We start from the raw sequence: 57671 nt of genomic DNA on the forward strand, positions 1-57671 counted from the left end.
AAGCTCAGTTTTCCCTTCCTCTGTTGTTAACACACCTACTTTTTTACCGTTCTTTTCATATTGGTTGATAAGAGTTTGTAAAAACGGACGACTTCCATCAACGACAATAACAGGTGCGTTTGGAGCATAATGTGTGTATTTCATGCCGGGAGACTTTGGTGCATGACCTTCTTCAAGTAATGCCTGGTCCACACTCACTTCACCAACAACTGTTTCCAATTGCTCCTTCGTTACTCCACCAGGTCTTAAGATCGTTGGAATGGTTGAGGTACAATCCACAACCGTTGATTCAACACCAACTCCAGTTGGCCCCCCATCAACAATCCCACTGATTCTACCTTTAAGATCATGGTATACATGCGAAGCTTGGGTTGGACTTGGCTTTCCTGATCGATTTGCACTTGGTGCCGCGACTGGGACATCTGCCTCTTTTATTAACGCTAAGGCAATTGGGTGATCGGGCATTCTCACTCCAACCGTATCAAGCCCCGCTGTAACGAAGTCTGATAAGAGCTCTCCTTTTTTTCTCAAAACTAATGTTAACGGGCCCGGCCAAAATTCCTTGATCAACAGATTTGCATAGTCAGGGATATCCTGTACAATATCGTTCAGCTTTTCTTGTGAAGCAATATGGACAATCAATGGATTATCACTTGGGCGCCCCTTTGCTTCAAATATTTTACGGACCGCTTCATCAGAGCACGCATTTGCTCCAAGTCCATAAACAGTCTCGGTAGGAAAGGCAACAACCTCGTTTTCTTTTAACATTTTAGCTGCCTGTGTAATTTGTGGATAACTAGTGGATAAGTCAGTTAAGTCATCCACAGTCCAAAGATTCGTGTTCATTTTCTATTAACTCCCTTAAAATCCGTACTTTCACCTACATTTCTTGCCTAAATGTAGAGGTTTAACTCTAGAAAGTATAAAAGAAGACTCACAATAAAACAAGCCTTATCCACAATTTGTGGATAAGGCTGTTATTATTGTGAATAACTATGTGGATATTAGAAAATTAAGAGGATTTCACCATAATCTTTGCATTTGGATCTTCAAGTGAACCACTCATATGATCTAAGGTTAACATTTCATCCGGAATCACATCTGATTCGATTTGGCTAAAGCCCATTAATGCTAGAAAATGTACAGATGCTTCTTTGTTTGTCACAAGGTATAAATTCTCAATTCCCTTTTTCTCTGCTAACGTTTGAATGCTTTGAAAAAGTGTCACAATATGTGCCTGCTTTAGCTTGTCCGAAACAACGAGAGAACGCAGCAATCCATGAGTATTCAGCGGTTCCACCCCAATACAGGCCACAACCTCATGATTACCATCCTCCAACATCACAAAATAATCTATTATACTATCCAAACCTTCTGAACTAAGTCCTGCTTTCTCAATAAAATCTGTTAATCTACCAAGATCCTTTTCCTCTGCTATTTTTAACTGAAATAACATACTTTCACCCCATTTTGTTTTCTCTACTAAACTCTATGAGGAGAAAGCTAGATTTATTCATAGATTTTCTTCGACAAACTTCGGGAAGTGACAGGCACTACCTACATATTCCTACACATCTACACGAAGAGTATATATGGTGCATTTTTCAACGGAAAGGTGGTGAAATCATGCAATTCCGTCATTTATTATTTGTTGCTTTGGTCAGTTTTGTAGCCTTTGCTTTTCCTGATGATACTTTTGCTAAGGATAACGGTCAGGCTGAGAATAAGAATGCTCAAAATGCTCAACAAAAAGTGGACACGGTAAAAAAGGAAATTTCCAAACCTACTCCATCACCACAAGCGAAACCGGAAAAACCTGTACAGAACAAGGTTGAGAAAACGCTTCCGGCTCAGGCAAGTGAAAAAGCTAGTAAAGCAAAGCCCCTTCCTGAGAAAGCTAGTGATAAAACGAGCAACACTAAGCAGCTTCCTGAGAAGGCAAGTGATAAGGCAAAACAAGCTGTTAATAAAGTGAAAGAAGAAAAGGAAAAAACGGTTAACAGCAACCAGCCTTCAGAACAGACAGAAAAGAAATCCTCTGCTACTGAAAAGAAGGCCGAAATTGAAGTGAAATCTCCTTCACAGACTGTTGTTACTACTACACACTCTGTTAAAGAGACTACATCAAAAGCATCCGAAAAAGGTGATGACGTTAAACCTGCCGACACTAGTAAAGAAGAAGTGAATGTGGAACCTAAGAAGGAAGATGAACTCCCTATTAAAAAGGAAAACAATGTTCCAATTAAGGCAATCAACCCTCACTCTTCTGTTTCTCAGAAATCTTCTGAAGGATCATCAAAGGACAGAACGAGCAAAGGATCAAATGCAAATAGTACATTTGATAAATTCATAGTAAATGCAGAAGCGTACTTGATCGTTAAGCGGGTTCAGCCACTTATTTCTAAGCAGCTCCAGTTCCGCAATCAATGGGATCATGCACCTCCATCGCCGCCACCACAAGATACTCCTTTTTTCTAAAACTATTGTAAATACATTTTTTAATAGAAAAAGGAGAGAATGATATGTTAAAAATGAATGTGGTAAAAACAGCGGTATTAGCAGGAATTGTTTCAGTAGGAATTTTTGCTGGAGGTCAAATTAGTGAAGCAGCAGGACCGAAGGATGCTAAAGCAGTAAAAACGGTAAAAGTTGTGGAAGCTAAAAAAGTTGAAGTGAAAGCTGGCAAATCACAGGCTAGTGTTAAAGCTAATGCAACAGCAAAAGAACATGCTGCTGCAAATTCAGCTGTACACGGAAAAACGAAAGTAAAAGCTCAAAAAATGGAGGCAGAAGTACAACCTGAAGTAACTGAAGCGGAACAAACAGAAGTTGTTGAAGAAACAGAAAAGCAAAATAAATCTGCAGCAAACAAAGCAAACTCACAAGCATATGAGAATTCTAGTGACAATGCAAAATTGCATGCAAATAAAAATGCTGCTGTTCACGCTGTAGCTGAAGAAGAAGTGGCAACAGATGTAGAAGAGAATACTTCTGAAGAAACAACTGAAGAAGCTACTGATGTTAATGAAGATAGTGAATCTACTGTAGAAACTGATGCAACTGAAGAAGGTACAGATGTTAACGAAGAAAGTGAAACGACTGTAGAAGAAGATGCTGCGACTGATGCAGATGCAGAAGAAGCTACTGACGTTAATGAAGATCGTGAAACAACTGTAGAAGAGGGCACAACTGAAGAAGGTACGGAAGAGTCTACAGATGTTAACGAAGAAAACGAGACAATTGTAGAAGAGGGTTCAACTGAAGAAGGTACGGAAGAGTCTACGAACGTTAACGAAGATAGCGAAACGACTGTAGAAGAAGCTACAACTGAAGAAGCAACGATAGAAACTACTGAAGATGAAGCTAGTAAAACTGTTGAAGTAAATACTTCTAGCAAAAATAAAGCAGCAGCAAAAGCAAACGAACACGCTAGTAACATGGCAAAATTACATGCACATGCAAACTCTGCTGTTCACGCAACAGCTGTGGAAGAAGAAACAGTTGAAGCAGATGAAGAAATTCAAGTTGAAGTAACAGTAGAATAAATCGATCAAAAAAGCCGGAGTGATTATCACTCCGGCTTTTTGTATTCGACAAACTTCGGGGAGTGACAGGCACCCTTCACGAAAACAACCCTTCAAACCACTCAACCAAAAAGAATTTCACTTCTACTTCTTGCTTGTCTTCTTCTTCGTCGACAACTAGTGATGCGACTTCTTCTGTTGTTTTGCTTGCTTCGTTTGTTTTTTCTGTTTCTTCAGCTTGTACGGCTTCTCCGTTTGAGAAGTCTAGGAAGCATAGTGGCGGGAATAGGACACACCACCAGTTAGCGCCTTTTGCTTCACCAAGGCTAATTAAGATTGCTTCGTATTCACCTGCTGGATAAATGAAGTTACCATAAAGCTTTGTTGGAAAGCTTACATCATGATCAAAATCTACTGTATACTCTTGCTCCATGTTTTCTTCTTTTAGTACACGTGCAACGATGTTTTCGATTTCCGGTAGTCTTGATTCTATTAACTCTTCAGCTGCTTCTACTGAAGTTAATTCTGCAACCCACTCTGTGATTTCCTTGTTTACTTCATCGCGAACTTTTCTCTTTAACTCTTGATCTTCATCAGAATTACTATTTGCTAGAATTCGTAAGCGAATCGCTTCATCTGGTATCACTACCGGTTCCTGTGTGCTAGCTTCCACCGGCTCTTTATAAACATTTGCTATTGCTCCAAAGAATAATAAGAATATATATATAAGTGCTAATTGTTGTTTTTTCATTTCCTCACGCCTCCCTTGTAGTAGACAGTATAGTCAGCGTGAGAGATTCTTAAACTATATTTTTAAAAAAATAGTTTTATAGTTTTTAAAAAAGAATAGAGCCCTGTTTTACCAAGGGTTCTATTCTTTAAATTGTTGCAAATACCATGCGATCTTTACCATTAATATCGTAAACAACTTCTACTTTGGCCTTTGTCGAAAGTGCTTGTTCAAGAAGAGCCTTAACATCCTTCCCCTGTCCTGCTCCAATTTCAAACGCAATTAATGCTTTTGGATTTAGCAGGCTTTGCATGTCAATGATCAATCTTTTATAAAAATCCAAGCCATCTTCGCCACCAGCTAATGCCCGCATTGGTTCATGATCCTTCACAACAGGTGATAGTGTTTCGATTTCCCAATCTGGAATATAAGGTGGATTTGATACTAAGATATCGATTTTATTTTTAACAGGTTCTAGTAAATCTCCGTGAAGCCACTCGACTTCAGCATGTAGTTCTCTGCTGTTTTGCTGTGCTACTTGAAGAGATTCCTCTGCAATATCAACAGCTGAGATACGGAAATTCGGGTTTTCAAGAGCCAATGTAATGGCTATTGCACCGCTACCTGTCCCAACATCGACGACATTTAGTTTTTGCTCCCCCTCAAAATGCTGAGAGGCTCTTTGTAAAATCCCTTCAACAAGCTCCTCTGTTTCCGGCCTTGGTATTAACACCTCTTTATTAACAAGAAAACGTCTGCCATAAAACTCTTCATATCCGATTAAGTATTGAACAGGCTGTCCTTCTGCATGTTTTTTCACATCAGCTTGAAATGCGTGGATTTGCTTTTCTGAGAGGACCAGTCTCAAATTAGACAATAATGTTGCCCGCTCCATCTCTAGATGGTGGCGCAGCAATAATTCTCCTGCATTTTCATCTCTTCCCGCTTCCTTTAAAAAAGAAGAAGCCCAATTTAGGGCTTCGTACACAAATTTCATGTTTATTTTAATCTTCCGCAGCTTCAAGGCGGCTTGATTGATCTTCAACGATAAGTGCTTCCACGACTTCATCAAGCTTACCTTCTAAGATTTGATCAAGCTTTTGAATCGTTAAACCGATTCGGTGGTCTGTTACACGGTTTTGCGGGAAGTTATATGTTCGAATACGCTCTGAACGGTCACCAGTACCAACCGCAAGCTTACGGTTTTGATCGTACTCAGCTTGTGCTTCTTGTTGGAATTTATCATAAACACGAGCACGAAGTACCTTCATCGCTTTTTCTTTGTTTTTGATTTGTGATTTTTCATCCTGACACGATACAACTGTACCAGTTGGTAAGTGTGTTAAACGAACAGCTGACATTGTTGTATTAACACTTTGTCCTCCTGGACCACTTGATGCAAATGTATCAACACGAATATCTTTTTCATGGATCTCCACTTCTACTTCTTCAGCTTCTGGTAAAACAGCAACTGTCGCAGTTGAAGTATGAATACGACCACCTGATTCTGTTTCAGGAACACGTTGTACACGGTGGGCACCGTTTTCAAATTTCAACTTTGAATAAGCACCTTTACCATTGATCATAAAGATAATTTCTTTATAACCACCGGTACCTGTTGCGTTTGCTTCCATTACTTCTGTTTTCCAGCCTTGCATCTCAGCAAAACGGCTGTACATACGGTATAAATCAGACGCAAACAATGCAGCCTCATCACCACCCGCTGCTCCACGGATCTCCATAATAACGTTTTTATCATCATTAGGATCTTTTGGAACAAGTAAAAGCTTAAGACGAGCTGTTAATTCTTCTTCACGTTCTTCTAACTCGGAAAGCTCTTCCTTCGCCATTTCACGCATTTCTGCATCAAGCTTCTCTTCAAGCATTGATTTTGTATCAGAAATTTGCTCACGGACTTCTTTGTATTCGCGGTAAGCCTCCACAGTTTCTTGTAGATCTGATTGTTCTTTTGAATATTCACGTAGCTTTTTTGAATCATTAATAATATCTGGATCCATTAAAAGCTGATTTAACTTTTCATAACGGTCTTCTACCGATTGTAAACGATCTAACACACATGTTCACCTCAATTTTCATGCATAACATTATAATTATAGTATAGGTCACAATAAGCGTCAAAAGCAAATTGACTAAATATAGTTCATTATAATATGATTTGTGAAAAACAGTGACTTTATTACATATTTAGGGAGAGAAGTTAAAATATGAAAATCAATAAAATCCACCATGTTGCGATTATTTGTTCTGATTATGATAAATCAAAGAAGTTTTACACAGAGGTCCTTGGATTTCCTGTTATATCGGAAGTTTATCGCGAAGAACGGAAGTCGTATAAATTAGATTTGATTGTTCATGACACCTATCAAATTGAGCTATTTTCTTTCCCAGATACCCCTGGCAGACCAAATCAGCCCGAAGCAGCAGGATTACGACACCTCGCTTTTGAAGTGGACAATATTGATGAGGCTGTTAATGAGCTCATAGGAAAAGATGTAGAAGTCGAAGAAATTCGAATCGATCCATTTACCGGCAAGAAATATACATTTTTTAAAGATCCTGATGGCCTGCCGTTGGAGTTGTATGAGGGGTGATGTGGGGACAGGTTCCTTGTCCCACTTTTTTGTGGTGCCTGTCACTTCCCGAGTTTTGTCGAACAGGACTAGGTACTTTGGGTTGGTGGTGCCTGTCACCCCCCGAGTTTTGTCGGCTAAAACATGTTTACACACCATACAAATGGCACATAAAAAGGAGTGTCCAAATAGTGGACACTCCTTCTTTGTACAAATCCCGATCCGTACATTCCTATTCGCGGGTCAAGGAACCTGTCCCTCCGTCCCTTCTTTGTCATAGGATCTTATACGCGGGACCTGTCCCTTTGTCACCAAACGAGCCGCTGTCCCTTACTGTGCGGTTTCGTGGGTGCTCGGCAAGGATAGAGTTTCTCATTTCTTTTGCGACGGGGTGGTTTGAGGTGAAGAATTGAGTTTTGTCGTGGTAGAGTTCTACTAATTCTCCTTTTTCTAGCAAGCCAATTTTATCGCTAATTTCATAAGCGGCTTTTATGTCGTGTGTAATAAAGAAGTAAGATAAGCCAAAGTCTTTCTTTAGCTCTTTTAGTAATTCTAAAACAAGTGTTTGATTCACCATATCAAGACTGCTGACAGATTCGTCTAATACGATCAAGCTAGGCTTTAGGGAGATGGCTCTTGCGATGTTGATTCTTTGTAATTGGCCACCGCTAAATTGGTTCGGGTATTTTTTTAGGTCCTTTTCGCTTAGACCTACTCTTTCCAGCAACTCAATAATCGTTCGCTTTTGTTCATTCACCGTTAGCTTTTCATAGTTTTCTAAAGGCTCGGCAATAATGCGTTCTGCCGTCAGTCGAGGATTAACGGAAGAGTAGGAATCCTGGAATACTACTTGAAGATCACGGCGAATTTTATGAAGAGTACGCTTATCAACGTTATAAAGATCATGGCCTTGAAAAAGAATTTCACCTTTTTGTGGTTGTTCTAATCCAAGTATCACTTTACCTAAAGTACTTTTACCAGCCCCGCTTGAACCAAGCATTCCTAAACAGGTTCCTTCTTCAATAGAAAAGGAAATATCGGAAAGAATCTTTTTCGAACGGTCTTTCCACTTAAAAAAGGATTGAGATCCGTAGCTATGAGTTACGTTATTTACTTGTAATAAACTCATTTTTCTCCCCCTCAATCTCAAATGACAGTTTCCTTTACATGTAGTAGTGGTCGTGCATGCAATAGTTTCTTTGTATATTCATGCTGCGGCTCATCAAATAGCTGAAACACATCTGCTTTTTCAACGATTTTACCATTTTGCATGACCGCTACGTCATCTGCCATTTCTGAGATAACCCCCAGATCATGGGAAATCAAAAGAATAGCCGAGCCATATTTAGAGCGAATCGCATCTAAATGATGTAATACTGTTTTTTGATTTTTCACATCAAGTGCAGTAGTTGGTTCATCGGCAATAATAACAGCTGGATGGGTACAAGCTGCAATGGCAATCATCACACGCTGAAGCATACCTCCGCTTAATTGAAAAGGATAGGATTTTAGCAGTTTTGCAGGGTCAGGTAGATTCACAGAGTTCATTGCTTCGATCGCAAGCTCTATTGCTTGTTTTTTATTAAAATTTGTATGAGAGCGAATCGTTTCAACAAATTGATGACCAATGGTAAAAACAGGTGTTTTTGCATAATAAACGCGATATCCTTGCCACGTATCTTCCGCATATCTTTGTCACCCAAACCGTTCAATTCACGACCTTGTAATGTTATGCTCCCTTCAATTGTTGATGTTTTTCTGTCAAGAAGCTGAAGGATGGACATACTTGTAACGGTTTTACCGCATCCACTTTCTCCAACAAGACCAAGAACACTTCCACGCTTTAATTCAAAATTAAGATCTTGAACTAGAGAAACCTCACTATTTTTCGTTTTTACCTTTACATGTAAATCTTTGACCTGTAGCACATTTGACTGTTCTGTTTCCAACCTTCTCATCCTTTGTTAAAATCTACGTTTTACACCGTAACGCTCTGACAATGCTTCGCCTAATAAATTGAATGTAATGATGACTACCATAATGAACAAGCCCGGATAGAGCATTAATTCAGGATTCGTTCGTATGTACGACTTTCCTTCATGAATCATTGCACCCCACTCTGGTGTAGGAGCCTGAACGCCCAATCCGAGAAACGACATGGCCGATATATCCATTATCGCCCAGCCCATTTCTAATGTTCCCATCACAACAAGCGGTGGAAGGACGTTTGGAACAATATGATTTTTAATAATTTTCCATTGAGAAGATCCACTCACCTTTGCAGCAGCAATAAAGTTCTGCTCCTTTAAGCTTAGGACCATCCCCCGGAACATCCGTGCATAATAAACCCATTGCACAAGCATAATGGCGATAATGACTTGTGTTAGCCCAGGTCCAAAAATACCTACAAGGCCAAGAACAAGGATCAAGTTTGGAAAAGCCATCACTCCATCACAAAACCTCATTAAAACGTGATCAATCCAGCCGCCTTTATATCCTGAAAAGGTCCCGACGATCAAACCAATTAGAATAGATGAGATAAAAATTAAAATGGCAAATCCTAGTGATATACGGGCACCATATAATATTCTTGATAAATTACATCTTCCTAGCTGATCCGTCCCTAAAGGATATTCCCATGATGGAGGCTGTAATTTATTCACTATGTTAACTGCGATTGGATCATTAGGTGCAATCCAAGGAGCAAATATAGCAATGAAGAAAAGAATACCTAAAATAATCGAGCAGATCGGAATTATTTTTTGACTGATGAAAATTTGGCGTATTCTTCTTATCATTGCTTGTAGCCTACTTTCCTGGAAATGCGCGGATCTATCACCATTTGAATCACATCTACTAGTAAATTACTAATAATAAACAAACTTGCTCCAATCAACACATAGCACTGAATAACTGGTATATCACGATTAAAAATCGCTTCAATAAAATAACGACCAAAGCCAGGCCAAGAAAAAACAGCTTCAACGATAATGGTACCTGTTAAAAGTTTTCCAAGATTCATTCCTAACCCGGTAATCATCGGCGAAATCGCAATCCTTAACACATGCTTCGCCATAATTGTTTTTTCTTTAATTCCCCTTGTTCTCGCATAAAGCACATAAGGCTCATTCATATTTTCAAGCACACTAGCACGTAACAATCTTGTGTAAATCGCAATTAACGGAAGAGCCAGGGTTACTGAAGGTAGAACAAGATGCTGCCATGTTCCGGTTCCTTCAACTGGAAATAGATCGAGCTTTACAGAAAAGAAAAAAATAAAAAGATATCCAAGCCAAAAAGAGGGGATGGAAGCCCCTATAAAGGAAAGAAATCGACTAAAGTGATCTATCATACTATTTTTCTTTATTCCAGCAAGAAAGCCAAGAGGAACACTAACAAGGATCGCTATTAAAATACTGCCCAGTGCTAACTGAATAGTAGCTGGAATTCGAGTGATGACCTCATCCCAAACAGGCTTATTCGAAACATAAGATATGCCAAAATCAAGCTGGCATATCTTTATAATAGAATTTACATATTGAATGAAAAATGGCTGATCTAAGCCAAACTCTTGTCTTTTTTGTTCCAAGAGTTCATCAGTTGGTTGAATATGGGCCGCAGTTAAATAAGCTTCAGCCGGATCTACCGGTGAAAGATGAATCATTCCGGTTGTCACAAGTGCTGCCAAAAGAAAAACCGGAACGATCGAGAACATTCGCTTTAAAATAAAAGTGCCCATAAATACCTCCTGATACTACTACTTCCTACTTCGTGCTAATATTTGTAAATGGATGCTCATCACGATTAGCAGGGAAAGTAAAGTTCGTTACATCCTTTTGATAGATTGCAGTTTTCTTAATATAAGAAATAGGAATAAGCGCTCCCTGTTCTTGTATCGATGTTAAGATTGATGTATATAGCTGCTGACGTTGTGCCTCATCAGTTGTCTTAGGAACCTCTGCAATTTGTTTCAATAAATCAGCTTTGTTTGGATAAGCTGATATTGCCTCATTAAATCCAAATCCTTCTGACGCAACAACGTTTAAGAACGTGTGTGGATCATAAGGAGCTCCATAGTTACTAAAGAAATTCACGTCAAATTCATTATCCTTAAAGCGTTGAACCTGCTCAGTTAGTTCAACTCCTACAATGTTTAATTTTACACCAATTGCTGCCCATTCAGATTGAATCACTTCAGCCATTGTTTTTTGAATTTGTTCTGCTGAGTCATACATTAGCTCAAATTCAAGAGGTTGTCCATCTTTTTCACGAACCGTTTCTCCTTCAGAAAGCGTCCAACCTGCTTCGTCTAATAACGATTTTGCTTTTTCTACATCATAATCAATGACAGTTGCACCATTGTCTTTTGTATAAGGTAAGTTTGTTGGCAGGATATAGTCTGCTTTTTCTTCATAACCTGACGTAACACCCTCAACTAAAGCTTCCTTATTAAATGCATAATGTAACGCTTGGCGTACTTTTTCATCAGAAAGCTGTTCTTTCTTCGAATTTAAAACAAGCTGTCTTGTTGCAACTGGCTCAGAAATACTAGATTCATAGTTTTCTGTTGATTCTAACTGTTTGAAAGCATCTAAACTAATTGTTCCTTCACCATAAAGGAGATCGATTTCACCTTTTTCAAACGCTAGAACTCTTGTTTCGGCATCAGGAATAACTTTCACAGTGATTTTCTCTTCTTTTGGAAGCTCACCCCAGTACTCTTCATTACGCTTGAAAACTGCATATTCATCTACTTTATAGTCTTCTAGCACCCATGGACCTGTTCCGACTGGTTCTACGATACCTTTTGAAGTATCACCATCCTCAGGAAACCCTGCTTCGCCTAAGAATCGAACTGGTCGAACAACGGCTAATTCCTGAATGGTTGGATAATAAGCTTCTGTTAAAGTTAGCTTGAATGTACTTTCATCAACAACTTCAGTTGAAGCAATTTTTGATAGAAACCCTAACCAGCTATGCATATCTAAATGATTTAAAATGGTATCAAAATTCTTTTTCACAACTTCGGCATTAAAGCTCGTTCCATCAGAAAACTTTACACCTTCTCGAAGATGAAACGTATATTCCTTACCATCCTCAGAAATATCCCAAGACTCTGCAAGATGCGGTTTTAGCTCTCCACCTTCTTGATAGCTAACTAATGGTTCATATACCATTGATTGCGCAAATAATTGTGAAGGATTATACACATGCGGATTCATTTCACCTATATCTCTAGGCCAAGCAAACGTCAGCATATTTTCTTCGCCTTTTTCCTCTGAGCCTGCTACTTCTTCACTGCTATTAGCACACCCTAGCAAAACTGAAGATAAAATAAAAATAAAAACTGATAATAATAACCCTCTACGATGATGTAACTTCTTATCCAAAATTCTTTCCTCCCAAACGCAATTGATAATTGTTTTCAATTGTATGAGAAGTAAGGGGAACTGTCAATAGAATTGTGGGAATTTTCTGGGTTGTGGTGCCTGTCACTTCCCGAGTTTTGTCGAACTGTTTGGTTTGGGTGCCTGTCACTTCCCGAAATTTGTCGAACCCTTCACAATATGTAAAACATCCACTTTCTTTGCCGAATTGGTTCTTGTTTTGTCTAATGTGAAGGGAACTTTCTTTTTAGGTCGAAATTCTACTCTAGTAAGTTCCTTAACAATTTCTGTTCTTAGGATTGGCGCAACGAGGAGTTTTGGACTTGTACTTATATCAGTATCAGGGGAGGAGAAAAGATGAGTACAGCTGCTGTTGCAAAGTCACTTGGGGTTTCGAGAAGAACGTTAATGAGATGGGTAGATCAGTTAGATTTGGAGCTAGAGAAAAACGAGCTGGGACACTATCAATTTTCAGATGCAGATATAGAGAGATTAAAACAACTGCAAAACAATCCGACAGTCACCCCAACACCTGCTAATGAGCAAACACGAAAGGGGACTATTACTCAAATGGTATCATTAGATGAAAGCAAAGTAGATTCCTTAACACAAAGGATCGAAGAAGTAGAACGAAAAGTTCAAAGCAAGGCTGATGGAGTCGTATCCTACCAACTTCTTCAACATCGAAGAGAGATGGAAGAATTACAAAGCACAATTAAAAAGCTAGAGCTTCGAATTGAAGAGCTTGAGCAAGAAAAACTTTCGAAAAAACAAGAATTTGGTAAAGATCCTTCTCTTGTTTTTGATCAAACAAAAGCACCAGCGAAGCCATCGCGCAGAAAAGGGTTAATTAGTTCTATTTTAGGTTTTTAAGGGGCGAAATGCCCCCTCTTATTTCTTTTCTACATTTACATCTATTCGATATCTTGGTAAAGCCGTAATCATGTTTTTATGAATTTCCTTCGTTTTCTCCTTCATTTCTTTTTTTGAAAGATCCTCAGTTGTATATACCGTCACATTTATATGGTTTGCATTCATGTTGACTCTTCCTAATGATAAGGTATCGTCATTCATAATTGCCTCTTCTAATTTACTTTGGTCATCCCCTTTGTCGGGTCTTGTTTCTGTTAGATCAATGAAATTTGGGTTTTGGTTTGGAACAAACTGCTCATCGTCGAGCTCTTGGTTATCATATGTGCCATGACCATCCCTCATCAATCTTAACCCGTTTACGTCTTCTTGTTGGGGCTCATAGCGTTCTCCTGCTTGAAACTGGCAGCCTGCCATACAAAAGCAGAGGATAGATAAGATAAGTACCTTTTTCATTTTTTGCACCTCCTAGTTTGTAGGATGCCCGATGATTTTCTTTTCATGAGGGGAAATGAGGACGTATGGGGGTGGATGAAGACCATTTTCCTTCATTCAAGACGCTATGTTGGTCTTCATCTCTCTTATGAAGACCATCTCCCTTCTTTCGAAACGCTGTAATGGTCTTCATCTCTACTATGAAGACCATTTCCCTTCTTTCAAGCCGCTATGTTGGTCTTCATCTCTCTTATGAAGACCATCTCCTTTCTTTCGTAACGCTATAATGGTCTTCATCACCCCTATGAAGACCATCTCCCTTCTTTTGAAACGCTATAACGGTCTTCATCACCCCTATGAAGACCATCTCCCTTCTTTTGAAACGCTATAACGGTCTTCATCACCCCTATGAAGACCATCTCCCTTCATTCGAACCGCCATAATAGTCTTCATCATATAAATGCTAATTTAAAAATGAACAAAGATGATTACATAAGAATGTACAGTTTTGTGATGTACATGCATACTTAGTTTGAGGTGGAGAGAATGCATGTACAGCTAGATTTAACGACAGAGATAGAAGTAAAAAGTCTAGAAGATTTACCAAAGTTAAAATTTCTAATGGAGAGCTTAAAACATGAAAATAAATAAAAGTAAGATAGGGCGAGAATTGGGAGTAGATCGGAGGACTGTGGATCGATATTTAAATGGAAAGGGGCCAAGTAAAACCCGTAATAGAAAATCTAGAATAGATGAGTTATATGGTGTTATATCAGACCTACTCTCAAAGGATTCAATACAAACTTTTTACTACAAGAGAGTTCTTTGGGAGTACTTAAAGGATAACCATAGTTTGAACTGTTCCCAGTCATCTTTCCGACGATACATATCAAACAAACCTGAGTTCCAAGCATATTTTACCGATGGTAAAAGAACTCAAGCAACACAATCTGTTGTTCGTTATGAAACCCCTCCGGGGGAACAGGCTCAATTCGACTGGAAGGAGAACATAAAATACATAACGTGTGATGGGGAGATTATACACGTTAATGTAGGAGTGTTGGTGTTAGGAAATTCAAGGTTTAAGTCTTATGGTTTAACCATGTCCAAATCACAAAGTATATTAATGTCCTTTTTGATGGAGTGCTTTGAAGCAATTGGTGGAGTACCAAAGATCATTTTAACGGACAATATGAAAACAGTAATGGATGAACATAGAACAGAGTATTCAAAAGGAGTGGTTAATGAACGATTTGAACAGTTTGCCAGTGATAGTGGATTTGAAATCAAACCTTGTATTGCAGGAAGGCCAAGGACAAAAGGGAAAGTAGAGAGTATTATGAAGCTCTTAGATGAGATTCATGCTTATCAGGGTAAATTCACTTACGAAGGACTTCACCAATTTGTTCAAAAGCTTTGTGAACGCCATAATCAAAGTTTTAATCAAGGAAATAGAAAGATTCCAATACTTGCTTTAAAACAAGAAAAGAGTCACTTACTCCCCCTACCAAGGAAAGAAATAAGAGACTCTTATAAGATCAAACACAAGCTTGTAAAGGTTAACCCTGCGAGCATGATTACGTACAAATCAAACCAGTATTCAGTACCAGCTGAATACAAAGGGAAAACCGTTGGTTTACAAGTCTATGACGATCACATACATGTATATTATAACACGGATTTGATCGCTCAACATCGAATCAGTAGTAAGGTGCTGAATTATAAGGAAGAACATTATACAGACGTATTGTCACGGGGAATGCCAGACTATCCTGATATTGATGAGCTAGCTAAAAAGAATCTACTGGCAATGGATGAGGTGTATAAAATTGAATAGTAGTTATCAACAATTAGTAAGTAATTTAGAATATTTAAACTTAAAACAGATGATTACTCATCTTAACGATACCATTGATTTTAGTACCAAGAATGAATTATCTCTCGTTGACACATTGATGAAATTAACAAACTATGAAATAGATGTTCGTGAGAAAACAATGATAAATTCAATGGTTAAGGTGGGGGCTTTTCCCCACCGTAAAGAGATAAATGAGTTTAACTTTGATTTTCAACCAACGATAAATAAACAACAAATTCTTGATTTTCTTTCTCTGCGTTTTATCGAAGATAAACAGAATATTATCTTCATGGGAACTAGTGGTGTTGGCAAAACTCACTTAGCGACTTCGATTGGAATCGCTGCAGCCAAAAAACGAACAAGTACCTATTTTATTAAATGTAATGAACTTATCTTAAACTTGAAAAAGGCAAAGCTAGAAAATCGCTTAGAGTCTCGATTAAAGCACTATGGGAATATAAATTACTAATTATTGATGAAATTGGTTACCTTCCAATTGACAAAGAAGATGCCAAACTATTCTTTCAGCTAATTGATTTGAGATATGAAAAGAAAAGTACAATCTTAACTACAAACATTAGCTTTAAAGAGTGGGATGCGGTGTTCCAGGATTCTAAATTAGCAAATGCAATATTAGATCGTGTATTACACCACGCAACAGTTGTCAATATTGTTGGTCCCTCTTATAGAATTAAGGATCATTTACAAAAAGAAGATGATGATTAATTTTGTACATTCTTAAACGATCAAAATTGTACATCGTTAGCTTGACATTTACATTCATCACCCTTATGAAGAGCATCTCCCTTCATTCGAACCGCCATAATGGTCTTCATCTCTACAATTTAAAAATTCACACCCTGCTTTGGCAGTCCGGAACAAAAAAACAGCCCAATTTCATCAAAAATTGGACTGTTCAATTTAAATAAATATTTTTTTAGTTGTCAGACAACACTCAAGCCATTCGACAAAATCCGGGAAGTGACAGGCACCGCCAGCTAGACGCAGACAGGCATCGCCGCGGCGCAACCCCAACCCTACTTCACCACATTACTCTCTCTCTTAAAGTCCTTTACCGGTGCGCCCGGTACTTCGTGGTGGTGTCTGCATCTTGGTTCGTAGGATTCAGAGGCACCGACTAGGATGATTGGGTCGTCATAGGATGCTGGTTTGCCGTTGATGAGTCTTTGGGTACGGCTTGCAGGAGATCCACAGACAGAGCATACAGCTTGAAGCTTTGTGACGGATTCAGCTAGTGACATTAGGGCAGGAACTACGCTGAAAGGTTCTCCTCTGAAGTCTTGGTCAAGTCCAGCTGCAAGGACGCGGTAGCCTTGATCGGCTAGTAGAGTTAGGACGTCAACAATTTGTTCATCGAAGAATTGGACTTCATCGACTGCGATGACGTCTGTTTTTTCTGTTATATATTCAAAAATCTCAACTGATGCAGCGAGTGGTTTGCATATGATGGCTGTTCCGTTATGGGAAACAACACTTTCTTCGCTGTATCGATTGTCGATTACAGGTTTAAATACTTTTACTTCTTGTTTTGCAAATTGAGCTCGTCTTACGCGACGAATGAGCTCCTCTGATTTGCCTGAGAACATGCTTCCGCAAATGATTTCAAGCCATCCACTTTGCTTCATTACATACATTGAAACGGCCTCTCCCTTCGTTGCCCCGAGTTTACTCGGACAACCGATTCCTGGTAAAGTGATCATCTATTATGACATGTATTATACATGGTATCAACGTTCAAAAACCCTACCAATATATGTAGGATAACCAAATTTTAGTGTGAAAATTGTAAAAGTGGGCGTGAAAAAACAGGCAAGAGCCAAAATGTCCTGCCTGTTTGGAAAAAGCCTTATTATTGTTGTTGTGACTTAAGGCCGTATTTTTTGTTGAATTTATCTACACGTCCACCTGCATCTGCAAATTTTTGACGTCCAGTGTAGAATGGATGGCACTCAGAACAAACCTCAACTTTGATCTCTTTGTTAGTAGATCCAGTTTCGAATTCGTTACCACATGCACATGTCACCATAACTGTATTATAGTTTGGATGAATTGCTGATTTCATTCTTTTCATCTCCTTCCGCCCTGAGTCTTTCGAAACAGAGTTATATATCTAGGCTCTCACTCGTCCAACTGACAAGCTGTTTCCTAGAAAAGCACATGATGAAATTATAACAAGTGCTTAAACTAAAATCAAGCTGAAGTTAAATATTACTATTTTGATTATTTACCGAGTTCGTGCCTTTTTCATTTCTTCATCTAAGTTACTAAAGAATTCCTCGTTTGATTTTGATTGACGAAGTTTTCTTAGGAACTTTTCAACAAAATCAGGAGTGTCTGTCATAGATTTACGGATCGCCCATAGTTTTTCAAGGTGTTCTTTAGGAATAAGAAGCTCTTCTTTTCTTGTTCCAGAACGACGAATATCGATTGCTGGGAAGATACGTTTTTCTGCAAGAGAACGATCAAGGTGAAGCTCCATGTTACCAGTACCTTTGAATTCTTCGTAAATTACGTCATCCATACGGGAGCCTGTATCAACTAAAGCTGTAGCTAAAATGGTTAAGCTTCCGCCTTCTTCAATATTACGAGCTGCACCGAAGAAGCGTTTTGGACGGTGGAATGCCGCTGGGTCGATACCACCTGATAATGTACGGCCACTTGGCGGGATGACTAAGTTATAAGCACGAGCTAGACGTGTGATGCTGTCCATTAAGATGATCACGTCTTTTTTATGCTCAACTAGGCGCATAGCTCTTTCAAGAACAAGCTCGGCCACTTTAATATGATTTTCTGGAACCTCATCAAATGTAGAGCTTACAACATCACCAGCTACTGAACGTTCGATGTCAGTTACTTCCTCAGGTCTTTCATCGATTAACAGGACGATTAGCTCTGCTTCAGGGTTGTTTGTTGTGATGCTGTTGGCAATTTCCTTTAAAAGCATTGTTTTACCTGCTTTAGGTGGTGCCACAATTAAACCACGTTGCCCGAATCCAACTGGTGCAATAAGGTCCATAATTCTTGTAGATAGGTGATTAGGTTTTGTTTCAAGATATATTTGTCTATCTGGGTATAGAGGAGTTAGTGCTGGGAAGTGAACACGTTCCTTGGCTGTTTCAGGGTCTTCACCGTTTACCGCTTCTACATGAAGTAACCCGTAATAGCGTTCGTTTTCTTTAGGAGGTCGAACTTTACCTGAAACTTTGTCTCCATTACGTAAGTCAAAGCGTCTGATTTGGGATGCTGAGATATAAATATCCTCTGAGCTTGGTGAGTAATTAATCGGTCTTAAGAAACCAAATCCTTCAGACTGAATAATTTCCAAAACACCTTCCATAAACAGTAAATCTTCTTGCTCTGCATTTGCTTTTAAAATCGCAAAAATTAATTCTTTTTTCGTTAGCTTGCTATAGTAAGACACTTTATAGTGACGTGCAAGCTCGTATAATTCTTTCAATTTCATATGTTCCAATGAAGAAATTGAAACCTGATTCATAAAAACACCACTCTTTTTCAATTTTCAATACATCATACTTTCAAACGATCATCATTCAAACTCATTTCATATGTGAGAACTTGTCTAGTAGCAAATTAGGATGAAGATGATTTGCTCTATGTTGTAAAAGAAGAATAAACATATCACTTTAGGATAGAGAAGGAAATGAAGGTGAGCTTGAAGTAGATTTTGTAGTTATTCATTCAATGCAGCACTCTTTATTTTTACCCTATTTTTTAGATTTAATCAATCATTTTTGGGATTTTCCATTAAAAATAGAGCAATTACAAAGAAAGTATGATCGTCAAGGACAAAGGTGTTCCTTATCCTTGACGATCATATTTTACAACTTATTACGAATTTTGAAGTTGTTCAATTTCTTTTTCTGTTAATTTTTCACGCCAAATTGTTGCTCCAAGGCCTGTTAGTTTTTCTTCTAACTGACTGTACCCTCGATCAATATGCTCTAAACCTGTTATCTCCGTTATTCCATCTGCCATTAAGCCTGCGCAGACTAAGGCAGCCCCTGCGCGCAGGTCACTTGCTTTTACTTTTGCTCCTTGAAGCTTAGTAGGGCCCGAGACGATTGCTGATCTGCCTTCAACTTTAATAGTTGCACCCATTCTTCTAAGTTCATCAATATGTTTAAAGCGTGCAGAATAAATGGTGTCTGTTACCATACTTGTTCCAGTTGCTTTTGTAAGGAAAGAAGTAAATGGCTGTTGCAAGTCTGTTGGAAAGCCAGGATATACGAGCGTTTTAATATCAACAGCTTTTAGTTCCTTTTGACCACCAACGATTAATATCTGGTCATTACTTGTTTCAATATGCATGCCCATTTCTCTTAGCTTCGCGATTAGGGATTCAAGGTGTAAAGGAATGACATTGTCAATCATGACCTCTTTACCCATTGCAGCACCAATAATCATATATGTTCCTGCTTCAATGCGGTCAGGAATAATGGAATGACGGCAGCCATGCAGCTTTTCAACACCATCGATGCGGATCACATCTGTACCAGCACCTTTAATTTTCGCACCCATACTTGTTAATAATGTCGCAACATCAATGATTTCCGGTTCTTTTGCTGCATTTTCAATAATTGTTCTGCCTTTAGCTAATACAGCTGCTAGCATAATGTTAATGGTTGCACCAACACTAACAACGTCTAGATAAATACGAGCTCCTTTTAGCTCATCAGCACGAAGATAGATCGCACCTTGTTCATTTGTGATTTGAGCACCTAATGCCTCAAACCCCTTAATGTGCTGGTCAATCGGGCGGGGACCTAAGTGACAGCCACCAGGAAGGCCGATTACTGCCTTTTTGAAGCGACCAAGCATAGCTCCCATTAAATAGTAAGAAGCTCTAAGCTTTTTCACTTTTCCGTTTGGTAAAGGCATCGAAATCATCGCAGAAGGATCAACGACCATCTCGTTGTTTTTCAACTCTACTTTACCACCGATTTCCTCTAATAAACCACCTAATATATTCACATCTGAAATGTTTGGTAAACCCTCAATTGTAACAGGAGATTCAGCGAGTATCGTCGCTGGGATCAGTGCAACCGCACTGTTTTTTGCTCCACTAATTGATACTGTACCTTTTAGTAAATCTCCACCGGCAACTTTTAATTTTTCCATGTTAGTCTCCCTTCTATGAAGTTGACTTTCCGGAAAGAACATTAAGGGTGAGCTAAGCTCTGTTTTAAGCATAGCTATGTATAAAATCACACGACCATCATGTTTTCCGAATAAAAACATCTAGTCAACATAATTAAAAAATTAGCAACCATGTTATACGACTATTACTTTTTAAAAGTGTTTATCTATTTTATTGCCTTATATGCCTTAGTCAATACATAACAATCTTACTTATGTAAAACTTATTCATTAAGAAGATATAATCTTTTTTTAACCCTCTTATTATTAAACCATCTATTGTGTTGGACAACAATGATTTACTGTAAAAGAATCCGTTTTTCCATCCAGTTTTTGAGAGCTTCGTGAATAAATGCTGTACTTAAGATAGGAAACTTGATGCACTGAAAGGTTTTTGTAGGTTATGATTTGCGGAAAAAGAATTAAAATCTCAGATGACAAATGAAAACGGACTAGCATAGGCAAGTCCGTTTTCTATTATTCTATCAATTATGGTCAGCTAGGTAAAGGTTTAGAAGGATTTTACCACTAATTTGTTAGCGCTTTCTTAATTTTCGGAATATAACCGCCTTTTTGCAAGGCGGTTTATCCCTAAAATATTATTACGCTTTATTAGATGAACCAAATTCACGCATTTTGCCGATAACTGTTTCTTTAATCGCGTCACGAGCTGGTCCTAAATATTTACGTGGATCATATTCATCTGGCTTCGCAGCTAACACTTCACGAACTGTTTTTGCAGAAGCAATTTGGTTTTCAGTGTTAACGTTGATTTTAGCTGTTCCGAAAGAAATAGCTTTTTGGATATCCTTAGTTGGGATTCCAGTACCACCATGAAGTACTAATGGCATGTTTGTTAAGCCAGCGATTTCTTCCATTTCTTTGTAACCTAAGTTAGGCTCACCTTTGTATGGTCCGTGTACAGAACCAAGAGCTGGTGCTAGGCAATCAATACCAGTGCGTTTAACAAGTTCTTCACACTCTTTTGGATCTGCATAGATTACGCCTTCTGCTACAACGTCATCTTCTTGTCCACCAACAGTTCCAAGCTCAGCTTCAACTGATACACCTTTTGAATGAGCATATTCTACAACTTTAGAAGTTGTTGCAATGTTCTCTTCAAATGGATCATGTGAAGCATCAATCATAACAGATGTGAAACCAGCATCGATTGCTTCTTTACATTTGTCATAGCTTGAACCGTGATCAAGGTGAATCGCTACCGGTACAGTGATGTTGTAGTCTTCGATAAGACCTTCAACCATTTTTACAACAGTTTTGAATCCGCCGATATAACGAGCAGCACCTTCAGATACACCAAGAATAACTGGTGAGCTTTCTTCTTGAGCTGCTTGCAGGATCGCTTGAGTGAACTCAAGGTTGTTGATGTTGAATTGACCTACTGCATACGCTTCGTCTTTTGCTTTGTTAAGCATTTCTGTCATTGAAACTAAAGGCATGTGAAAAATCCTCCTATATAGACCTTATTTTTCTTATACAGAAAAGTATATCATACCTAGCATGACCAAATAATTTTCCTTATATGTAACTTCGCATGATCACTTTTCACATCTTCTAGCATACCAATATATGAAGATTTCGGCAACAATTCGACATATATTAGGGTAATATAATATTACAGGATGCTTGCAAAGTTAGGTTTCGTAATTAATTCGCTTTAAGTGGTAAATACTTTTTTACTGCTTCACGAATTTCATCGATGTCAAAAGGTTTTGCAAAGTGTGTTAGTGCGCCTAAGTCTTTTGCTTCTTGAATCATATCAAGTTCGCCGTAAGCAGTCATGATGATGACACGGATATCTTGATCGATTACTTTCATTCTTTTTAGAATTTCAATTCCATCCATTCCTGGGATTTTCATATCAAGTAACACAAGGTCTGGAGAGTGGTTTTCTACGATTTCAAGTGCTTGGAAACCGTTTGCTGCTTGAAATGTTTGATATCCTTCTTTTTGAAATACTTCATTTAATAAAATACGAATTCCGTATTGATCATCAACAATTAAGATCTTTTCTTTTAACATTGTCTACACCTCTTGAGTTATTTTTGTTGTTTGTGACATGTTTCGAACTTTATTTTAAAATTAGCATTTATTTTCACGCTAAAATTAAGCGCTTTAAGCATAAATAAACGATCACCTAATGGATTCGTTTCCCCCTTGATATTTCCTGCATTTTTTCATCTTCTTTTCTCGACAAATTCTGCTTGGGTTAAGTTTATCATAATAAGGTTTGTTATGGTAAACTTGTTGGAGCGGTGCCTGTCACTTCCCGAATTTTGTCACAGAAACTTCGGGTGGTGACAGGCACGCCCCGAAGTTTGTCACATTAGGAGGTTATATTTTTGATGAAAATTTTCTCCACACAGTTAACGGGTCATTTTAACCGAATTGTTGAGCAAGAGGAGCTGAGTATTGAGGATAGTGCGCGCTTGCTTGCCCAGGCATTAGTTGGTGAAGGAAAGATTTATATATATGGTTTTCAAGAGTTACATGGAATTGTTTTAGAGGCGGTTAACAGTAGTGAGCCTCTTATCCGTTCAGAAGCGTTGTTCAATCAAAACGGTGAAATGAAGGAACTAACAGCTGCCGACCGTGTCCTTCTCTTTACATATCGATCCACTGATGCTGAAGCGATCAAACTTGCTCAAGAATTATCTTCTAAAGGAATTCAAACAGTTGGTGTTTCTGCTGTGATTAAAGGTGAAGATACAGGCCTCAACACTATCACCGACCTACATATTGATTCAAAATTAAGGCAGCCGCTTATTCCCGGTGAAGATGGTGAGAGATACGGTTTTCCTGCATTAATGACATCGTTATATGTTTACTACAACTTAACTTTTATCCTAAAAGAAATTTTAGATGAGTTTGAGGAAGATGAGCTTTAATTCTCAACGAAAAAAGAATGAACTCCCCAAGTGAGTTCATTCTTTTTTATTATCGTACCCTAATTTAACTGAAATATTTTCAGCGACTTCTTTCACTTTATCAATAATAACCGGAATTGTTTCTGCTTGGAAACGAACATTTGGACCTGCCACACTTATACCTGCAACAACTTCTTTTTTATGATTAAAAATTGGCGCAGCGATTGATGTCGTATAGTCTTCTAGCTCTGAGTTACTAATTGTATATCTATTCCTCTGTGTTTCCTTTAATACTTTACGGAGCTTTTCTTGGTCAGTAATCGTTCCTGATCCAATTGCTCTTAGTTCGACATCATGTAAATATTGCTCTAGTTCTTCTTCAGGTAAAAAAGCAAGAAGAACTCTTGAACATGCCCCAGCATAAAGAGGAGATTTCCTGCCGATTGCTGTATACAGCCTAACTGGCTGAGTTGTATCAACCTTTTCAATATACATCGCTTCATTTTGGTCTCGAATTGTCAGGTTTACAGCTTCTCCCATTTCATCTCGAAGTAATTTCATATAAGGTAAGGCAATTTGACGGATATCCAGCCTGTCCGCTACCAATTGACCGTATTGTAAAAATAATAAACCAAGAGAGTATTTCCCCTCTTCATCTTTATCAAGAAACCCCATATCCTCAAGTGATCCGAGCATACGATGAACAGATGTTTTTGGCATGCCGGAAACTTTGATCATTTCATTAAAAGATAGTTTAGGGTGCGTTAAAAAAAGGTTAAGGAGGTCCATCGATTTAATCACGGTTTTATTCTTATTTTGCAAAAATTCTCCCCCTTAGTCGATACATCTATCGAAAAAATTGTCTATCATTCATTATATATTTTTTCTTATCTTTTACAAGATTTGTATTAGACTAGGGTATATGCAGAGAATTTATTCTTTTATTGAAATATGATAGGTTTCTAGAAACTTCGTATTGAACTCTCCCGTAACAAATGCATCATGCTCTAGTAGTTCGAGATGAAACGGAATCGTTGTTTTAATACCTGTTATGAAGAACTCATCAAGAGCCCTTTTCATTCTGTTAATCGCATCTTCGCGATCTTTTCCCCAAACGATTAGTTTGGCAACCATTGAATCATAAAAAGGAGAAACAGTGTACCCCGGATAAACAGCACTATCTACCCTAACACCAAAGCCACCTGGTGGAAGATATCCTTCTACAAGACCAGGAGATGGCATAAAGTTTTTCGCAGGGTTTTCAGCATTGATACGACATTCAATTGCCCAGCCGTTAATTTTGATTTCCTCTTGTTTAAAAGATAATTCGTACCCAGCAGCTACTGCTATTTGCTCTTTAATAAGGTCAATGCCAGTAACAAGCTCTGTTACGGGATGCTCAACTTGGATACGCGTGTTCATTTCCATAAAATAAAAATGACCATGTTTATCTAGTAAAAACTCTACCGTTCCCGCACCATGGTATTTTACAGATTGAGCTGCTTTTACAGCCGCATCCCCCATTTTGTTACGCAGTACTTCATCTAGGGCTGGTGACGGAGCCTCTTCAATTAGTTTCTGATGTCGGCGTTGAATGGAGCAATCTCTTTCACCAAGATGAACAACATTACCGAATCGATCGGCGATGATTTGAATCTCAATATGACGTGGCTCTTCTAAATATTTTTCTAAATAAACTCCCGGATTTCCGAAGGCTGTTTCTGCTTCTTGCTGTGCTTGACGAATTGCTTTTTTCAATTCTTCTGCACCGTACGCGACTCTCATACCTTTACCGCCACCGCCTGCTGTTGCTTTTACGATCACTGGATAACCAATTTCAGTCGCAACTTGCAATGCCTGTTCCTCATCTTTGATCAACCCATCTGTTCCCGGTACAGTCGGCACTCCTGCTTTACTCATTGTTTCACGGGCTACGTCTTTAGTTCCCATTTTCTGAATTGCATCTGAGTCTGGGCCAATAAATGTGATATGACATTTTTCACACGCCTCAGCAAAATCAGCATTTTCGGCAAGAAAGCCATAGCCAGGATGTATTGCGTCCGCTCCTGTCATTGTTGCAGCACTTAAAATATTCGGGATATGTAAATAACTTTCCTTTGAAGCTGTTTTCCCAATACAATAAGCTTCGTCAGCTAATTTTACGTGAAGCGCTTCTCGGTCAGCCTCAGAGAAAACAGCAATTGTTTTAATCCCTAATTCTTTACACGCTCTAATAACTCGAACAGCAATTTCTCCTCGATTAGCAATTAACACTTTCTTAAACATACGATGCTTCCTCCTTACGAAAAGTTAAGATTCTCTAATTGCAAACAAAGGCTGTCCAAATTCAATAAGTTGACCTTCATCTACTAAAATCTCAACAATTTCCCCATTTACTTCAGCTTCAATTTCATTGAAAAGTTTCATGGCTTCTAGTATACAAACAACAGTGTTCTTTTGAACTTTTGAGCCAACTTGAACAAATGGATCTGCATCTGGATTTGAACGGGAATAGAATGTACCAACCATTGGAGACAACACTTTATGCAGATCTTCTTTCACCTCTTCTACCTTTTCTTTTTTCTCCACGACAGGAGGCTCTTTTACAACTGGTGCTGCTTGTGGTTGCGGGCTAGAAATCTTTTCAACAACGAGTGAACCTTCTACTTCAGAAATTTTTTCAATCACAACCTTTGTACCCTCGTGCTCTAACCTAAACTTTTGAATGGATGAAGAATCAATTGCTTTAATCATTTCTTTAATGTCATTTATATTTAGCATGAATTGTCACTCCTTCTATTGTTTTAATTTATAGGTAATACTCACCGCTAATTGCTTTAAGCTTTTTTCTCTTTCTAGATACAATCTTTCAGCTTCTTCTAATGTTATTTCAGTAAAAGAAATGGATTGACCTGGCATAACCTGCGCAACAACTGGTAAGTCAACAGTTGCAACTTGGCCAATTTTCGGATATCCCCCTGTTGTTTGGCGGTCTGCAAGCAGGATAATTGGATTTCCATCAGGAGGGATTTGAATCGTTCCGTGAGCAACAGCTTCTGAAAGCATTTCCATTTTTTTCTCTAATTCAATAGCAGGTCCTGATAATCGGTACCCCATTCGATCCGATTGTGGCGACACTCTAAAAGATTGGGTGAAAAACTGCTGCTTGCTTTGTTGTGTAAAGTGTTCAAACTGTGCTCCTGGTAAAACGCGAATATTCGGATTTTTCGCAAAAGGTAAAAACTCATTCCAACGAACAGACCAGTTAGCTGTTAAGAAAGAACTAGTAGATTGCATGTTTTTTAGTTTAACTCCTTCTGATATCGAGTTTGTTTCTAACATATCTCCCTCTTGAATCGCTCTACCTTGATATCCACCTATTTCTGCTCTTAAGTATGTGCTTTTGCTCTTCATCATTCTCTTAACAGCAAAGCCACCAGCTACTGCCAGATAAGCCCTGCAGCCAGATTTTTGTGCTCCGAATTGAAGTTTACTTCCTTTTTTCACGAAAACTGGACGCCATAATGGGACAGAAACTCCTTCAATGGTTGGAGATAAATCACCTCCTGTAATCGCGATGAGCATATCTTTTTCAAATAACAACGTTGGCCCCATTAGAGTAATTTCTAACGCAGCTTCTCCTTCTGAATTGCCAACTAATAAATTTGCAATTCTAAGAGAATATGTATCCATTGCACCACTAACAATGACTCCGTACTTTTGGTATCCATATCTTCCTAAATCCTGAATCGTCGTAAGCAGCCCTGAACGTAAAGTGGTTATACTCATTTATTTCCCTCCTTCCATTCCAAAAAGTCTTTGTAGGAAATAGGATAGAACTTCACTACATTTCCAGCCTGAAGTAGACTTGGTGGCTCTTTTTCTGATAAGAAAAGACTAAGAGGAGTTTGACCAATCAGCTGCCAGCCGCCTGGAGTGGAAATTGGATAAACACCGGTTTGTTTCCCGGCAATTCCAACAGAACCGGCTGGGATGCTAGTTCGTGGTGTGGAACGTCTTGGTGTTGCAATTTTCTCTGACATTCCTCCTAAAAACGGAAAGCCAGGGGCAAATCCGAGCATATAAACGAGATATTCCCCACCTGAATGAAGGCTTATCACTTCATCAGTTGTTAAGTTGTTTTGTTTAGCAACAAACTCCAGATCCGGACCGCATTCACCACCATAGCAAACGGGAATTTCAACAGTCCGGTGTGGTTCAGTTTCTTCATCTTTTAGGTTTGTTAATATATCCTCGATGATGGAAAGGACAATTTTGTAAGGAGAGACAATTTGTCCAACTTTATAAGCATGATTTTTATCTACTAATAGTGGATCATAAAAAACGGTCACACCTGTATAAGAAGGAATGCATTCAATGAATCCCTTAAAGCTGTTTTGTGTTAAATAATTGGACAGCATTTGTACCTTACGATGTGTGGAATATTCAATTTCAGAACCAAACCGAATCACAATCGCAGCATCTCCAGCAGGTTCGATCATGACGTTTGCTTGATTTATATGATTAGTCTTTGTCAATCCTCTCACATCCTCTTTGCATCTTTTAATAAGAAGATTTCCATTTTGGGATTTTCCTTAATGACTATTGGAAATCATTATAGTAAACAATTTGGGAAAGAAATTTACTTCCTTTTATTTTATCATAAGCTTCTTTTGCTTCTTTTTCGTTATTGAACTCAAACATTTTCGGATGATTTTGCTCTGAGTAGACAGTGATAACCCACATTAGAGAGCCTCCTAAGCTATTTTTATTATAATCTATTTATTATATTCCGTTAAACGGAACTGAATTTCCTTATATCGGACTTAGAGGCTATTATAATTTTAGTTTTTATAAAATACAACAAAAAACTTGAACAAAATTATGTTTGTTAGAATAGATAACAAAATAGTTCAAAAATTTAAACAGATACATTATAGTCAATCCATGTTACAATAATTGAAACTATAGTTCCTAAATTCGGGAATAAAACCAATTGTACACTCATTCTTTTTTAAGGGGGAATCTTACTTGTATCAAATTGATTTGAATTGTGATTTGGGAGAAAGTTTTGGGGCTTATAAGATTGGGATGGATGAAGAAGTTCTTCGTTTTATAACATCAGCGAATGTGGCTTGTGGATTTCATGCCGGAGATCCATCTGTGATGAGAAAAACGGTGCAACTTGCTCTTAAGAATAACGTTAAGATTGGAGCACACCCTGGTCTTCCTGATTTAGCAGGCTTTGGTCGACGTAACATGAGTATTTCTCCGCAGGAAGCGTATGATCTCGTTGTTTACCAAATAGGAGCTCTTTCCGGCTTTTTAACGGCAGAAGGAGAAAAAATGCAGCATGTTAAACCACACGGTGCTTTGTATAATATGGCGGCCAAAAACAGAGAATTATCGGAAGCAATTGCCGAGGCTGTTTACAAAGTAGATCCACAGCTGATTCTTTTCGGTCTTGCCGGAAGTGAATTAGTAAAGGCTGGTGAAAAAATCGGACTTAATACAGCACATGAAGTCTTTTCTGACCGAACCTATCAGCAAGACGGCTCATTAACACCACGAACTCAACCCCATGCCCTTATACATAGCTATGAAGATTCTGTTTCACAGGTTATTCGTATGATCAAGGAAGGAAAAGTTCGTTCAACGCAAGGCGTTGATGTACCTGTATTAGCTCAAACAGTTTGTATTCATGGAGATGGTCCTGAGGCTCTTGTATTCGCTAAACAGCTAAGAGAGTCAATGCAATCTGAAGGCATAGAAGTAAAAGCGTTTAGTTAGGAGGAAAATGTATGGAGCCACTTAATGTTTCACCAAAAAAGGATGATAAAAGCAAATCATCTTTACCAAAAATGAATTGGTCACTCTTAATGGGGGCTGCCTTTTTAATGGCAACCTCAGCAATTGGACCTGGTTTCTTAACACAAACAACTGTGTTTACTCAAACATTAGCAGCCAGTTTTGGTTTTGTTATTTTAGTTTCTATTATTTTAGATATTTTTGCTCAAACAAATATATGGCGGATCATTGCTGTTTCTGAAAGAAGAGGACAAGATATCGCCAACATGGTTTTCCCGGGACTCGGGTATATCCTTTCCTTCCTAATCGTCCTTGGAGGTCTTGCCTTTAATATTGGGAATATTGCGGGTGCCGGGCTCGGTTTAAACGCGATAACCGGTGTATCGCCGGAGGTTGGTGCGGTGATTGGTGCAGTGATTGCAATCTTTATTTTCGTTGTAAAAGAAGCAGGAAAAGCAATGGATCGCTTCACACAAATTGCCGGATTTGTCATGATTGGATTAATGATTTACGTTGCGATTACAACAGCTCCTCCTGTTGGTGAAGCGATCATCAGATCGGTTGCACCCTCCCAAATTGATGTTTTGGCGATTGTCACGTTAGTTGGTGGTACAGTTGGTGGATATATTACCTTTGCTGGTGGACATCGTCTTTTAGAAGCTGGTGTAAAAGGAAAAGCCGCGATTCCAGAGGTAACAAGAAGCTCTGTTGTCGGGATTTTATTTACATCTGTTATGCGTATTGCCCTTTTCTTAGCCGTACTGGGAGTTGTTTCAAAAGGGTTGAGTTCACAAATTGATCCAACGAACCCACCTGCATCTGTGTTTCAGCTTGCGGCTGGAGATGTTGGTTATAAAATTTTCGGTATTATTATGTTTTCTGCTGCCATTAAATCGGTAGTTGGTGCAGCGTATACTTCTGTTTCGTTTATTCGTACATTTAGTGATAAATTCGAGAGAAATAATAAGCTGATTACAATTGGTTTTATTGTTGTGTCAACTCTTGCATTTGTGTTGATTGGAAAGCCAGTTAAAGTGTTAGTTTTGGTTGGTGCTTTAAATGGTCTGATTTTGCCATTAGCGCTTGGAACATTACTTGTTGCGGCTTATAAGAAGAGTATTGTTGGGGATTATAAGCATCCGTTATGGTTAACGATTTCAGGTGCGCTTGTAGTGATAGTGATGGCGTTAATGGGCGGGTATACGATTATTAAGTCGCTTCCGCAGTTGTTTTGATTTGGTGAATGTGGACTAAGGGTAAAAATTAGTCCGTTCCATTGCGCTGCAGAAACTTGCTTTCCGCGGGGCGTGCGCTGAGCCTCCTCGGCTTTGCCTGCGGGGTCTCACCTGTCCCGCTGCTCCCGCAGGAGTCAAGTTTCTTCCGCTCCATTACACTATTGTTCTTTAAATTTATTTAAATGCACCAATCTTAACCAAAAAAGCTTGTAGAGATAAATCATAGTCTCCACAAGCTTTTTCACGTATTATTCTTGTTCTAATTTAGCTCTTCTTCTTAGATAGAAGTAGGATCCAGCCCCTACTAGTAATACTAGTCCACCAATCAATAGTGTATTGAAAGAGTTTGTTGCTGTTTTTGGTAGCTTTTCACCCTTATTGTCTTTATCTTTTTCTTCTGCTTTTTCTTTATCTTTTACAGGTGTTGCTACAGGGTCTTTGCTTGCTTCGTCACCGTCAGTAGGGTCTGTGTTTGTCCTTCGTTTTCACCAGTGCCTGGTTGAGCTGGTGTTTCTTCGTTTCCGTCACCTGTACCAGGTGCGGAGGCTTTGTCGAATCTTACATTATCAACAAACATTCTTCCTGCAAAGTCACTGTTATCATCTGCGAAAATGAGTAGCATGTTACGTAATGCTGTATCTGGCTTTACGTTTTCAAGATTTGTAACATCAATTTTCGCTTCATAGTGATACAGGTCATCTGCTGTTTTTTCTGCAGAATCTAATGCTGTTAAATCAATATCAAATGTTTCAGAAGATTGTTGCCAGAAACCTAGTGATTCTGGTTGGAAAACTAAGTTAATGGAAATTCCACCTTCTGTTGCACGTGTTGGGTCAAGGTATAAATCAAATGCAACATATTCATTGTCACCGCGTTTTAAATCTTCTGACCAGAAGTCTAGACGTGGAGCTGATGCCCAGTTGTCAGTTGGTTTCACTTCAGGATATGCAAATTCCCATGATAATGCTTTTGAACCGTTTGCTTCTTCAATTGTTAATGCTGTTTTAACTCCTGAGTCGCCACTCCATTTCCAGCCTTGACGAGTATCATCCTCAAAAGTAGATGGAAGTGTTGCTACTCCTTCTGGGTCATTTATTACTTCAACCTCAATTTCTTTACCTGTTACCGTAATATTATCTAAAGAAACAATATCTGTATTTTCAGCTCCAACAAATAATATGATATTTTCTAAATTATTATTGTCTGGGCTTTCTGCAATTGTTGCTAATGATGGAGCATCTTCTTTTGAAATGGTTAATACTGCTTTGTATTGATTTCCAAATGGTACAAAATCCTCCGCTTTTACTTGGATGGCACGTGTCGGATTAGCCCATCCTGCTGAAGGTCCTTGTGGAATGGCTGCAACAGAAACAGTTGTTGGCTTGTCCACAATCACATCCATTGATAGTTCTTGCGCACCTAAAACATCTACCGACTCACCCCAGTTATCAGCAGATAGGCGTACATTTGCCCAATAGTTGTCTGCCGAAACATCACTGCTTGCATTTAATCCTGAAATTTGTAGAGCTCCATTAACACTCTTTAACGTTACATCTTTTACTGGACTATCACTATTTACGCCAAAGCCTTGTGTAGAATCTGTAAAGTCAAAAAGTACTTTCGAATATTTCGTACGATCGATCGGCTCATAAGAAACTCCTTTAATACGAGCACGAACATATTCACCTGATAAGCTTAATTCTTTCGGCGCCCACACTTGATCAGCACCTGGATCTAAATCAGTTGCCTCTGTTTTCCCCAATTGAAACGGAGTAAACGCTGCAGATGTTTCATTTTTATTTGTTAAGGACCAGTTAGCCCAGCTAATATTATTTTCATTTAAGAAGTTGATCCATTGATTTGCTTCTTCTAAATATGGACCGTTGTTTCCATTTGCTTCACTTGTGCCCCATTCTGTTGCAAAAACAGCTTGTCCTTTTTCAAGCGCATATCTAGCATTACTCATGACATTTTCACGATTTGAGCTATCTGATGCTGCTGGATGTGAGCCAGTGTAAAAGTGAACAGTATACATTGTGTTGGCATCATCAATTGGATTATCAGCAGCTAAATCTGCGCGTTGGCTCCAGTTCGGGCTACCTACAATCACAATGTTTTGATTTCCATTATCACGGAGCATTTTAATAATTGGCTCTGCATATGATTTAACTTTTGCCCAACCTTCTGCGTTATTTGTTAATCCAGGTCCATCATTACTATTACTACTTGGTTCGTTTGCTAATTCATAGATAATGTGAGGATCATTAGGATAAAGACTTGAAATTTCTTTAAAAAAGTTCAATGCCCCTTTATAAACATCAGCATTTGGATCTCCCGGAGCATGTACATGCCAGTCGACAATCACATACATATCGTTTGCTTTTGCTAATTCAATTCCATCAATAACTCGTTGCTTCATCAGTTTTGGATCTGTTGCATATCCACCTTCACCAACATACATCGCAAGACGAATAAGGTTTGAACCCCAGTCATTTGAAAGAGCCGAAAACGCATTTTCATTTAAAATTCCTGGGAACCATTGTAAACCGTGAGTACTCATTCCACGGAGCTGAATTGGTTGGCCGTTTTTATCAACCAATGTTTTTTGACCATTAACTACCTTAAGACTTAATGCCCCAGCTTGAGACGGTTTTTTTCCTGGTTCAACAAGCAAGCTGTTGTAATCAGCTTCTGCTGCTGAAGCAAAATTAGGTAGTAATGATGTTAATAATCCAAGAACCATTATTAGTGCCATAAACCTTTTTAGTATTCTGTGCTTCAAAATAAATCCCCCTTGTTTGATGTGAATCTTATATAGAAACCGGTTTCGTAAAAGAGAACAAAAGATGTTAGGAAACCGTTTTCTTTCTCACTTAAAAAAATATACACCCTTTGAAAACGTTAACAACAAATCTAGTATACTATGGATATTTGCTAATGTAAAGCAGTATAGTAAAATAATTCTAATTTTTCACTCATTTTATACACTAAACTTCTTTACTAGCTCCTGAAGTGCCAATGCTTTTTGACTTAACTCTTCAGATGATGAAGTAACATTTGCCATAATCGTATTTTGCTGTTCAACTGATGCAGCCACTTCTTCTGTATTTCCTGCTGAAAACACAGATATGTTCGAAATCTCCTCTATTAAATGAACCATGCTTTGTGTGCTAGCATTTACTTGCTCCACTATAGCTGATACTTCCTGTGATTGTGATGCAACCTCAGCTACCATATCTACAATATTCCCAAAAGAATCTCCGGTTTTATTGACCATCACAATTCCTTCATCAACAGCATTGATTCCACCTGTCATTGACTCTAGCGCATGAGCAACTTCTGCTTGCATTTCAAAGATCACTTTTTTAATTTCCTCAGCCGCTTGTCCAGATTGCTCCGCAAGCTTTCTGACCTCATCAGCTACAACAGCAAATCCTTTTCCATGCTCACCGGCTCTTGCTGCTTCAATAGCTGCATTTAGAGCTAATAAATTAGTTTGATCAGCAACACTCGTTATTAAAGAAAGAATTTGACCAATTTGGTTTGATTTGTTACTTAACGAATTCATGGCAGAAGAGGTATGTTGAACCTTATGCTGCACTTCATTCATCTGAACAACAGTTTGTGAAACAATTCCCTGTCCAGTTGTTGCCTTTTCATTTGTTGCTAATGTGAGATCGGAAACAGTTTGAATAGAATGTGCCGCCTGTGCCATTCCTTTTGATATTTCATGAATCACACGGTTTGCCTCAGAAGCACGTGTTACCTGATTCTCCGCACCTCCAGCTACCTCTTTAATCGCTGCTGAGATTGAATTGTTTCCTTGTTGTGTTTGTTCAGCACTAACTGTGAGCTCTTCAGATGTTGCTGCTACTCTCTCAGAGTTTTTCATTACTTCAATGATTAATTTCTTCAGATTGTCTGTCATTGTGTTAAAATCTGTTGCTAGTTTACCAATTTCATCTCTATTTTTGATCGAAATAGGCTCTAGCAATAAATTTCCTTGCGCTACCTGCTTCACACTTCTTGACATCTCTATCAACGGACGAGAAATGCTTCTTGAAAGAAGAAGCCCCATAATAATGGAGATAACTAATACAACGACAATCAAAATAGCTGTAATAGATAAAACGATTGTTGTTATAGTATGTCTCTCTTCTGCTGCTTTCTTTGCCTTTGATTGATTTAACTCAACAAGCTTCGTTAGATAACCTTCAACCGTTTCAATTTGTTGTCGGGATTGTTTGATCCTTTGACTTGCTTCGTCATCTTGATTAGCTCTTGATAGAGCAAGAATTTCTTCATGAACAACAAGGTATTTATCCCATTCTGCTTGGAATCCTGAATAAATAGTTTCTTCCTCTTTAGTTGAGATGGTATTCTCAAACTGCTCGAACAGCTCATCTAATCTACTAAAAATCGAGTCAAATCGTCCATCAAACTGGTTCATTTCCCCAATTGTTTCCGCACTAGCATAAAACAATTGAAACGCAGCCACCTGCTCGACGAGATACCTCATTTCACCGAGTCTTTCTACTGATGGAAGCCACACATCCTCTACTTCACTGGATTTTTTGTTCATTGTGTTTAATCCAGTAAGAGTAGAAACACTAAGAGCTGCAATTAAGATAAAAATGATAGCAAATACAGTAAAAATTTTTCGTCCAACAGTAAGCTTTAAGGGTAATTTCACAATAGTTCTTCGATGATTACTAGTACTACTCTTCTTCTTTCTGAATTTATGTAAGAGCTTCTGCATAAAGATCCCCCATCCCGCAGCCATATGATATTGTCTATTTATCTATTTTTCTTTACCCCTTGATGATAAAAATCCCCTTCCTCAACCGAAATCGGTTTCCGAAAGGGGCGTCTTTCTTAATAAAACATGTCAAAGAAACCATTTTTAATTGTTTGCTTATACCAATAGTAACTATCTTTCTTTGTTCTTTCTAATGTATTGAAATCAACGTGAATGATTCCAAAACGCTTATCATAGCCTTCTGCCCATTCAAAATTATCAAGCAACGACCATGTGAGGTAGCCTTTAATATTTACACCACTATCAATTGCTCGTTTTAATGATGTTAAATGTTGTTTCAAATAATCAATACGTCTTTGGTCTTTTACTCTGCCGTTTTCAACTCCATCATTGTAGCAGGCACCGTTTTCAGTAATATAAATTGGCACTGAACCGTATTGTTCGTTTATTTTTGTTAAAACCTTATAGAAGCCTTCAGGGTAGATATTCCAATCAAAATCTGTTTTTTCATAACCAATATCTACTTTTTCAGTATCTAGTAATCCCTCATTCTCTTTGTATCTAGTCACACTGCCTGTGTAGTAGTTGATTCCAACAAAATCAATTTCTTGGTTAATGATAGCCATATCGCCTTCTTGGATAGGCACTGTTACACCTTTTTTCTCGAACCACTCTACCATAAATTGTGGATAGCTACCTTTGAATACAGGATCAAAGAACCACTCAACAAACCAGCCTGTTGCTCTGTTACAAGCATCGATGTCTTCTTGTTTGTTGCTAAATGGCTCGTTCCATTCTGTATTAGGTGCATAACCAATTTCACCTTCGTATCCTCCGTCTCTTAGGCGGGATACTGCTTTACCGTGTGCAAGTAGTAAATGATGTGAAATCGTTGTAGCTAATTGTAAATTTTGGAATCCTGGTGCATGAAGTCCGATAAAGTTTGATAGAAATGATACACACCAAGGTTCATTGATTGTAATCCATTTTTTAATTTTTCCGTTAAACTCTTTAAACATAACCTCAGCATAATCAGCAAACGCATCTACTGTTTCACGGTTTTCCCAGCCGCCCTTATCTTGAAGAGCTTGTGGCAGATCCCAGTGATATAGTGTACACATTGGCTCGATTCCATTTGCTAGCAATGCATCTACAAAATCATGATAAAATTGAAGACCCTTTTCATTGATTTCTCCAGTTCCATTTGGAAAAATACGTGGCCATGATACAGAAAAACGATAAATATCAATGCCAAGTTCTTTCATTAATGCAATATCTTCTTCATAGCGGTGATAGCTGTCACACGCTACATCTCCGTTATCGCCATTTAATACTTTACCAGGTGTTTTGGCAAAGGTATCCCAAATGGAAAGACCTCTTCCATCCTCAGTTGCTGCTCCTTCGATTTGGTATGCTGCCGTTGCAGCTCCCCATCTCATCTCTTTTGGAAATTGTATAATTGCCATTGTTGTACCTCCACCAAATTCTTTTCTTATGATTGGCTTTATGATTCTCTTACTACTAAATTAGAATCGATAAAAACAGGCTTTAACTCTGATTTTCCATTGATGATGTCATTTAACATATACGCAGCAAGCTTCCCAAGCTGTTCTTTATCCTGCCTTACAGTCGATAGCTTTGGACTGCTATGTCGACATGCATCAATGTCATCACAGCCAATCACAGATATATCTTCAGGAACCCTTAGTCCCTTATCTCTAATCGCATCAATTGCACCAAAAGCCATCATATCCGATACTGCAAAAACAGCTCGCGGATAAGCTTTTGTTTCTAATATTTTATTCATGGCTTGATATCCACTTTCTTCATGGAAATCCCCATATTGAAACCACTCTTGATGAATCTCAAGGCCAAGCTGATCCATTGTTTCTCTTACACCTTTTTCGCGAAACATCGTGATCGCAGAATCTTCTTGACCACCAATAAACCCAATGTCTCTAGTTCCTTGCAAATAAAAGTGTTGAATCACTTTTCTTGATAAATTCACATTATCACTCATCACAAAGCTTGCTTTTGGTCCGCTAAGCTCCAGGTCAATTCCCATACAAGGAATTTCCTCTCGCACAAGCTCATAGATCGCATCCTCTACTTCTTCACCAGCAATGATGACACAACCATCTACATGAAAATGGCGACATCTTGCTAAATAACTACCATTATCTTTGTAGAATTGTTCGTTTGAGAACATGATAATGTCATAGCCTAGCGAACCAATTGTTTTTTTAAACGAAGTAACAACCTCATTAAAGAAAGGATGTGTAAAATCAACATTTACTTTACCGGCATAAATTAACCCAATTAAATTCGATTTTTTGGTGGCAAGTGCTTTCGCAGAAAAGGTAGGCTGATATCCTGTTTCCCGGATAATATCCAGCACCTTTTTCTTCGTCTTTTCACTAATACCACCATAATTATTTATAATTTTTGATACAGTTCCTGGAGATACTCCAGCCATCTTCGCAATATCTTTAATCGTTAAATTCATAGCGGTCCCTCAATTGCCTTTCGCCTTCATAATAGATTGCTTATTTACTGTTTAGATTACTATTATTTGAAGCAATTTACAATTTGATAATGGGCAAAAAAGGATAGTAATAAATTAAAATTTTATTTAACTGCACCATCTGTAATACTAGAAATAAATAGTCTGTTAAACAGTAGGAAAATAATTAATAAAGGGACTGTAGCCCAGAATACTCCAGATAGAATCATACCGAAGTCAATGTTGAATGTGTTACTTAATGTCGCCAGGGCAACTTGAATTGTATACATTTCTGGATCTCTTAAAATCGTAAATTGCCATAAGAATTCTCCCCATACAGCTGTGAAGACGATAATACCTAATGTTGCAAATGCAGGTAAAATGATCGGCAGCACAATACTGCGGTAGATTCTGAAATTCGAACACCCATCAAGCTTTGCTGCTTCAATTAATTCATCAGGCACCGAATTGCTTACATATTGCCTCATTAAGAAGATTCCTAATGGATTTAAGAAAAATAGAATCGCAACACCTTGTAATGTATCAAGCAAACCTGCTTTTGAGATTAAATAGTATTGCGGAATTAACCCTAACTGTGGAGGGATAACCATTGTTAAAAGAATCGCAATAAACAATGCGTTTTTTCCAGGAAATCTAAATTTCGCAAAAGCAAATCCTGCTAGTGAGCTAATGATTAACACAACGATTGTTACTGATGTACAAAGAATCACAGTGTTTAACATCGCTTGGAAGAAATCAATGGCACCCAATACCTTCTGGAAGTTTTCCACTAACAAGTTACCCGGAGTAATCGTTGGCGGAATGGAGTTATAAGCTGAACTTGGGCGGGTTGCCATTACAAACATCCAATAAAATGGAAACAATGAAAAAAGTGATGCTAGAGTAAGAAATGTATAGATGAAAATTCTACCTTTTGAAAACTTTTTTGTTCCTGCTACGTCACCCATTAGTTAGCTCCCTCCTTTTTTCTACCAATTTTCCCTGATGTTATTAACGTATTAATCGCAGAGAAGACGATGATGATAAATAACAAAATAACCGCTGTTGCTGATGCTGTACCAAAAGATTGTAATTTAAAGGCATCGCGGTATAGATACATAACAACTGTCATTGCTTCATCTCTTGTAAATGCTGATGCACCTAAGAATACGGTTGGTTCAGCGAATAATTGCAGTGCACCAACTGTTGAGAAGAAAACAGTTAAAATGATAAACGGCTTTAACATCGGCATTGTAATATAAAGCATTTGTTGGAACTTATTTGCACCATCAATTGTTGCTGCTTCATACAGGTCATTTGAAATACTTTGAAGACCCGCTAGATAAATGATTGTGTTGTAACCAACCCATCTCCAAAATACCATGATGGAGATTGCAATTTTTGTACCCCATTCAGATGAAGCCCAGCTAACCGGATCAAATCCAAACACGCCTAGTACATAATTGGCTAAGGAAGTTTCGTGATTACTAAATAACACACTAAAAATGAGGGCTACTGCAACCATTGACGTAATATATGGCATGAAGATCGTAACTCGGAAGAAATTTCTAAAGCGGAGAAACGATAGATTTAATAGAAATGCAAGGATAATCCCAACAACTAATTGAGGGGCAGTACCCATTAATCCAATAACGATTGTGTTATATAAAGATTTCCAAAATAGTGGATCTTCTAATACAATTTTGAAGTTATTTAACCCAGCAAACTCCATAGGGCTTAGCCCATTCCATTTTTGGAAAGCTAGATATAAACTGAATAACGCCGGATATAAACCAATAACAGCAAAGATGATAAAGAAAGGTGAAACATAAAGATAGCCAGAAATCATGTCTTTCTTTTCTTCTGATAGAAACCTTTTCTTTTTGACTACTTTTTCGTTTGCAGAAACCATTTTCACTCCCCGTTTCTTTCAGTAAAACTAGATATGGTGCAACGATGCGCACCATATCTTAGCTTCATTCATTTTTTGAATTAACGATTTACTAAATCTTGTGCACGTTTAACAGCAGCTTTCCACTCTTCTTCTGGATCCGCACCGTCTTGAACGTTTTTAAGTGCATTTAGAACTTCTTGGTGTACTGGGAAGTATTTTTCACCTTTATAAACGGCACCTTCGATATCTTGTGCTGCTTGAGCAAATACTTCAGATGTTACTTGACCACCAAAGAACTCATCTTGGTTAGAAGTGAACTCTTCCATTTCATACACAGCTGGTGCAGATGGGAATAATCCATTGCTTTGGAATGATTTTAATTGGTTTTCAGGTGATACTAACCATTCAACGAAATCATATGCAGCTTGTGCATTTTCAGTTTCACTTGGGATTGCGATGTAAGATCCACCCCAGTTAGCAGCAAAATCAGTTGGTAAAGTAGCTACTTTGAAGTTACCTGAAGCATCTGGAGCATTACCTTCCATCCAACCTTTTAACCAGCCAGCACCTAATTCAGCAGCGAACTCACCAGTGTTAACAGCGTTTGACCATTCTGGTGTCCACATATCAAATTTACCAACGATTCCAGCTTTATCTAACTCAACAGCATAATCGTATGCTTTTTTAACCGCACTACCTTCTTCATCTAAAATTAACTCACCATCAGGATTTAAGTATGTTTCAACAGCAGAATCAAGATAGGCTCTGTAAGCCATTTCAATACTGTCTACGAAAGGTTTACCAGTTTTCTCTTTTACTTGTAATCCAGCTTCTTTAAAAGCTTCTGGAGAATTGATTAATGCTTCTACTTCAGCAGGCTCAGTTGGTAGACCAGCTGCTTCGAATACATCTGTACGATAGTATAATGCTTTAGGTCCAATATCAGTTGGAAGACCGAATAAGAAGTCTCCATCTGCATTTTCACCAGCATTCCATTTCCACTCTAGGTATTGATCTTGAACGTCTTTTGCACCAAGATCATATAAGTTTGCAAAACGATCTTGAGCAGCTTTGAAACGATCAAATTGATCTACTTCTAACATCGCGATATCAGGAGCACCACTACCAGCTGATAAAGCTGTGAATAATGCATCATGGTGTTCAGCTGTTTCGGAAGATTTAAATTTTATTGTTACGTTTGGATTTTGTTCTTGATATTCTTTTACTAACTCTTCATAGCCTGTTGCACCGAAAGCCCAGAAGTTTAGTTCTACTTTTTCATCTCCACTTCCGCCACCCTCTGAAGCGGTTTCATTTTTATCCCCACCGCTACATGCCGCTAACGAAAATGCTAAAGCTAAAGACAAACCGGAAGCTAACCATTTTTTCTTGCTTTTCATTTTATTTCCCCCTTGGTTTTTGTTTTATAACCGTTACCCGTTACGGAAACCGATTTCCCTATCAGGAAAAAATTAAAGTGGTTTTCGTTACTGGAAACCGCTTTCAACTATGATTATATCTTCTATTATTCTATAAATCAATCTATTTTTTGAAAAAATTAAAAACTTTTTAAAAACCGGTTTCCATATCTATTTCCTTCTATAGTAAAGCTAATTAAAAAGCCATCCTTATAGGATGGCTTAACTAATGTTTTATAATTTTTCAGCAGCCGTTAATGATGCGCGAACAAAGTCACGGAATAGTGGCTGTGGTCTTGTAGGTCTTGATGTAAATTCTGGATGGAACTGTGATGCTACAAACCAAGGATGATCTTTTACTTCAATGATTTCGACTAAGCGGCCGTCTGGAGTTGTACCCGAGAAAATAAAGCCAGCTTCTTCCATTGCTTGACGATATTCATTATTGAACTCATAACGATGGCGGTGACGCTCGTAAATCACTTCATCTTGGTATGCCTCGTATGCACGAGTTCCCTCTTGAAGCTTACTTGGAGATAAACCAAGACGTAATGTTCCACCTAAGTCTTCAACATCTTTTTGCTCAGGAAGTAAATCAATTACTGGATAAGCTGTGTTAGGATCAATTTCAGCAGAATTTGCTCCCGCTAAGCCTAATACATTACGAGCATATTCAATTGAAGCCACTTGCATACCTAAGCAAATTCCTAAGAAAGGCACTTTATTAACACGTGCATAGTTCGTTGCAACGATTTTCCCTTCAACACCGCGGTCACCGAAGCCACCAGGAACTAAAATACCATCAACATCTGCAAGCTGATCTTTTACGTTTTCAGATGTTAATTCTTCTGCGTTTACCCATTTGATTTCGATATCAGAATCATATTCATATCCAGCGTGGCGAAGTGCTTCAACAACAGAAATATATGCATCTTGCAGTTCAACATACTTCCCAACAAGAGCAATTTTTGTTGTTTTTGAAAGGTTCGTAACACGTTGTACAAGCTCTTTCCATTCTGTCATATCCGCGTCATTGCAATTTAGTTTCAAGTGATTGCATACAATTGTATCTAAGTTTTGATCTTGAAGATCTAGTGGGATGCTGTATAACGTTTCTGCATCACGGCACTCGATCACTGCGTTTTTATCAATATCACAGAATAACGCAATTTTATCTTTCATATCTTGAGAAATTGGCATCTCTGTACGAACAACGATCACATTTGGTTGAATACCAAGACTTCTTAATTCTTTAACACTGTGCTGAGTTGGTTTAGTTTTCATTTCACCAGCAGCTTTAATATATGGTACAAGTGTACAGTGGATATACATCACATTGTCACGGCCAACATCACTTTTCACTTGGCGAATGGCTTCTAAGAATGGTAGTGATTCAATATCCCCTACTGTTCCACCAATCTCTGTGATAACAACATCTGCACCTGTTTCTTTACCAGCGCGAAATACTTTGTCTTTGATTTCATTTGTGATATGTGGAATAACCTGAACAGTTCCACCTAGATAGTCACCACGGCGCTCTTTCTTTAGAACAGTTGAATAGATTCTACCTGTTGTCACGTTGTTAAACTTAGTTAAGTTTTCATCAATAAAACGCTCATAATGACCTAAGTCTAAGTCTGTTTCTGCACCGTCTCCTGTAACGAATACTTCACCGTGCTGATACGGACTCATTGTTCCCGGGTCCACATTTATGTACGGATCGAATTTTTGGATCGTTACACTGATTCCACGGTTTTTTAATAATCTTCCTAGTGATGCAGCTGTGATCCCTTTACCTAAAGATGATACAACTCCACCTGTTACAAAAATATACTTTGTCATGGTCTTCCCCCTCAGAAGCTAATCTTTTTTTATTTTGTACAAGAAATGAAAAAATCATTTGAAAAACGATGAATAAGAGTGAAAAATTTTGTGAAATTCAGGGGTAAGCCTGTCCTACTTAACAATTCTAAATCATTTTAGAATTGAACTTTAAACTTTTATATAAAATAAGAAAGCTCCCTTCCAAACAAACTTGAAAGGGAGCTGTAATTGTTTAATTAAACGAACAATCTCTTTTTAAAGAGCCCAAAATAGATTCTACCTAGTTAGAAAAAGAAAGTCAAGACGATTTGATTTTATTTTTCTTCGTCTGAATCATCATCAAAATCGTCGTCTTCTTCGTCATCATCAAGGTCGTCATCATAGTCATCGTCATCATCATCGATTAAATCATCATCATCATCTTCATCTAAATCGTCTGCATCATCTATATCATCAAAATCATCTTCTTCTTCGTCGTCATCTGAATCATCGTATTCATCGATATCGTCATATTCGAGGTCTTCCTCATCAAGCTCATCGTATACATCATCCAGATCTTCATCGTCTGCTTTTTTCGATTTTTTCTTTTTAGGTTTTGCAACAGGAACGATTTCTTCTTCAATTTGCTCGTATGGATACCATGTGCGTAATCCCCACATGTTTTCACCAACACAAATAAAACGGCCATCGATGTTGATGTCTGTATAAAATTGAGCAATTTTATCTTCTACTTGTTGCTGTGATAATCCTAGAAGATCAGCAATTTCTTTTACTAAATCACTAAATACGTAAGGTTTTCTTGCTTCTAAGAAAAGTTCATAGGCAACCTCAACCATTGCCATTTCTTTTATTTGTTCTTCTGTTAATTGTTTTAGACTCAAGTTCCGGCACTTCCTTTCTACATCATCGATCTATTGTAAATCCAGGGCCGCTTTCTAGTGTGGTTCTGTTATCTTAGACAGAATTCAGCTAGAATAAGCCAATTAAGTAGAATAAACTTTAAAATATGTACATAGCAAACCTATCAAATCATACCATTCATTATAAACAATTTCTAGCAGTTTATGCCACCTTTATCATGTAAAAATTGATTTAGGAGTGTTTTTAGGTTATTTTTGCCACCATCTCGCAACTCTTTATCCACTAAAACGGTCTTCATCACATGCATGAAGACCATCTCAGCACGTTTCACCCACTTAAACAGTCTTCATCTCGCCTATGAAGACCATCTCGCAACTCTTCACCCACTTAAACAGTCTTCATCTCTCTTATGAAGACCATCTCAGCACGCTTCACCCACTTAAACAGTCTTCATCTCGCCTATGAAGACCATCTCACAACTCTTCACCCACTTAAACAGTCTTCATCTCGCCTATGAAGACCATCTCGCAACTCTTCACCCACTTAAACAGTCTTCATCTCGCCTATGAAGACCATCTCGCAACTCTTCACCCACTTAAACAGTCTTCATAGCCTCGTTAATGACAGCCGGAAGTGTCACACCTAGCCACTAAAAAAAACAGAAACCGGCGTAACCGGTTTCCCCAACTCTACATATTCCTTCTATATTGTCCCCCGACCTCATATAATGCCTGCGTAATTTGGCCAAGGCTGGCTACTTTTACAGTTTCCATTAGTTCGGCAAAGATGTTGCCGTTGTGGATAGCTTTGTTTTTTAGGTTCAACAATGCTTCTTCAACTTTGTGCTCGTGTGTTTGTTGGAAGGCCTTTAAGTTTTGGATTTGCGTTTCTTTTTCTTCCTGTGATGCACGGGCGAGTTCCATGTTGTCCATCATGTCTTGTGATGGTGGGTTTGGATTTAGGTAAGTGTTTACACCGATGACTGGCAGTTCACCTGTGTGTTTTTTCATTTCATAGTGCATCGATTCATCCTGGATTTTGCCGCGTTGATATTGTGTTTCCATTGCGCCTAGTACACCGCCGCGTTCATTAATACGGTCAAATTCCTGTAGTACTGCTTCTTCTACTAAGTCTGTTAACTCTTCAATAATGAATGAGCCTTGCAGCGGATTCTCATTTTTCGTTAAGCCATGTTCTTTCGTAATAATCATTTGAATCGCCATTGCGCGGCGTACCGATTCTTCAGTTGGCGTTGTGATCGCCTCATCATAGGCATTTGTGTGTAATGAATTACAATTATCATGCAGGGCCATTAGTGCTTGAAGGGTTGTGCGAATATCATTAAAGTCAATTTCCTGGGCATGCAGGGATCGCCCTGATGTTTGAACATGATATTTTAGCTTTTGACTTCGTTCATTGGCGCCGTATTTGTCGCGCATGACGGTTGCCCATATTCTCCGGGCAACGCGACCGATAACCGTATATTCCGGATCGAGTCCATTGCTGAAGAAAAAGGATAAGTTAGGTGCGAATGAATCAATATCCATTCCTCTGCTTAAGTAATATTCTACATACGTAAACCCATTTGAGAGAGTAAAGGCTAGTTGTGAAATTGGATTGGCTCCTGCTTCTGCGATATGATAGCCAGAAATGGAAACAGAGTAGTAATTTCGCACCTTTTGATCAATAAAATATTGCTGAATATCTCCCATTAAACGGAGGGCAAATTCTGTTGAGAAAATACATGTGTTCTGTCCTTGATCTTCTTTTAAAATGTCGGCTTGCACGGTTCCTCTAACTGTTTGCAGGGTGAAGGCTTTTACTTCATCATATTCTTCCATTGTTAACGAGCGACCGAGCTCAGCTTCCTTCTTGCTTAGCTGCTGTTCAATCGCAGTATTCATGAACATCGCTAAAATGATTGGTGCTGGACCATTAATCGTCATGGAAACAGATGTGGAAGGCGCACATAAATCAAAGCCATCATAAAGCTTTTTCATATCATCTAATGTACAAATGCTTACTCCACTTTCCCCGATTTTTCCGTAAATATCAGGACGGTAGGCTGGATCTTCTCCGTATAGTGTTACTGAATCAAACGCTGTACTTAAACGCTTTGCGTCATCATCTTTTGATAAATAATGAAAACGGCGATTTGTGCGGGCAGGAGTTCCTTCACCGGCAAACTGTCGTTTAGGATCCTCTCCTTCTCGTTTAAATGGAAACACACCTGCTGTATATGGAAAAGAGCCTGGTACATTTTCTTTATAAAGCCAATTTAAAACATCACCGTCATTTTTATATTTTGGTAATGATACTTTCGGGATGGATAATCCTGATAGGGAAGTGGTTCTAAGCTTTGTAACAATTTCTCTGTTGCGAATAACCGTTGTAAATTGCTCTTGAGCATATTTCTCCTTTGTTTCTTCCCAGCTATTTAAAAGTGCTTTTGATTGAGGTGTTAGCTTTTCCTCAAGAGAATTCAGGACATTTTTTAAAGATAAAATCACTTCTTCATTTGTTTCCTGTTCCATAAGCGTTTCAAGCGCACCTTTTAGTTGAAACCTTTTTGTCGCAAGCTCTGCTTGTTCCTCTGAGTGACGATGATAGTTTCGAACAGTTTCACTGATTTCTCTTAAGTAATAACGGCGTTCAGGCGGAATAATCACGTTTTGCTTTTCCACATCTTTAACAACCGGAAGAGAGGTTTGCCAATCTAGATTTGTTTTTTCATTGATTAATTCTAGTAGCCTTGCGAATAGAGTGTTTGTGCCTAAATCATTAAACTGACTGGCAATTGTGCCATAAACAGGCATCTCATCTAGTGGCTGATCAAATAGCATTCGACTGCGCTGCACCTGCTTTTGCACTTGGCGCTTCGCATCTTCAGAGCCTTTACGCTCAAATTTATTGATGACAACCACATCAGCATAATCGAGCATATCAATTTTTTCTAATTGAGATGGTGCCCCAAATTCACTTGTCATGACGTACATTGATAGATCACATATCTCAGCGATTTCTGCATCACCTTGACCAATACCGCTTGTTTCAACGATCACAAGATCAAAGCCAGCTGCCTTTACAATAGAGATCGCATCTTGAATGGCCAATGATAGCTCTGACTTTGATTGTCTCGTTGCCAAGCTTCTCATAAACACTCGTGGAGAAAAAATGGCATTCATGCGGATTCGATCTCCAAGCAATGCCCCACCAGTTTTTTGCTTCGTTGGATCCACGGATAATATGGCGATTTTTACTGATGGCAACTCATTTAAAAAACGTCGAATTAATTCATCTGTTAGTGAGCTCTTTCCGGCACCACCTGTTCCCGTAATCCCGATCACAGGTGTTTTCGTACTCAACGTTTTTATTTCACTAATTAGGTTTTCTGCTGCTTCTGTGATTTCTTGTTTAAACACTTTCGCTTCTGCACAAGAAATGAGTTTGGCAACTGCTTTTGTTTCTCCTTCTTTCACATCGTCCAAAGAGATTTCTCCCTTTTCAACGGTAGAAAAATCGCACTCTCTTAGCATATGGTTGATCATGCCCTGTAGACCAAGCTCGCGACCATCATCAGGAGAGAAAATTTTCGCAATACCATACTCATGAAGCTCTTTTATCTCTCGAGGAATAATGACTCCCCCGCCGCCGCCATAAAGACGAATATGTCCTGCTCCTTTTTCCTGCAGTAGATCGTACATGTATTTGAAAAATTCAACGTGTCCACCTTGATAGGAAGAAATGGCAATCCCCTGAACATCCTCCTGAATCGCAGCAGCCACGATTTCTTCAACTGAACGATTGTGTCCAAGATGAATCACTTCCGCTCCACTTGCTTGAAGGATTCGTCGCATAATATTAATGGAAGCATCGTGTCCGTCAAATAAACTTGATGCTGTGACAAAGCGAACAGCATGCTTTGGTTTATATACCTCTGTTATTGTCATTTATAAAAACACCCCTTTGATTGCCACAAAAGTTACTTCCCAACCCCTTGTAAAATAACCTTTGTTTGCAGCTCAATGTAATCTTCAAGCGTATACATTTTGTGAAGGGCCCAGCGTCTAAAGCCCCACATTTGGCCTTTGACAAAAATATTGTGAGCAATTAAATCACATTCTGGCTCTGATAACGTTAATTCCCCATTTTGCACACAGTCTTTAACAATTTTTTTAAACATCCCGACCATTTCCATTTCCTTTTTTAACACATATGGTAAAGCGTCCTTAGATAATGACTTAACTTCCTGATACATAACGAGCACTTCATCTTGCATCTCATCCATGACGATAAAATAATTGTGAATCGCTCGCTTTAAACTTTCTATTGTGCCTTGTTTTGTATCAATATCTTCCTCTAAGCGGGCATGAACCTGGTCATAAATGCTGTCACAAACTAAGTAAAGAACATCCTCTTTTTGGCGAATATATTCATACAACGTTCCGATACTAAAGCCGGCAGACCTTGCAATCTCTCTAGTTGTCGTGCGGTGAAATCCTTTTTCTTTAAAAAGATTGACCGCACCTTTAATCATTTGCTCTCTTCGCTTTTCAATTAACTTCTCATCCTTAACGGATGCGACAACTTCACGCTTTTCCATCTACCTCCCACCTATCACCGAAACTAGTATTCCTTTATTTCGTTAACATTCTAGAAATGACAAGTCGTTGAATTTCCTGTGTGCCTTCATAGATTTGTGTGATTTTGGCATCTCTCATAAACCGCTCAACAGGGTAATCCTTTGTATAGCCATAGCCACCAAATACTTGAACGGCCTCAGTTGTAACCTTCATCGCTGTGTCACCAGCAAAAAGCTTAGACATTGCTGATTCTTTACCATATGGCAACCCTTCAGACTCTAGCCATGCTGCTTGATAGGTTAATAATCGTGCAGCTTCAATATTTGTTGCCATATCAGCAAGCTTAAAGCTGATTCCTTGCTGAGCTGCGATCGGCTTGCCGAATTGCTCTCTTTCTTTTGCATAGGCAATGGCTGCATCCAACGCACCCTGTGCAATTCCAACTGCTTGAGCTGCTATACCGTTTCTACCACCATCTAATGTCATCATAGCAATTTTAAAGCCATCCCCAATCTCGCCTAATACATTTTCTTTTGGTACTTTACACTCTTCAAACATAATCTCCGTTGTAGGTGATGAACGAATGCCCATTTTGCTTTCTTTTTTTCCTACCGAGAAGCCTTCAAAATCTTTTTCAACGATAAACGCTGTTGTTCCTTTATGCTTGCTTGAAGGGTCTGTTACTGCAAATACGATATAAATATCGGCAATTCCTCCATTTGTGATGAAAATTTTTGAACCATTTAAAATATAATAGTCGCCGTTCACGAGCATTCGTGCGCATACCACCTGCATCAGATCCAGAGCTCGGCTCGGTTAACCCGTATGCTCCAATTTTTTCACCTAGTGCCATTGGCTTTAGGTATTTTTGCTTTTGTTCTTCATTTCCGAACTTATATAGGGGCCATCCTGCAAGCGACGTATGGGCGGATAACGTTACCCCTGTTGATGCGCATACTCTTGAAAGCTCTTCAACTGCGATCACATAAGCTAGATAATCACTGCCAATCCCACCATATTCCTCAGACCAAGGAATTCCTGTTAAACCTAGGTCGGCCATTTTTTTGAAAATGTCCATATCAAAACGCTCATGCTCATCGCGCTCTGCTGCTGTTGGTTCTACTTCTTTTCTTGCAAAATCTCTTACCGTTTTACGTAGCATTTCATGTTCTTCTGATAGTTTAAAGTACATCCCTTTCTCCCCATTTCACCGCTTATTTTTCTTTCACTACATGCTTGCTGATCACAATTCGTTGTATTTCACTAGTACCTTCATAAATTTCACAAACCTTCGCATCACGGAAATACCGCTCCACCGGGTAATCCTTTGTGTAGCCATAGCCTCCAAAGACTTGAATTGCCTCTGTGGTAACCTCCATCGCTGTTTTCGAAGCAAATAGCTTAGCCATCGCAGCCTGCTTGCCACATGGAAGTCCTTGTTCTTTTAACCATGCAGCTTGATAAACTAATAGCTTCGCAGCTTCTACATTTGTTGCCATATCCGCAAGCTTAAAGGAAATCCCTTGCTGGAGAGCAATTGGCTTGCCAAACTGCTTGCGCTCCTTGGCATAAGCTGTTGCCTTCTCTAGCGCAGCCTCGGCGATTCCGAGTGCTTGAGCAGCAATGCCAATTCGGCCTCCATCAAGATTGGCCATCGCAAGCTTAAAGCCTTCTCCCTCGTTCCCTAGAAGATTTTCAAGCGGGACTCTAGCATTTTCAAAAATTAACTCCGTTGTTCTTGATCCGTTTAAGCCCATTTTGTGTTCATCTTTTCCGATAAGAAAGCCCGGTGTTCCTTTTTCAACAATGAATGCCGATATGCCGCTGCTTCCTTTGTCCTCGCTTGTTCGAGCAAAAACAATATATATGTCAGCTTCACCACCATTTGTAATAAATACTTTTGATCCATTTAATAGATAGTGATCATCCTTTTTCATGGCTTTTGTTTTCATGCTTGCCGCGTCAGAACCAGAGCTTGGTTCTGTTAAACAAAAGGCTCCCAGACGCTCCCCTGTTGCAAGCTTTTTTACATAGTTGCTTTTTTGCTCTTCATTGCCAAACATGAGAATTGGGTAGGTTGCAACAGATGTGTGAACAGATAAAATAACAGCTACTGTTGCACTTACTTTGGCTATTTCATGAATGGCCATAATGTAAGAGGTGTAGTCCATGTTCGCCCCGTTATATTCGGTCGGAATTGGAATCCCCATTAAACCAAGTCCCGCCATTTTCTGAAGAACAGAGGATGGAAATACCCCTTTTTCCATCTCTTCCACAAATGGCTCAATTTCTGCTTTTGCAAAATCACGTACCATTTTTTGCATCATTACTTGCTCTTCTGTTAAATGTAGATTCACTTGATGCCCACCCCTTTGGAAATTGCAAAATTAAAATCCTATGTTTCTACCGAAAATTAGGAATACTGATAAAACCCTCTACCAGTTTTTTTTCCAAGCCAGCCTGCTTTCACATACTTCCGTAACAATGGACATGGACGGTATTTATCATCCCCAAAGCCTTCGTGGAGTGTTTCCATAATGTATAAGCATGTGTCTAGTCCAATGAAGTCTGCTAAAGTTAACGGACCCATTGGATGATTCATACCAAGTTTCATCACTTCATCAACTGCTTCCGGCTCTGCCACTCCTTCATACACAGTAAAAATCGCTTCATTGATCATCGGCATTAAAATACGGTTGGAAACGAAGCCTGGGAAGTCTTTTACTTCAACAGGTGTTTTATTTAATTTTTTCGTAAGATCTTCAATTTGCTGATAAACTTCATCAGAAGTAGCAAGCCCGCGGATAATTTCAACCAGCTTCATAACAGGAACAGGATTCATAAAGTGCATGCCGATTACGCGATCGGGTCGTTTTGTAGATGCGGCAATTTCTGTAATTGGTAAGGAAGAAGTGTTTGTTGCCAAAATAACCCCCTCTGGTGCAAGAGTATCGAGTTGCTGGAATAGTGTTGTTTTCACTTCCATTTTTTCAATCACAGCCTCGATAATGAAATCAACTTCTTTGGCATCTTCAATCGAATTAGAAGGTGTTAGTCTCTTTAGAGTTTCATCTTTATCCTGCTCAGAAAGCTTTCCCTTTTCCACTTGCCTTTGTAATTGCTTTTGAATGGAATTTAAACCTTTTTCAGCGATTTCCTGTTTCATGTCATGAAGTATCACTTGAAAGCCTGCCATGGCACATACTTGGGCAATGCCTGAGCCCATTTGTCCGGCACCGATAACCATGATTTTTTGAATATTCATATGGGGCCTCCTCTTTAAATATGGGTTGATTTCTGTATGTTTTATCTAACGGAAATATAGTTTTTAATTTCTAATTCTGTTTAGTGTGCTGAGGTGAGATGTCAGAGGTGAGAATTGAGGCAATCGGGGAGTGCCCGATTGCTCTAATTATTAATGGGTTAAACTTCAATCATGATGGCGTCGCCTTGGCCGCCGCCGCTGCAGATAGCTGCGATGCCGATACCGCCGCCTCTGCGTTTTAGTTCATGAATTAAGGTGATGAGAATTCTTGCTCCACTTGCACCGATTGGGTGACCAATTGCAACAGCCCCACCGTTTACATTTACCTTTTCCGGATCAAGACCGGCAATTTGGTTTGCGGCTAATGCAACGGTTGCAAATGCTTCATTGATTTCAAATAAATCGATATCTTCAACGGTTTTACCCGTTTTGCTTAATAGCTCATTAATGACAAGTCCCGGGGTTTTAGGAAAATCTTCAGCTTCAACAGCTATTGCTGAATGAGCAAGAATGGTTGCAAGAGGCTCTCTGCCTTCACTTTTCGCCCTTTCATCACTCATTAACACAAGAGCTGCTGCTCCGTCATTAATTCCTGGCGCATTACCTGCTGTGATCGTTCCATCATGATCAAAAACAGGGTTCAGCTTTGCTAATCTTTCTATTGATGTGTCTTTACGTGGTGCTTCATCTTTGTCGACCACAATTGGGTCTCCTTTACGCTGTGGTACTTCAACAGCAACTATTTCTTCACCTAAAATTCCCGCTTCCTGAGCAGCAACCGTGCGCTGATGGCTTCTTAATGCCCACTCATCCTGCTGTTGTCGGGTGATTTCAAGCTCTTTTGATGTGCTGTTACCGTATGTGCCCATGTGAACACCAGTAAAGCTACATGTTAATCCATCATAAATCATTAAATCCTTCACAGCATGATCACCCATACGAAATCCCCATCTTGCTTTTGGCATCATATAGGGTGCATTGCTCATTGATTCCATGCCTCCGGCTACAATCACTCCCTCGTCTCCGGCACGAATGATTTGATCTGCCATTGTGACGCTTCTTAGTCCAGATGCACAAACCTTATTTACTGTTTCTGTTTTTACATTCCATGGCAGGTTTGCCGCACGGGCCGCTTGACGCGATGGAATTTGCCCTTGTCCTCCTTGCAGAACATTTCCGATAATCACTTCTTGGACTTCTTCAGGCTGAACACTTGCTCTTGTTAACGCCTCCTTTATGGCGATTCCCCCAAGCTCTGACGCTGTTAATGTTGAAAGAGCTCCACCAAATTTCCCCACAGGTGTTCTGACTCCACTTAAAATAACGGTTTTTGCCATGTTCCTCTCCCCTTTGCAATGTATGTAAATTAAAATTAGTAAACGCTTACAAATAGTGACTGAACGCTCGCTCAATTTTTCTTCAGAGATAAAGAGGGGAAATTCCCCTCTTTCCATTTTATCTTACTTTTCTTTGAAAATGACTATGAAACTAGCTCTTTTTGTTCGCCAAATATCGACTTTTCTAGAAGCTCAGCAACATCATATGTGCTAACCGTTTCTTCTACTTCTTTTGCTTTTGTTCCATCACTTAACATCGTTAAGCAATACGGACAGCCTGAGCTAATCACCGATGGATTCACAGCTAATGCTTGCTCTGTTCTCGCAACGTTAATGCGGCTTCCTGTATCTTCTTCTGTCCACATTAAGCCTCCACCAGCTCCACAGCACATTCCTTTTTCACGATTACGCTCCATTTCAATGAGCTTCACACCAGGAATTGCTTTTAAAATATTACGTGGTGCATCATACACTTCATTGTATCTTCCTAGGTAACAAGAATCGTGGAATGTAATGGTTTCATTAACAGGAAGGCTTGGTTTCAGTCTTCCAGAAGCCACTAGCTCTGCAAGCAATTCTGTATGGTGATAAACCTCTGCTTCTAACCCGAAATCCGGGTATTCATTTTTAAAGATATTATAAGCATGTGGATCGATTGTGACGATCTTTTTCACATCATTTTTTACAAACTCATCAATATTTTTCGTTGCAAGCTCCTGGAATAAAAATTCATTCCCAAGGCGACGCGGTGTATCTCCTGAGTTTTTCTCTTTGTTACCAAGAATCGCAAATTTAACTCCAGCTTCGTTAAGAAGTTTTGCAAAAGATAAAGCAATTTTTTGACTGCGGTTATCGTAAGAGCCCATTGAGCCAACCCAAAATAAGTATTCAAACTCTTCTCCTGATTTGCTCATTTCTTTTACCGTTGGAACGTGTACATCTTCGCGTGCTTCACGCCATGTTTCACGCTCTTTACGGTTAAGTCCCCAAGGATTTCCTTGGCGTTCAATGTTTGTCATTGCACGCTGAGCATCTGCATCCATTTTTCCTTCTGTTAGCACTAGATAACGGCGCATATCAATGATTTTATCAACATGCTCATTCATAACCGGACATTGATCTTCACAGTTACGGCACGTTGTACAAGCCCAAATTTCTTCTTCTGTAATCACATCACCGATTAATGAAGCACTATAGCCAGTTGCTGCCGTTTCTTGCGCACCTGAGCTAGCTGCCATCATTGCAATTTGATTTCCTTTTGTGCCACTGAATGCTACAGCCGGCACCCATGGTTGTTTTTGTGTAACAGCTGCTCCTGTAAAGGTTAAATGGTCACGCAGCTTAATGATCAGGTCCATCGGAGAAAGTATTTTCCCTGTCCCTGTCGCCGGACACATATTTGTACAGCGCCCACATTCAACACATGCATATAAATCAATTAACTGTGGTTGTGTAAAGTCTTCAATTTTGCCAACCCCGAATGATTCTTGTGTTTCATCTTCGAAATCAATTTTTTCAAGTTTACCGGGGTTTGATGTACGGTTAAAGTACACATTCGCAGGCCCGGCAATTAAATGCGCATGCTTTGATTGTGGTACATACACTAAGAACGTTAATAAGAAAAGTAAATGGATCCACCATGCAATATAGAAAATAACAATTGATCCTGTTTCACCTACAAAGCTCAGTAAAAAAGCAAATGATGAGGCAAGTGGCTCAGACCATGTTAGATCATGATCATGCCAGATTAAGCCCATTCCGTTCCCAAGCAATACGGATAGCATTAAACCACCAATAAAAAGTAATACTAGTCCTGATTTAAATCCTCGTTTTAGGCGAACAAGCTTCTCCACATAACGACGGTGAAACGCCCAAACTACGGCAACTAAAATCATAAAGGTGATAATTTCTTGGAAAAACGTAAATGCCGGATACAGCGGTCCAAGCGGCAGATGTGCACCTGGTACTAAGCCTTTAATAATAAAATCAATGGCACCAAATTGAACAAGAATAAAGCCATAGAAAAACATCACATGAATGATTCCACTCTTCTTATCTTTTAAGAGCTTTTTCTGTCCAAACACATTCACCCAAATTTTTTCTAATCTTTCTTTTACCTTTCCATCAAATTCAACTTTTTTGCCTAGCTTAATATAAGCCATTCTTGTACGAATTAAGTAGATGAAAAGATGGAATGCGTAAGCGGTTACAATTAAAAATGCAAGTAAATTTACCCAAAGTAATGCGCCCATGTTGTTTCCCCCAATCTCCCAATTGTTACAGTCTGTTTTTCCCCTTTGCACAACAGTCAGTTTCTTGTTTTCTGAATTTACTTATATCTCTATGATAATAAATGAATGAGCATTCAGTCAATATATTTTTGATGTGTATTTATAAATGGTGGTTGTACAATGTATTCTTGAACTTTTTAAATATTCTTCAAATAATCTTTAAACTTAGTTGGTTTATACCATGTTTTAGTAAATGGTTGATTTCCGCTACAGATTGCTCGCTTTCCGCGGGGCGTGCGGTGCTCCCGCAGGAGTCTCGCATCTTTCGCTACAATCAACCATAAGAAGTTTTACGTCCTGTATCTAATTACATAAAAACAGTTAAAAATGCTCAAGATAAATAGAACTTGCTGATTACTAATATTTACATTCATAAAATCTATGTGCTGCTAGGAGGATGGCGTTTGAACATCGTATTCATTATTTGCTTTATCATAGTGGCAATTATTAGTTGGTGGACGATTGATTATCACCTTGGTAGAAGAAGTCATCTGGCAACAAGCAAGTACACGCAATTTCCTCAACGTAAAAGTGATATTACCCTTATTACAGATGGAGATACTTTATATAAAGATCTTTTTGAGAGCATTAAAAATAGTACAAAAAGTATTCATGTGCTATTCTTCATTGTGAAAAATGATGAGATCAGTCATGAGTTTTTAACGATTTTGGGTGAAAGAGCGAGTCAAGGTGTCGAAGTGCGCCTTTTACTTGACTATGTAGGTAGCTCGAAGCTTACGAAAAAAAGGATTCAAGCTCTAAAAGACAAGGGTGTACGTCTTGCTTTTAGCCATAAACCTAAGTTTCCCTATCTTTTTTATACCCTACAAGCTAGAAATCATCGAAAAATTACAGTTTTAGATGGTAAAACCTCTTATTTAGGCGGCTTTAATATCGGAAAAGAGTATCTTGGAAATGACCCAAAGTTAGGGTATTGGAGAGATTTTCATCTAAAAATAACTGGTGAAGGTACAGCTGATTTACAGAAACAATTTTTAAAGGATTGGTACGACTCTACTGGTGAGGATGATGTAGAAAATCTCGAGTACTACCCTACCCTGCCTTCTGGTAAGAGTGAGCATCTGTTCATTTCTACATATGGAGAAAATCTAAAAAAACACTTTATTTCATTTATTCAGAATGCTAATAAGGAAATTTTAATTTGCTCGCCTTATTTCATTCCAGGTAAAGAAATATTAGACGAGCTATTAGCTGCCACATCAAGAGGTGTGCAAGTCAGAATAATGGTGCCGATGCGAAAGGATCATCCCCTTGTAAAAGAGGCTTCATTCCCTTACTTTGGCCCTCTTTTACTTGCAGGATGTGAAATTTATCGATATTACCATGGCTTCTTTCACGCAAAAATGATTATGATTGACGATCATCTTTGTGACATCGGAACAGCAAACTTTGATAAAAGAAGCTTTTATTTAAACGACGAAATGAACTGCCTTATTTATGACCGCGAATTCATTCAAGAGGTAAAGAAATTTGTTCAAGGTGATTTTGGTCGTTCAGAGTTGTTAACCTATCAGGCATACCAAAGCCGATCTTTTTTTGAAAAAGGAAAGGAAAAGTTTGCTACGTTGGTGTCACATTTTTTGTAATTCATTAGAGTCAGGGTGAGGCCCTCGCAGGCACTTTGGCGCTAAAATCACAACTTTAGGAGGGAGATCATGATTATTCGGTTCGGCTATGTGTCACATGCTCTTTCTCTATGGGATTGTTCACCAGCCAAATCATTAACATTCACAAGATGGAAAAAGCTCGATGAACAAGAACGGCACGATCAATTATTGTTTGTAACGAAGCAAAATCTAGAACACACATTACGAATGATGCACTACAATATTGCCCACGAAATAATGGTATACAGGATGTCATCATCGATTGTTCCGCTTGCCACTCATCCTGAGGTACTTTGGGATTATAAAACACCTTTTAAAGATCTGCTCACTGAAATTGGAGACTTAGTGAAAAAGTATAAGCTGCGGACGAGTTTTCATCCAAATCAATTCACACTGTTTACAAGTGATAAAAAGCATATTACAGAAAATGCAGTTGGCGATATGACCTATCATTATGACTTATTGGATGCGATGGGACTTGCAGATGAAGCCATTATTAACATCCATGTCGGCGGAGCTTACGGTGATAAGACAAAGGCTACAGAGCGATTTCATGAAAATATTAAGAAACTGCCTGGACACATAAAAAGAAGAATGACTCTTGAAAATGATGATAAAACCTATACAACGTCAGAAACATTGGCAATTTGTCAAAAAGAGAAGATTCCCCTTTTATTTGATTATCATCACTACATGGCAAATAAAGATGATGATGAGGATTTCGTAGAACTGCTTCCTACTATTTTTGATACGTGGGATTGGGTCGGTATACACCCAAAAATACATGTTTCCTCTCCAAAGTCT

At 38.7% G+C, this 57671-nt stretch carries 47 protein-coding genes and 4 pseudogenes (2 of these 51 cut by a window edge); 11 read left to right on the forward strand and 40 right to left on the reverse strand.

Annotated features, from left to right (window positions below; genetic code table 11):
• Both LPC09_RS24290 and LPC09_RS24295 read right to left on the reverse strand, forming a co-directional pair.
• Positions 1-846: the 5' portion of an L-threonylcarbamoyladenylate synthase gene (locus LPC09_RS24290; RefSeq protein ID WP_231308641.1), read on the reverse strand. Its footprint begins 204 nt before the window's first position; the window shows 846 of its 1050 coding nt (coding positions 1-846); the start codon lies at positions 844-846; its stop codon lies beyond the left edge, outside the window.
• A 166-nt stretch (positions 847-1012) separates the two neighbouring features.
• Positions 1013-1456 (reverse strand): GNAT family N-acetyltransferase, encoded by a 444-nt coding sequence (locus LPC09_RS24295; protein ID WP_231308642.1) that lies wholly within the window; start codon positions 1454-1456, stop codon positions 1013-1015.
• 170 nt (positions 1457-1626) lie between these two features.
• Here LPC09_RS24295 and LPC09_RS24300 point away from each other — a divergent pair, with 170 nt between their 5' ends.
• Positions 1627-2478 (forward strand): hypothetical protein, encoded by an 852-nt coding sequence (locus tag LPC09_RS24300; RefSeq protein ID WP_231308643.1) that lies wholly within the window; start codon positions 1627-1629, stop codon positions 2476-2478.
• Between the two features lie 44 nt (positions 2479-2522).
• Positions 2523-3545, forward strand: a complete 1023-nt coding sequence (locus LPC09_RS24305; RefSeq protein WP_231308644.1) for a hypothetical protein — start codon at positions 2523-2525, stop codon at positions 3543-3545.
• Between the two features lie 76 nt (positions 3546-3621).
• Here LPC09_RS24305 and spoIIR read toward each other — a convergent pair whose 3' ends face one another.
• From spoIIR to prfA, 3 genes are all read right to left on the reverse strand, one after another.
• Positions 3622-4275: a stage II sporulation protein R gene (gene spoIIR, locus LPC09_RS24310; RefSeq protein ID WP_231308645.1), complete on the reverse strand. Its 654-nt coding sequence runs from the start codon at positions 4273-4275 to the stop codon at positions 3622-3624.
• A gap of 127 nt (positions 4276-4402) precedes the next feature.
• Positions 4403-5251, reverse strand: coding sequence for a peptide chain release factor N(5)-glutamine methyltransferase (prmC, locus tag LPC09_RS24315; protein WP_231308646.1), 849 nt, complete (start codon positions 5249-5251; stop codon positions 4403-4405).
• A gap of 7 nt (positions 5252-5258) precedes the next feature.
• Positions 5259-6329, reverse strand: a complete 1071-nt coding sequence (prfA, locus tag LPC09_RS24320) for a peptide chain release factor 1 (protein WP_098795438.1) — start codon at positions 6327-6329, stop codon at positions 5259-5261.
• A 150-nt stretch (positions 6330-6479) separates the two neighbouring features.
• Between prfA and gloA2 the strand changes: the two genes are divergently transcribed.
• Entirely contained in the window at positions 6480-6866 is a 387-nt protein-coding gene (gloA2, locus tag LPC09_RS24325) for an SMU1112c/YaeR family gloxylase I-like metalloprotein (protein WP_098795437.1), read from the forward strand.
• A 253-nt stretch (positions 6867-7119) separates the two neighbouring features.
• Here the strand turns inward: gloA2 and nikE are convergent, their stop codons facing one another.
• From nikE to nikA, 5 genes and pseudogenes are all read right to left on the reverse strand, one after another.
• Positions 7120-7974 (reverse strand): nickel import ATP-binding protein NikE, encoded by an 855-nt coding sequence (nikE, locus tag LPC09_RS24330; protein WP_098795436.1) that lies wholly within the window; start codon positions 7972-7974, stop codon positions 7120-7122.
• Positions 7975-7991: 17 nt separating this feature from the next.
• Positions 7992-8794 (reverse strand): annotated as a pseudogene (locus tag LPC09_RS24335) (ABC transporter ATP-binding protein).
• Between the two features lie 15 nt (positions 8795-8809).
• Positions 8810-9643, reverse strand: a complete 834-nt coding sequence (gene nikC, locus LPC09_RS24340; RefSeq protein WP_098795434.1) for a nickel ABC transporter permease subunit NikC — start codon at positions 9641-9643, stop codon at positions 8810-8812.
• Positions 9640-10584 carry a nickel ABC transporter permease subunit NikB gene (nikB, locus tag LPC09_RS24345; protein ID WP_231308647.1) on the reverse strand — a complete coding sequence of 315 codons (945 nt, stop codon included), beginning with the start codon at positions 10582-10584 and terminating at the stop codon, positions 9640-9642. Before nikB ends, nikC begins: the two co-directional genes overlap by 4 nt.
• Before the next feature lie 25 nt (positions 10585-10609).
• Positions 10610-12187, reverse strand: a complete 1578-nt coding sequence (gene nikA, locus LPC09_RS24350; RefSeq protein ID WP_442920047.1) for a nickel ABC transporter substrate-binding protein — start codon at positions 12185-12187, stop codon at positions 10610-10612.
• Between the two features lie 402 nt (positions 12188-12589).
• Between nikA and LPC09_RS24355 the strand changes: the two genes are divergently transcribed.
• A complete protein-coding gene (locus LPC09_RS24355; RefSeq protein WP_231308648.1) occupies positions 12590-13105 on the forward strand; it encodes a MerR family transcriptional regulator in 516 nt (171 codons plus the stop codon).
• Positions 13106-13123: 18 nt separating this feature from the next.
• On the opposite strand, the gene LPC09_RS24360 is transcribed toward LPC09_RS24355, so the two are convergent.
• Positions 13124-13558, reverse strand: coding sequence for a hypothetical protein (locus tag LPC09_RS24360; RefSeq protein WP_231308649.1), 435 nt, complete (start codon positions 13556-13558; stop codon positions 13124-13126).
• A 525-nt stretch (positions 13559-14083) separates the two neighbouring features.
• On the opposite strand from LPC09_RS24360, the pseudogene istA reads away from it, so the two are divergent.
• Positions 14084-15374 (forward strand): annotated as a pseudogene (gene istA / locus LPC09_RS24365) (IS21 family transposase).
• A 49-nt stretch (positions 15375-15423) separates the two neighbouring features.
• Positions 15424-16121, forward strand: a pseudogene (gene istB / locus LPC09_RS24370) (IS21-like element helper ATPase IstB).
• 311 nt (positions 16122-16432) lie between these two features.
• Here istB and LPC09_RS24375 read toward each other — a convergent pair.
• The 6 genes from LPC09_RS24375 to LPC09_RS24400 form a co-directional block, all read right to left on the reverse strand.
• Positions 16433-17050 carry a thymidine kinase gene (locus LPC09_RS24375; protein WP_098795429.1) on the reverse strand — a complete coding sequence of 206 codons (618 nt, stop codon included), beginning with the start codon at positions 17048-17050 and terminating at the stop codon, positions 16433-16435.
• A gap of 215 nt (positions 17051-17265) precedes the next feature.
• The gene (rpmE, locus tag LPC09_RS24380) at positions 17266-17478 is read right to left on the reverse strand and encodes a 50S ribosomal protein L31 (protein ID WP_098795428.1); all 213 of its coding nucleotides are present in this window, start codon (positions 17476-17478) and stop codon (positions 17266-17268) included.
• 162 nt (positions 17479-17640) lie between these two features.
• Positions 17641-18912 carry a transcription termination factor Rho gene (gene rho, locus LPC09_RS24385; RefSeq protein ID WP_098795427.1) on the reverse strand — a complete coding sequence of 424 codons (1272 nt, stop codon included), beginning with the start codon at positions 18910-18912 and terminating at the stop codon, positions 17641-17643.
• A gap of 353 nt (positions 18913-19265) precedes the next feature.
• Positions 19266-20555, reverse strand: coding sequence for a UDP-N-acetylglucosamine 1-carboxyvinyltransferase (locus tag LPC09_RS24390; protein WP_098795426.1), 1290 nt, complete (start codon positions 20553-20555; stop codon positions 19266-19268).
• Positions 20556-21175: 620 nt separating this feature from the next.
• Positions 21176-22033 (reverse strand): class II fructose-bisphosphate aldolase, encoded by an 858-nt coding sequence (locus LPC09_RS24395; RefSeq protein WP_098795425.1) that lies wholly within the window; start codon positions 22031-22033, stop codon positions 21176-21178.
• A gap of 208 nt (positions 22034-22241) precedes the next feature.
• Positions 22242-22616 (reverse strand): response regulator, encoded by a 375-nt coding sequence (locus tag LPC09_RS24400; protein ID WP_098795424.1) that lies wholly within the window; start codon positions 22614-22616, stop codon positions 22242-22244.
• A 320-nt stretch (positions 22617-22936) separates the two neighbouring features.
• On the opposite strand from LPC09_RS24400, the gene LPC09_RS24405 reads away from it, so the two are divergent.
• Positions 22937-23482 (forward strand): DUF2529 domain-containing protein, encoded by a 546-nt coding sequence (locus LPC09_RS24405; RefSeq protein ID WP_098795423.1) that lies wholly within the window; start codon positions 22937-22939, stop codon positions 23480-23482.
• Between the two features lie 36 nt (positions 23483-23518).
• Here the strand turns inward: LPC09_RS24405 and LPC09_RS24410 are convergent, their stop codons facing one another.
• The 6 genes from LPC09_RS24410 to LPC09_RS24435 all read right to left on the reverse strand — a co-directional run bounded on the left by LPC09_RS24410 (position 23519) and on the right by LPC09_RS24435 (position 28207).
• Positions 23519-24283, reverse strand: coding sequence for an IclR family transcriptional regulator (locus LPC09_RS24410; RefSeq protein ID WP_098795422.1), 765 nt, complete (start codon positions 24281-24283; stop codon positions 23519-23521).
• 111 nt (positions 24284-24394) lie between these two features.
• Entirely contained in the window at positions 24395-25747 is a 1353-nt protein-coding gene (accC, locus tag LPC09_RS24415; protein WP_098795421.1) for an acetyl-CoA carboxylase biotin carboxylase subunit, read from the reverse strand.
• A 24-nt stretch (positions 25748-25771) separates the two neighbouring features.
• Positions 25772-26242: an acetyl-CoA carboxylase biotin carboxyl carrier protein gene (gene accB, locus LPC09_RS24420; RefSeq protein ID WP_098795420.1), complete on the reverse strand. Its 471-nt coding sequence runs from the start codon at positions 26240-26242 to the stop codon at positions 25772-25774.
• Positions 26243-26257: 15 nt separating this feature from the next.
• Complete coding sequence (locus LPC09_RS24425; RefSeq protein WP_098795419.1) at positions 26258-27250, reverse strand: 5-oxoprolinase subunit C family protein; 993 nt, start codon at positions 27248-27250, stop codon at positions 26258-26260.
• On the reverse strand, positions 27247-27963 hold the full coding sequence (pxpB, locus tag LPC09_RS24430; protein ID WP_231309806.1) for a 5-oxoprolinase subunit PxpB: 717 nt from the start codon (positions 27961-27963) through the stop codon (positions 27247-27249). The genes LPC09_RS24425 and pxpB overlap by 4 nt, the downstream gene beginning before the upstream one ends.
• A 100-nt stretch (positions 27964-28063) precedes the next feature.
• Positions 28064-28207 (reverse strand): hypothetical protein, encoded by a 144-nt coding sequence (locus LPC09_RS24435; RefSeq protein ID WP_176550965.1) that lies wholly within the window; start codon positions 28205-28207, stop codon positions 28064-28066.
• 285 nt (positions 28208-28492) lie between these two features.
• Here LPC09_RS24435 and LPC09_RS24440 point away from each other — a divergent pair, with 285 nt between their 5' ends.
• Positions 28493-29251, forward strand: a complete 759-nt coding sequence (locus LPC09_RS24440) for a LamB/YcsF family protein (RefSeq protein ID WP_098795418.1) — start codon at positions 28493-28495, stop codon at positions 29249-29251.
• A 71-nt stretch (positions 29252-29322) separates the two neighbouring features.
• Positions 29323-30504, forward strand: a complete 1182-nt coding sequence (locus LPC09_RS24445) for an NRAMP family divalent metal transporter (RefSeq protein ID WP_231309807.1) — start codon at positions 29323-29325, stop codon at positions 30502-30504.
• A 248-nt stretch (positions 30505-30752) separates the two neighbouring features.
• Here the strand turns inward: LPC09_RS24445 and LPC09_RS24450 are convergent, their stop codons facing one another.
• From LPC09_RS24450 to LPC09_RS24530, 17 genes and pseudogenes are all read right to left on the reverse strand, one after another.
• Positions 30753-30830 carry a hypothetical protein gene (locus LPC09_RS24450; protein WP_442920048.1) on the reverse strand — a complete coding sequence of 26 codons (78 nt, stop codon included), beginning with the start codon at positions 30828-30830 and terminating at the stop codon, positions 30753-30755.
• 101 nt (positions 30831-30931) lie between these two features.
• Positions 30932-33286, reverse strand: a complete 2355-nt coding sequence (locus tag LPC09_RS24455) for a carbohydrate-binding domain-containing protein (protein ID WP_231308650.1) — start codon at positions 33284-33286, stop codon at positions 30932-30934.
• A gap of 198 nt (positions 33287-33484) precedes the next feature.
• Positions 33485-35263, reverse strand: a complete 1779-nt coding sequence (locus LPC09_RS24460) for a methyl-accepting chemotaxis protein (protein WP_231308651.1) — start codon at positions 35261-35263, stop codon at positions 33485-33487.
• A 116-nt stretch (positions 35264-35379) separates the two neighbouring features.
• Positions 35380-36729, reverse strand: coding sequence for a GH1 family beta-glucosidase (locus tag LPC09_RS24465; protein ID WP_231308652.1), 1350 nt, complete (start codon positions 36727-36729; stop codon positions 35380-35382).
• A gap of 38 nt (positions 36730-36767) precedes the next feature.
• Entirely contained in the window at positions 36768-37769 is a 1002-nt protein-coding gene (locus tag LPC09_RS24470) for a LacI family DNA-binding transcriptional regulator (protein ID WP_098795414.1), read from the reverse strand.
• Positions 37770-37891: 122 nt separating this feature from the next.
• Entirely contained in the window at positions 37892-38734 is an 843-nt protein-coding gene (locus LPC09_RS24475; protein WP_231308653.1) for a carbohydrate ABC transporter permease, read from the reverse strand.
• The gene (locus LPC09_RS24480; protein ID WP_231308654.1) at positions 38734-39678 is read right to left on the reverse strand and encodes a carbohydrate ABC transporter permease; all 945 of its coding nucleotides are present in this window, start codon (positions 39676-39678) and stop codon (positions 38734-38736) included. Before LPC09_RS24480 ends, LPC09_RS24475 begins: the two co-directional genes overlap by 1 nt.
• An 80-nt stretch (positions 39679-39758) precedes the next feature.
• On the reverse strand, positions 39759-41060 hold the full coding sequence (locus LPC09_RS24485; RefSeq protein WP_231308655.1) for an ABC transporter substrate-binding protein: 1302 nt from the start codon (positions 41058-41060) through the stop codon (positions 39759-39761).
• 252 nt (positions 41061-41312) lie between these two features.
• Positions 41313-42920: a CTP synthase gene (locus tag LPC09_RS24490; RefSeq protein WP_231308656.1), complete on the reverse strand. Its 1608-nt coding sequence runs from the start codon at positions 42918-42920 to the stop codon at positions 41313-41315.
• Between the two features lie 296 nt (positions 42921-43216).
• Complete coding sequence (gene rpoE / locus LPC09_RS24495; protein WP_098795409.1) at positions 43217-43783, reverse strand: DNA-directed RNA polymerase subunit delta; 567 nt, start codon at positions 43781-43783, stop codon at positions 43217-43219.
• 669 nt (positions 43784-44452) lie between these two features.
• Complete coding sequence (icmF, locus tag LPC09_RS24500) at positions 44453-47713, reverse strand: fused isobutyryl-CoA mutase/GTPase IcmF (protein ID WP_231308657.1); 3261 nt, start codon at positions 47711-47713, stop codon at positions 44453-44455.
• Between the two features lie 32 nt (positions 47714-47745).
• Positions 47746-48366, reverse strand: coding sequence for a TetR/AcrR family transcriptional regulator (locus LPC09_RS24505; RefSeq protein WP_098795407.1), 621 nt, complete (start codon positions 48364-48366; stop codon positions 47746-47748).
• A 34-nt stretch (positions 48367-48400) separates the two neighbouring features.
• Positions 48401-49538 (reverse strand): annotated as a pseudogene (locus tag LPC09_RS24510) (acyl-CoA dehydrogenase).
• 22 nt (positions 49539-49560) lie between these two features.
• Positions 49561-50703, reverse strand: a complete 1143-nt coding sequence (locus LPC09_RS24515) for an acyl-CoA dehydrogenase (protein ID WP_231308658.1) — start codon at positions 50701-50703, stop codon at positions 49561-49563.
• Between the two features lie 56 nt (positions 50704-50759).
• Complete coding sequence (locus LPC09_RS24520; RefSeq protein WP_098795404.1) at positions 50760-51611, reverse strand: 3-hydroxybutyryl-CoA dehydrogenase; 852 nt, start codon at positions 51609-51611, stop codon at positions 50760-50762.
• A gap of 158 nt (positions 51612-51769) precedes the next feature.
• Entirely contained in the window at positions 51770-52948 is a 1179-nt protein-coding gene (locus LPC09_RS24525) for an acetyl-CoA C-acetyltransferase (RefSeq protein WP_231308659.1), read from the reverse strand.
• A 143-nt stretch (positions 52949-53091) separates the two neighbouring features.
• Positions 53092-55200: a (Fe-S)-binding protein gene (locus tag LPC09_RS24530; protein ID WP_098795402.1), complete on the reverse strand. Its 2109-nt coding sequence runs from the start codon at positions 55198-55200 to the stop codon at positions 53092-53094.
• A gap of 443 nt (positions 55201-55643) precedes the next feature.
• Here LPC09_RS24530 and cls point away from each other — a divergent pair, with 443 nt between their 5' ends.
• Positions 55644-56846 carry a cardiolipin synthase gene (cls, locus tag LPC09_RS24535; protein ID WP_098795401.1) on the forward strand — a complete coding sequence of 401 codons (1203 nt, stop codon included), beginning with the start codon at positions 55644-55646 and terminating at the stop codon, positions 56844-56846.
• Between the two features lie 69 nt (positions 56847-56915).
• Positions 56916-57671: the 5' portion of a UV DNA damage repair endonuclease UvsE gene (gene uvsE / locus LPC09_RS24540; protein ID WP_098795400.1), read on the forward strand. 201 nt of this gene lie beyond the right edge of the window; 756 of the gene's 957 nt are visible here — the first part of the coding sequence; it begins with the start codon at positions 56916-56918; its stop codon lies beyond the right edge, outside the window.

This window comes from Metabacillus sp. B2-18, assembly GCF_021117275.1.
Taxonomy (GTDB): domain Bacteria; phylum Bacillota; class Bacilli; order Bacillales; family Bacillaceae; genus Metabacillus.

Bases quoted from the DNA above. Each gene is read 5' to 3' on its own strand.
- LPC09_RS24445 (WP_231309807.1), top strand. From the start codon at position 29,323: ATGAATTGGTCACTCTTAATGGGGGCTGCCTTTTTAATGGCAACCTCA.
- accC (WP_098795421.1), bottom strand. From the start codon at position 25,747: ATGTTTAAGAAAGTGTTAATTGCTAATCGAGGAGAAATTGCTGTTCGA.
- LPC09_RS24305 (WP_231308644.1), top strand. From the start codon at position 2,523: ATGTTAAAAATGAATGTGGTAAAAACAGCGGTATTAGCAGGAATTGTT.
- rpmE (WP_098795428.1), bottom strand. From the start codon at position 17,478: ATGAAATCAGCAATTCATCCAAACTATAATACAGTTATGGTGACATGT.
- LPC09_RS24470 (WP_098795414.1), bottom strand. From the start codon at position 37,769: ATGAATTTAACGATTAAAGATATTGCGAAGATGGCTGGAGTATCTCCA.
- gloA2 (WP_098795437.1), top strand. From the start codon at position 6,480: ATGAAAATCAATAAAATCCACCATGTTGCGATTATTTGTTCTGATTAT.
- LPC09_RS24460 (WP_231308651.1), bottom strand. From the start codon at position 35,263: ATGCAGAAGCTCTTACATAAATTCAGAAAGAAGAAGAGTAGTACTAGT.
- pxpB (WP_231309806.1), bottom strand. From the start codon at position 27,963: ATGATCGAACCTGCTGGAGATGCTGCGATTGTGATTCGGTTTGGTTCT.
- LPC09_RS24375 (WP_098795429.1), bottom strand. From the start codon at position 17,050: ATGTATGTAATGAAGCAAAGTGGATGGCTTGAAATCATTTGCGGAAGC.
- nikB (WP_231308647.1), bottom strand. From the start codon at position 10,584: ATGGGCACTTTTATTTTAAAGCGAATGTTCTCGATCGTTCCGGTTTTT.
- nikC (WP_098795434.1), bottom strand. From the start codon at position 9,643: ATGATAAGAAGAATACGCCAAATTTTCATCAGTCAAAAAATAATTCCG.
- LPC09_RS24520 (WP_098795404.1), bottom strand. From the start codon at position 51,611: ATGAATATTCAAAAAATCATGGTTATCGGTGCCGGACAAATGGGCTCA.
- LPC09_RS24525 (WP_231308659.1), bottom strand. From the start codon at position 52,948: ATGGCAAAAACCGTTATTTTAAGTGGAGTCAGAACACCTGTGGGGAAA.
- LPC09_RS24400 (WP_098795424.1), bottom strand. From the start codon at position 22,616: ATGTTAAAAGAAAAGATCTTAATTGTTGATGATCAATACGGAATTCGT.
- LPC09_RS24505 (WP_098795407.1), bottom strand. From the start codon at position 48,366: ATGGAAAAGCGTGAAGTTGTCGCATCCGTTAAGGATGAGAAGTTAATT.
- LPC09_RS24480 (WP_231308654.1), bottom strand. From the start codon at position 39,678: ATGGTTTCTGCAAACGAAAAAGTAGTCAAAAAGAAAAGGTTTCTATCA.
- spoIIR (WP_231308645.1), bottom strand. From the start codon at position 4,275: ATGAAAAAACAACAATTAGCACTTATATATATATTCTTATTATTCTTT.
- prmC (WP_231308646.1), bottom strand. From the start codon at position 5,251: ATGAAATTTGTGTACGAAGCCCTAAATTGGGCTTCTTCTTTTTTAAAG.
- LPC09_RS24490 (WP_231308656.1), bottom strand. From the start codon at position 42,920: ATGACAAAGTATATTTTTGTAACAGGTGGAGTTGTATCATCTTTAGGT.
- LPC09_RS24360 (WP_231308649.1), bottom strand. From the start codon at position 13,558: ATGAAAAAGGTACTTATCTTATCTATCCTCTGCTTTTGTATGGCAGGC.
- LPC09_RS24355 (WP_231308648.1), top strand. From the start codon at position 12,590: ATGAGTACAGCTGCTGTTGCAAAGTCACTTGGGGTTTCGAGAAGAACG.
- accB (WP_098795420.1), bottom strand. From the start codon at position 26,242: ATGCTAAATATAAATGACATTAAAGAAATGATTAAAGCAATTGATTCT.
- LPC09_RS24425 (WP_098795419.1), bottom strand. From the start codon at position 27,250: ATGAGTATAACCACTTTACGTTCAGGGCTGCTTACGACGATTCAGGAT.
- LPC09_RS24300 (WP_231308643.1), top strand. From the start codon at position 1,627: ATGCAATTCCGTCATTTATTATTTGTTGCTTTGGTCAGTTTTGTAGCC.
- rho (WP_098795427.1), bottom strand. From the start codon at position 18,912: ATGAATCAGGTTTCAATTTCTTCATTGGAACATATGAAATTGAAAGAA.
- LPC09_RS24435 (WP_176550965.1), bottom strand. From the start codon at position 28,207: ATGTGGGTTATCACTGTCTACTCAGAGCAAAATCATCCGAAAATGTTT.
- LPC09_RS24475 (WP_231308653.1), bottom strand. From the start codon at position 38,734: ATGGGTGACGTAGCAGGAACAAAAAAGTTTTCAAAAGGTAGAATTTTC.
- LPC09_RS24395 (WP_098795425.1), bottom strand. From the start codon at position 22,033: ATGCCTTTAGTTTCAATGACAGAAATGCTTAACAAAGCAAAAGACGAA.
- LPC09_RS24295 (WP_231308642.1), bottom strand. From the start codon at position 1,456: ATGTTATTTCAGTTAAAAATAGCAGAGGAAAAGGATCTTGGTAGATTA.
- LPC09_RS24465 (WP_231308652.1), bottom strand. From the start codon at position 36,729: ATGGCAATTATACAATTTCCAAAAGAGATGAGATGGGGAGCTGCAACG.
- LPC09_RS24390 (WP_098795426.1), bottom strand. From the start codon at position 20,555: ATGGAAAAATTAAAAGTTGCCGGTGGAGATTTACTAAAAGGTACAGTA.
- nikE (WP_098795436.1), bottom strand. From the start codon at position 7,974: ATGAGTTTATTACAAGTAAATAACGTAACTCATAGCTACGGATCTCAA.
- LPC09_RS24530 (WP_098795402.1), bottom strand. From the start codon at position 55,200: ATGGGCGCATTACTTTGGGTAAATTTACTTGCATTTTTAATTGTAACC.
- LPC09_RS24485 (WP_231308655.1), bottom strand. From the start codon at position 41,060: ATGAAAAGCAAGAAAAAATGGTTAGCTTCCGGTTTGTCTTTAGCTTTA.
- icmF (WP_231308657.1), bottom strand. From the start codon at position 47,713: ATGACAATAACAGAGGTATATAAACCAAAGCATGCTGTTCGCTTTGTC.